General features: G+C 66.9%; 56 protein-coding genes and 1 pseudogene (2 of these 57 cut by a window edge). 31 read left to right on the top strand and 26 right to left on the bottom strand.

From position 1 onward, the window contains the following. The 8 genes from ACFXHA_RS24990 to ACFXHA_RS24955 all read left to right on the top strand — a co-directional run. Positions 1-1088: the 3' portion of an ABC transporter permease gene (locus ACFXHA_RS24990; RefSeq protein ID WP_379360645.1), read on the top strand. The gene continues 802 nt to the left of window position 1, outside the view; only the last 1088 of its 1890 coding nucleotides appear in the window; its start codon lies beyond the left edge, outside the window; it ends in the stop codon at positions 1086-1088. Between the two features lie 10 nt (positions 1089-1098). Then, positions 1099-1947: an ABC transporter ATP-binding protein gene (locus ACFXHA_RS24985; RefSeq protein ID WP_379360643.1), complete on the top strand. Its 849-nt coding sequence runs from the start codon at positions 1099-1101 to the stop codon at positions 1945-1947. Then, a complete protein-coding gene (locus ACFXHA_RS24980; RefSeq protein ID WP_379360641.1) occupies positions 1940-2689 on the top strand; it encodes an ABC transporter ATP-binding protein in 750 nt (249 codons plus the stop codon). The genes ACFXHA_RS24985 and ACFXHA_RS24980 overlap by 8 nt, the downstream gene beginning before the upstream one ends. Further along, positions 2686-3702, top strand: coding sequence for a putative FMN-dependent luciferase-like monooxygenase (locus ACFXHA_RS24975; RefSeq protein WP_379360639.1), 1017 nt, complete (start codon positions 2686-2688; stop codon positions 3700-3702). The genes ACFXHA_RS24980 and ACFXHA_RS24975 overlap by 4 nt, the downstream gene beginning before the upstream one ends. Further along, a complete protein-coding gene (locus ACFXHA_RS24970; RefSeq protein ID WP_379360637.1) occupies positions 3699-4328 on the top strand; it encodes a hypothetical protein in 630 nt (209 codons plus the stop codon). The genes ACFXHA_RS24975 and ACFXHA_RS24970 overlap by 4 nt, the downstream gene beginning before the upstream one ends. Continuing rightward, a complete protein-coding gene (locus ACFXHA_RS24965) occupies positions 4321-4935 on the top strand; it encodes a peroxidase-related enzyme (RefSeq protein WP_379360635.1) in 615 nt (204 codons plus the stop codon). The genes ACFXHA_RS24970 and ACFXHA_RS24965 overlap by 8 nt, the downstream gene beginning before the upstream one ends. 672 nt (positions 4936-5607) lie before the next feature. Then, positions 5608-6240: a TetR/AcrR family transcriptional regulator gene (locus tag ACFXHA_RS24960; RefSeq protein WP_235949243.1), complete on the top strand. Its 633-nt coding sequence runs from the start codon at positions 5608-5610 to the stop codon at positions 6238-6240. A gap of 100 nt (positions 6241-6340) precedes the next feature. Next, on the top strand, positions 6341-7186 hold the full coding sequence (locus tag ACFXHA_RS24955; protein WP_379360633.1) for an alpha/beta fold hydrolase: 846 nt from the start codon (positions 6341-6343) through the stop codon (positions 7184-7186). Positions 7187-7195: 9 nt separating this feature from the next. Here the strand turns inward: ACFXHA_RS24955 and aspA are convergent, their stop codons facing one another. Together aspA and ACFXHA_RS24945 are read right to left on the bottom strand one after the other, a co-directional pair. Continuing rightward, positions 7196-8602: an aspartate ammonia-lyase gene (gene aspA / locus ACFXHA_RS24950; RefSeq protein ID WP_379360726.1), complete on the bottom strand. Its 1407-nt coding sequence runs from the start codon at positions 8600-8602 to the stop codon at positions 7196-7198. Between the two features lie 129 nt (positions 8603-8731). Next, a pseudogene (locus ACFXHA_RS24945) lies at positions 8732-9061 on the bottom strand (cyclic nucleotide-binding domain-containing protein); the annotation flags it as partial. A 159-nt stretch (positions 9062-9220) separates the two neighbouring features. On the opposite strand from ACFXHA_RS24945, the gene ACFXHA_RS24940 reads away from it, so the two are divergent. After that, entirely contained in the window at positions 9221-10549 is a 1329-nt protein-coding gene (locus tag ACFXHA_RS24940; protein ID WP_379360631.1) for an anaerobic C4-dicarboxylate transporter family protein, read from the top strand. On the opposite strand, the gene ACFXHA_RS24935 is transcribed toward ACFXHA_RS24940, so the two are convergent. From ACFXHA_RS24935 to ACFXHA_RS24925, 3 genes are all read right to left on the bottom strand, one after another. Next, entirely contained in the window at positions 10550-12601 is a 2052-nt protein-coding gene (locus ACFXHA_RS24935) for a prolyl oligopeptidase family protein (protein WP_379360629.1), read from the bottom strand. 58 nt (positions 12602-12659) lie between these two features. Further along, positions 12660-13682 carry an NADP-dependent oxidoreductase gene (locus tag ACFXHA_RS24930; protein WP_379360627.1) on the bottom strand — a complete coding sequence of 341 codons (1023 nt, stop codon included), beginning with the start codon at positions 13680-13682 and terminating at the stop codon, positions 12660-12662. Positions 13683-13961: 279 nt separating this feature from the next. Next, positions 13962-15062, bottom strand: a complete 1101-nt coding sequence (locus ACFXHA_RS24925; protein ID WP_379360625.1) for an AraC family transcriptional regulator ligand-binding domain-containing protein — start codon at positions 15060-15062, stop codon at positions 13962-13964. 78 nt (positions 15063-15140) lie between these two features. On the opposite strand from ACFXHA_RS24925, the gene ACFXHA_RS24920 reads away from it, so the two are divergent. From ACFXHA_RS24920 to lpdA, 3 genes are all read left to right on the top strand, one after another. After that, positions 15141-16163: a dipeptidase gene (locus ACFXHA_RS24920; protein ID WP_379360623.1), complete on the top strand. Its 1023-nt coding sequence runs from the start codon at positions 15141-15143 to the stop codon at positions 16161-16163. A 59-nt stretch (positions 16164-16222) separates the two neighbouring features. Beyond that, positions 16223-16528 (top strand): nuclear transport factor 2 family protein, encoded by a 306-nt coding sequence (locus ACFXHA_RS24915; RefSeq protein WP_379360621.1) that lies wholly within the window; start codon positions 16223-16225, stop codon positions 16526-16528. A 123-nt stretch (positions 16529-16651) separates the two neighbouring features. Then, positions 16652-18055 (top strand): dihydrolipoyl dehydrogenase, encoded by a 1404-nt coding sequence (lpdA, locus tag ACFXHA_RS24910; RefSeq protein ID WP_379360619.1) that lies wholly within the window; start codon positions 16652-16654, stop codon positions 18053-18055. 69 nt (positions 18056-18124) lie between these two features. Here lpdA and ACFXHA_RS24905 read toward each other — a convergent pair whose 3' ends face one another. Beyond that, on the bottom strand, positions 18125-18604 hold the full coding sequence (locus tag ACFXHA_RS24905; protein WP_379360617.1) for a nucleoside deaminase: 480 nt from the start codon (positions 18602-18604) through the stop codon (positions 18125-18127). Between the two features lie 22 nt (positions 18605-18626). Then, on the bottom strand, positions 18627-19025 hold the full coding sequence (locus ACFXHA_RS24900; RefSeq protein ID WP_379360615.1) for a winged helix-turn-helix transcriptional regulator: 399 nt from the start codon (positions 19023-19025) through the stop codon (positions 18627-18629). A 105-nt stretch (positions 19026-19130) separates the two neighbouring features. Between ACFXHA_RS24900 and ACFXHA_RS24895 the strand changes: the two genes are divergently transcribed. Further along, positions 19131-19982: an SDR family oxidoreductase gene (locus tag ACFXHA_RS24895; protein WP_379360613.1), complete on the top strand. Its 852-nt coding sequence runs from the start codon at positions 19131-19133 to the stop codon at positions 19980-19982. Between the two features lie 59 nt (positions 19983-20041). On the opposite strand, the gene ACFXHA_RS24890 is transcribed toward ACFXHA_RS24895, so the two are convergent. From ACFXHA_RS24890 to ACFXHA_RS24870, 5 genes are all read right to left on the bottom strand, one after another. Beyond that, positions 20042-20545: a transglycosylase SLT domain-containing protein gene (locus ACFXHA_RS24890; protein WP_379360611.1), complete on the bottom strand. Its 504-nt coding sequence runs from the start codon at positions 20543-20545 to the stop codon at positions 20042-20044. Positions 20546-20707: 162 nt separating this feature from the next. After that, on the bottom strand, positions 20708-21940 hold the full coding sequence (locus ACFXHA_RS24885) for an RNA polymerase sigma factor (RefSeq protein ID WP_379360724.1): 1233 nt from the start codon (positions 21938-21940) through the stop codon (positions 20708-20710). 199 nt (positions 21941-22139) lie between these two features. Next, positions 22140-22493: a YciI family protein gene (locus tag ACFXHA_RS24880; protein ID WP_379360609.1), complete on the bottom strand. Its 354-nt coding sequence runs from the start codon at positions 22491-22493 to the stop codon at positions 22140-22142. A gap of 15 nt (positions 22494-22508) precedes the next feature. Beyond that, positions 22509-23084 (bottom strand): dihydrofolate reductase family protein, encoded by a 576-nt coding sequence (locus ACFXHA_RS24875; protein ID WP_379360607.1) that lies wholly within the window; start codon positions 23082-23084, stop codon positions 22509-22511. A 110-nt stretch (positions 23085-23194) separates the two neighbouring features. Continuing rightward, entirely contained in the window at positions 23195-23572 is a 378-nt protein-coding gene (locus ACFXHA_RS24870; RefSeq protein WP_379360605.1) for a VOC family protein, read from the bottom strand. A gap of 123 nt (positions 23573-23695) precedes the next feature. On the opposite strand from ACFXHA_RS24870, the gene ACFXHA_RS24865 reads away from it, so the two are divergent. Beyond that, complete coding sequence (locus ACFXHA_RS24865) at positions 23696-24475, top strand: TetR/AcrR family transcriptional regulator (RefSeq protein WP_379360603.1); 780 nt, start codon at positions 23696-23698, stop codon at positions 24473-24475. Positions 24476-24577: 102 nt separating this feature from the next. Then, positions 24578-25219 carry a GNAT family N-acetyltransferase gene (locus ACFXHA_RS24860; RefSeq protein ID WP_379360601.1) on the top strand — a complete coding sequence of 214 codons (642 nt, stop codon included), beginning with the start codon at positions 24578-24580 and terminating at the stop codon, positions 25217-25219. Position 25220: 1 nt separating this feature from the next. On the opposite strand, the gene ACFXHA_RS24855 is transcribed toward ACFXHA_RS24860, so the two are convergent. From ACFXHA_RS24855 to ACFXHA_RS24820, 8 genes are all read right to left on the bottom strand, one after another. Beyond that, a complete protein-coding gene (locus ACFXHA_RS24855) occupies positions 25221-25751 on the bottom strand; it encodes a carboxymuconolactone decarboxylase family protein (protein ID WP_379360599.1) in 531 nt (176 codons plus the stop codon). Between the two features lie 64 nt (positions 25752-25815). Further along, positions 25816-26586 carry a GntR family transcriptional regulator gene (locus tag ACFXHA_RS24850; protein ID WP_379360597.1) on the bottom strand — a complete coding sequence of 257 codons (771 nt, stop codon included), beginning with the start codon at positions 26584-26586 and terminating at the stop codon, positions 25816-25818. 11 nt (positions 26587-26597) lie between these two features. Next, positions 26598-27290, bottom strand: a complete 693-nt coding sequence (gene urtE, locus ACFXHA_RS24845) for an urea ABC transporter ATP-binding subunit UrtE (protein ID WP_379360595.1) — start codon at positions 27288-27290, stop codon at positions 26598-26600. Next, positions 27274-28083 (bottom strand): urea ABC transporter ATP-binding protein UrtD, encoded by an 810-nt coding sequence (gene urtD / locus ACFXHA_RS24840; protein WP_379360593.1) that lies wholly within the window; start codon positions 28081-28083, stop codon positions 27274-27276. The genes urtE and urtD overlap by 17 nt, the downstream gene beginning before the upstream one ends. Then, complete coding sequence (gene urtC, locus ACFXHA_RS24835; protein WP_379360591.1) at positions 28083-29192, bottom strand: urea ABC transporter permease subunit UrtC; 1110 nt, start codon at positions 29190-29192, stop codon at positions 28083-28085. Before urtC ends, urtD begins: the two co-directional genes overlap by 1 nt. Beyond that, positions 29189-30073, bottom strand: a complete 885-nt coding sequence (gene urtB, locus ACFXHA_RS24830) for an urea ABC transporter permease subunit UrtB (RefSeq protein ID WP_379360589.1) — start codon at positions 30071-30073, stop codon at positions 29189-29191. Before urtB ends, urtC begins: the two co-directional genes overlap by 4 nt. Positions 30074-30185: 112 nt before the next feature. After that, positions 30186-31421 carry an urea ABC transporter substrate-binding protein gene (gene urtA, locus ACFXHA_RS24825; protein WP_379360722.1) on the bottom strand — a complete coding sequence of 412 codons (1236 nt, stop codon included), beginning with the start codon at positions 31419-31421 and terminating at the stop codon, positions 30186-30188. A 352-nt stretch (positions 31422-31773) separates the two neighbouring features. Continuing rightward, the gene (locus ACFXHA_RS24820; RefSeq protein ID WP_379360587.1) at positions 31774-32346 is read right to left on the bottom strand and encodes a hypothetical protein; all 573 of its coding nucleotides are present in this window, start codon (positions 32344-32346) and stop codon (positions 31774-31776) included. 239 nt (positions 32347-32585) lie between these two features. Here ACFXHA_RS24820 and ACFXHA_RS24815 point away from each other — a divergent pair, with 239 nt between their 5' ends. The 5 genes from ACFXHA_RS24815 to ACFXHA_RS24795 all read left to right on the top strand — a co-directional run bounded on the left by ACFXHA_RS24815 (position 32586) and on the right by ACFXHA_RS24795 (position 37691). Then, the gene (locus ACFXHA_RS24815) at positions 32586-32849 is read left to right on the top strand and encodes a hypothetical protein (protein WP_379360585.1); all 264 of its coding nucleotides are present in this window, start codon (positions 32586-32588) and stop codon (positions 32847-32849) included. Between the two features lie 1118 nt (positions 32850-33967). Beyond that, positions 33968-34285, top strand: coding sequence for a type VII secretion target (locus ACFXHA_RS24810; protein WP_379360583.1), 318 nt, complete (start codon positions 33968-33970; stop codon positions 34283-34285). Between the two features lie 2 nt (positions 34286-34287). Then, complete coding sequence (locus ACFXHA_RS24805; RefSeq protein WP_379360581.1) at positions 34288-36621, top strand: hypothetical protein; 2334 nt, start codon at positions 34288-34290, stop codon at positions 36619-36621. Between the two features lie 332 nt (positions 36622-36953). Beyond that, the gene (locus ACFXHA_RS24800; protein WP_379360579.1) at positions 36954-37460 is read left to right on the top strand and encodes a hypothetical protein; all 507 of its coding nucleotides are present in this window, start codon (positions 36954-36956) and stop codon (positions 37458-37460) included. 33 nt (positions 37461-37493) lie between these two features. Next, positions 37494-37691: a hypothetical protein gene (locus ACFXHA_RS24795; RefSeq protein WP_379360577.1), complete on the top strand. Its 198-nt coding sequence runs from the start codon at positions 37494-37496 to the stop codon at positions 37689-37691. A 20-nt stretch (positions 37692-37711) separates the two neighbouring features. Here the strand turns inward: ACFXHA_RS24795 and ramB are convergent, their stop codons facing one another. Further along, positions 37712-39121 (bottom strand): acetate metabolism transcriptional regulator RamB, encoded by a 1410-nt coding sequence (ramB, locus tag ACFXHA_RS24790; RefSeq protein WP_379360575.1) that lies wholly within the window; start codon positions 39119-39121, stop codon positions 37712-37714. A gap of 129 nt (positions 39122-39250) precedes the next feature. Between ramB and ACFXHA_RS24785 the strand changes: the two genes are divergently transcribed. Further along, positions 39251-40768, top strand: coding sequence for an ATP-dependent DNA ligase (locus ACFXHA_RS24785; protein WP_379360573.1), 1518 nt, complete (start codon positions 39251-39253; stop codon positions 40766-40768). A 423-nt stretch (positions 40769-41191) separates the two neighbouring features. Here ACFXHA_RS24785 and ACFXHA_RS24780 read toward each other — a convergent pair whose 3' ends face one another. Next, positions 41192-41632: a DUF4254 domain-containing protein gene (locus tag ACFXHA_RS24780; RefSeq protein WP_379360571.1), complete on the bottom strand. Its 441-nt coding sequence runs from the start codon at positions 41630-41632 to the stop codon at positions 41192-41194. Positions 41633-41729: 97 nt separating this feature from the next. On the opposite strand from ACFXHA_RS24780, the gene ACFXHA_RS24775 reads away from it, so the two are divergent. The 6 genes from ACFXHA_RS24775 (at position 41730) to ACFXHA_RS24750 (ending at position 46817) form a co-directional block, all read left to right on the top strand. Beyond that, positions 41730-42695, top strand: coding sequence for a hexose kinase (locus ACFXHA_RS24775; protein WP_379360569.1), 966 nt, complete (start codon positions 41730-41732; stop codon positions 42693-42695). Positions 42696-42810: 115 nt separating this feature from the next. Then, entirely contained in the window at positions 42811-43179 is a 369-nt protein-coding gene (locus ACFXHA_RS24770; RefSeq protein WP_379360567.1) for a hypothetical protein, read from the top strand. A 66-nt stretch (positions 43180-43245) separates the two neighbouring features. Continuing rightward, entirely contained in the window at positions 43246-44052 is an 807-nt protein-coding gene (locus ACFXHA_RS24765) for an ABC transporter ATP-binding protein (RefSeq protein WP_379360565.1), read from the top strand. Further along, positions 44049-44825 carry an ABC transporter permease gene (locus ACFXHA_RS24760; RefSeq protein WP_379360563.1) on the top strand — a complete coding sequence of 259 codons (777 nt, stop codon included), beginning with the start codon at positions 44049-44051 and terminating at the stop codon, positions 44823-44825. The genes ACFXHA_RS24765 and ACFXHA_RS24760 overlap by 4 nt, the downstream gene beginning before the upstream one ends. Positions 44826-44833: 8 nt before the next feature. Then, positions 44834-45628: an ABC transporter permease gene (locus ACFXHA_RS24755; RefSeq protein ID WP_379360720.1), complete on the top strand. Its 795-nt coding sequence runs from the start codon at positions 44834-44836 to the stop codon at positions 45626-45628. Between the two features lie 79 nt (positions 45629-45707). Then, positions 45708-46817 carry an ABC transporter substrate-binding protein gene (locus tag ACFXHA_RS24750; RefSeq protein ID WP_379360561.1) on the top strand — a complete coding sequence of 370 codons (1110 nt, stop codon included), beginning with the start codon at positions 45708-45710 and terminating at the stop codon, positions 46815-46817. 23 nt (positions 46818-46840) lie between these two features. On the opposite strand, the gene ACFXHA_RS24745 is transcribed toward ACFXHA_RS24750, so the two are convergent. Both ACFXHA_RS24745 and ACFXHA_RS24740 read right to left on the bottom strand, forming a co-directional pair. Continuing rightward, positions 46841-47866, bottom strand: coding sequence for an XdhC family protein (locus ACFXHA_RS24745; RefSeq protein WP_379360559.1), 1026 nt, complete (start codon positions 47864-47866; stop codon positions 46841-46843). A gap of 13 nt (positions 47867-47879) precedes the next feature. Then, entirely contained in the window at positions 47880-48845 is a 966-nt protein-coding gene (locus tag ACFXHA_RS24740; RefSeq protein WP_379360557.1) for an NTP transferase domain-containing protein, read from the bottom strand. A 455-nt stretch (positions 48846-49300) separates the two neighbouring features. Here ACFXHA_RS24740 and ACFXHA_RS24735 point away from each other — a divergent pair, with 455 nt between their 5' ends. Both ACFXHA_RS24735 and ACFXHA_RS24730 read left to right on the top strand, forming a co-directional pair. Further along, positions 49301-49963, top strand: coding sequence for a 2OG-Fe dioxygenase family protein (locus ACFXHA_RS24735; RefSeq protein ID WP_379360555.1), 663 nt, complete (start codon positions 49301-49303; stop codon positions 49961-49963). Continuing rightward, entirely contained in the window at positions 49953-51194 is a 1242-nt protein-coding gene (locus ACFXHA_RS24730; protein WP_379360553.1) for a M20 family metallopeptidase, read from the top strand. The genes ACFXHA_RS24735 and ACFXHA_RS24730 overlap by 11 nt, the downstream gene beginning before the upstream one ends. Before the next feature lie 20 nt (positions 51195-51214). Here the strand turns inward: ACFXHA_RS24730 and ACFXHA_RS24725 are convergent, their stop codons facing one another. Further along, positions 51215-54109 (bottom strand): tetratricopeptide repeat protein, encoded by a 2895-nt coding sequence (locus ACFXHA_RS24725; protein ID WP_379360551.1) that lies wholly within the window; start codon positions 54107-54109, stop codon positions 51215-51217. Positions 54110-54396: 287 nt separating this feature from the next. Here ACFXHA_RS24725 and ACFXHA_RS24720 point away from each other — a divergent pair, with 287 nt between their 5' ends. Continuing rightward, positions 54397-54750 (top strand): hypothetical protein, encoded by a 354-nt coding sequence (locus ACFXHA_RS24720; RefSeq protein WP_379360549.1) that lies wholly within the window; start codon positions 54397-54399, stop codon positions 54748-54750. Between the two features lie 67 nt (positions 54751-54817). On the opposite strand, the gene ACFXHA_RS24715 is transcribed toward ACFXHA_RS24720, so the two are convergent. Continuing rightward, positions 54818-55297 carry a DUF1772 domain-containing protein gene (locus tag ACFXHA_RS24715; protein WP_379360547.1) on the bottom strand — a complete coding sequence of 160 codons (480 nt, stop codon included), beginning with the start codon at positions 55295-55297 and terminating at the stop codon, positions 54818-54820. Between the two features lie 528 nt (positions 55298-55825). On the opposite strand from ACFXHA_RS24715, the gene aceA reads away from it, so the two are divergent. Then, positions 55826-56534, top strand: partial view of an isocitrate lyase gene (gene aceA, locus ACFXHA_RS24710; protein ID WP_379360545.1) — the 5' portion only. 581 nt of this gene lie beyond the right edge of the window; the window shows 709 of its 1290 coding nt (coding positions 1-709); it begins with the start codon at positions 55826-55828; its stop codon lies beyond the right edge, outside the window.

Raw genomic sequence — 56534 nt, 5'->3', positions numbered from 1 at the left:
TGCTGGTGATCTTCCTCGTGTTGCGGCCGGGCGGGCTGCTCGCACGGCCGCCCGCCATCGAATCCGAGCCCATGACCGGCACCTTCCTCGGGGCGGGCCGGGAACTGCGGGTGCGTTGGTGGCATGCGTTGATCGCGCTCGGTATTGCGGGCGTGGGAATTCCGTTGGTGGCCAACGACTACGGCATTTCGGTGGGCACTCAGATCCTGGCGTACGCGATCATCGCCGTCTCCATGACGCTGGTGGCGGGGTCGGCGGGACAGCTGGCCATCGGTCAGGCCGGGCCGATCGCCATCGGCGCGTATACCTCTGCGGTGCTTACGGTTTCGCACGGGTGGGCGTTTCTGCCCGCCATCATCGCGGCGGGAATCGTTGCCGCCGTAGTGTCCTCGGCGCTGGCCGCGCCGCTGTGGCGGCTGGGCGGCCACTATGTGGCCATCGCGACCCTGGGCATCGGCATCGTGACGGTGGCGATCATCCGCAACTGGGAGTCGGTGACGCGCGGCAGTTACGGCATCTTCGGGATTCCGGCACCGAAGATATTCGGCTACGAATTCACCACGCACACCGACATTTTCCGGCTGGAGCTGGTGGTGCTGGCGATCGCAATCGCGGTGATCGTCGGGGTGCAGCGGTCCCGGTTGGGGATCGCCATCCGGGCGATCGGCGCGGACGAGGTGGCGGCGCGGTCGGCGGGTGTGCCGGTGCGCGACTACAAGGCGCTGGCCTTCGCGGTCGCGGCGTTCTTCTCCGGGATCGGCGGTGCGTTGCTGGCGCACCAGTACTCCTACATCGACCCGACCGTATTCAACCTGCCGATGTCGCTGCTGGTGGTGACCATTCTGGTGCTCGGCGGTACCGCCTCACCGTACGGCGCGGTGCTGGGCGCGGCCGTGCTGATCGGGGTTCCGGAGGTGCTGCGGCTCGCCCCGTCGTGGCGAATCGTGTTGTACGGGTTGGTATTGCTGCTGGTGGTGCGGTTCCGGCCGCAGGGAATTCTGGTGAGGAGGGAGCGTGTCCGTGACAACGAACGCAGTGCCGATAACGAACGCAGTGCCGGCAACGAGCTCGAACCAGCCACCGCCTGAAGGTGAGGCGGTGCTGCGGGTTACCGGACTGCGGCGCGCCTTCGGTGGCGTGCAGGCCGTGGACGGCGTCGAATTCTCCATCGCGCCCGGGGAGTTCGTGTCGATCATCGGCCCGAACGGATCCGGCAAGTCGACCACGGTCAATCTGATATCCGGGGTGCTGAAGCCTGATTCGGGTGAAGTGCTGGTGCGCGGCAAGCGTATTCGTCCCGGGCGGCCGGAGGCCGCCGCCGAGGCGGGTATCGCGCGCACGTTCCAGAACGGCCGGGTCTTCGGCAATATGACCGTGCGCGAGAACGTGGACGTGGGTTTGCAGACCACGTTGCGCGCCTCCCGGCCCTTGCGGTCGCTGGCGAATATCCCGGTGCTGCGCTGGATTTCGCTGCTGGCCGAGCTGGGGGTGGCGCTCGTGCCGACTCCGGCCGCCCGTGCCGAGCGGCGCGAGTCGGCGGCCCGTATCGACGCGCAGCTGGCCCGCTTTCCCGAACGCCTGGTGCCGCGCGCGGACAATCCGACCTACACGCTGTCCTACGCCAATCGTCGCCGCACCGAGATCGCCCGCGCCCTGGCCCTGGAACCCGACCTGCTGCTGCTGGACGAGCCCGCGGCGGGCATGAACCAGACCGAGACCGTCGAAATCGGTAGGCAACTGGCCGAATTGAAGGCGCAGGGCCAGACCGTGCTGCTGGTCGAGCACAAGATGGACCTGGTCCACGACCTCTCGGACCGGGTACTGGTGCTCGATGAGGGCCGCATCATCGCGCAGGGCACCCCGGACGAGGTGCTCGCGGATCCGCGCGTCATCGAGGCGTACCTCGGGCGCAGCCGGGCGGGCGGAAAGGTGGAGGCGGATGTCTGATTTCGACGAGAACGCCACGCCGATCCTCGAATTCGAGCAGGTGGTGGTGCACTACGGGTCGTCGCGGGCATTGGACGAGGTGTCGCTGAAGGTGCGGCCCGGTGAGATCGTCTCACTGCTCGGCGGTAATGCCTCCGGCAAGTCGACCACCATGAAAACCGCGCTCGGACTGTTGAAGCCGACCTCCGGCACGGTCCGCATCGACGGTGCCGACGTCACCGGCACCTCCGCGTCGGCGCGCATTCGAGCCGGTCTGGCCTCGGTGCCGGAAGCGCGGCGGGTGTTCCCGGCCATGACCGTGGAGGAGAACCTCTTCGTCGGCGGCTACATCCGCAAGGAGCGGCGCTCGGTGCTGGCGGCCCGCGCGGCCGAACTGTTCGAGCACTTCCCGCGGCTGGCCGAACGCCGCACCCAGCGGGCGGGCACGCTCTCGGGCGGCGAACAGCAGATGCTGGCCTTCGGCCGGGCGCTGATGAGCAAACCTCGCCTGATCTGCATGGACGAGCCCACCATGGGATTGTCGCCACTGTTCGTGGATCGGGTGCTGGACGAGATCGCCCGGCTCAATCGGGAGCTGGGCCTGGCCATCCTGATCGTGGAACAGCAGGCGGAACTGGCGCTGAGCATCGCGCACACCGCCAATGTGCTGCGCAGCGGCAAGATCGTGCTGCACGGCCCGGCCGCCGAGCTGGTCGGCGACCCGGCGGTACGTGACGCCTACCTCGGAAAGGTGACGATATGACCCCGCAACGCCTCGGATTCTTCACCCGCCTGGTCCGTACCGACGCGGGTGAGGACGCGGCCACCGTGTACCGGGAGGCGCTCGAGCAGATCGAGCTGGCCGAACGGCTCGGTTACGACACCGCTTGGGTGGCGCAGCATCACCTGGATCCGCGCGAGGGCGGACTGCCGTCCCCGTTCGTCTTCCTCGCGCACGCGGCGGCCCGCTTCCCGCGCATTCGCTTCGGAACCGCCATCGTCACGCTGGCGCTGGAGGATCCGATCCGGGTCGCCGAGGACGCGGCCGTGCTGGACACATTGTCGAGCGGGCGCCTCGAACTCGGGTTCGGCGCGGGCGGGTCGCGGCATGCCTTCGAACTGTTCGAGCTGGGCGGCGCGGATCGGCAGCAGGTGTACGCCGACAAGCTGGCGAAAGTGACTGCGGCACTGCATGGTGCGTCCTTGGTCGATGACCGCGGTCTGAACCCGCCCGCACCGGGCCTGCGAAATCGCCTGTGGCAAGCGACCTTCTCCGCCGGTGGCGCGGAGCGGGCCGGGCGCGCCGGAGATGGACTGCTGCTGTCGAAGGCACAGCCGCGTGATCCGGCCGCACCGGAGGCCACGCTGTGGGAAATCCAGCAGCCGCTGGTCGACGCCTACCTGCGCGCGCTGCCCGCAGGCACGACACCCCGAATCGGCGCGTCCCGGGGCGTTTTCGTGGCCGACGACCACGACGAGGCGGTAGCGCTCGCCGAACACGGCGCGGCCCGCTTCCTGGATCAGCTCGGCCACAACGGCGGCCCCGAGGTGGCGAACTCGGTCGCGGAAGTGCTGCGCGACATCTACTACGGCACCCCCGACGAGGTCGCCGCACAACTGGCCGCCGACACGGCCCTGCGCCACGCCACCGACTTCATCGTCCAGGCCCACCCGGTCGACCCGGGCCACGCCGCCACGCTGCGCTCCATAGAACTCATCGCCACCAAGGTTGCCCCGCAACTGGGTTGGCGCTCCGACGAAAGGACTCGGTCGTGACCGAGGCACCCGCCGCACCGACCACAGCACCCGTCGCTGCGGCTACGGCACCCACCGCTCCCACCGCCGCTGCGGACACCCCGGCGGCCGTGACCGAGGCACCCGTCGCGGCGACCTCGGCACCGACCGCGGGCAGCTCTGCGTTGGCGTCGGCCGCCGAGGCTGTGCGCCAGGGGTTTACGGCCGACGTCATCGACTCGGTGCTCGGTAGTTCAGCACCGGGGTTGCGGGCGTTGCGGGATGCGCGTCCGGCGGTGGTCGAGCACACGCAGGGGGTGTACGCGGCGCTACTGGACGGGCCGGCCGCTGAGAGTGTCGGGCGGGATCGGCTGATCGCGGCGGCGGTCGCGGTGGCCGAGCTGGCGGGTGCACCCGCGTTGGCGGCGCACTATGCCGGGCTGGGAACCGTTCCGGCCGAGGGGGATCCGGTGCTGGCTGCGATCTTGCGGCATGCGGCGCGGGTGAGTACCGCGCCGGCGTCGATTACGCGCGCGGATATCGACGCGCTGGCGGCGGTGGGGTTGTCGGAGCGCGACATCGTGACGGTGGCGCAGCTCATCGGGTTCGTGCACTTCCAGGTTCGGCTGGTTGCCGGGCTCGAATTGATCGGAGCGGGACATGAGTGAGACCGGCGTCGAGACCGAGGTGCGGAGCGTCGAAATCTCGCGGCGGCCTGCGGGATTCACGCAGGAGCAGTTGGACTGGGTGCCGTGGGTGGAGCCGATCCGGCTGGCGGACGCGGATGATGACCAGCGGCCGTTGTTGGAAGGGGATCGGGGGGTTGGGCCTTACTTTCGGCTACTGGCTCGCAACGCCGCGGTTCTCGCGCACCGCAGTGCCAATGACAAAGAGATCTTCTACGGTCGAGAGGGGTTGACCCGCGCCGAGCGCGAACTCGCGGCGACCGTTACCTCGCGGCACAACGGCTGCGAATACTGCGCCTCCGTTCACTCTCGTTTCACTTCGGCGCTGTCCAAGCGTAGCGACGATGTGCAGCGGTTGCTGGACGACGGCAACTCGGTGCGGATCGACGAAAGGTGGGACGCGATCATCGATTTCGTGGACGCGCTCGCCGCCACTCCGCCGCGCGCGGACGTGAATCATCTGAAACGCTTGCGGGAACTGGGATTCGGCGATGCGGAGTTGCACGACCTGGTGTTGTCGACGGCGTCGTTCTCGTGGGCCAATCGCCTCATGCTGACGCTCGGTGAGCCGGAGGTTCCGCTCGGCTAGGGCTCTCTAGTGGCGTCTCGAAATAATTCTAGAAAGTTCATGGAAAAGCGTCCGGCCTGTGTGTTCCGTCGGTATCGTCCCGATGGCAAACAGTCAGTGAAAGTACTGGCAACCTGTCGAAGCGGAGCACCACCATGTCGAATCTCATTTCGGATGTCTTGACGCAGACCATCATCAAGCTGCAGCAGACGGGTTCGTCGACCCTGTCTGCCAAGTAGCCACTCGAGCGCCACTTTTCGGCTACTGCGCGGAAGCCGAATCGATGACGAAGGGCCCGATCCTCGATGGGGGGTTCGGGCCCTTTTTCGTGCCCGTCGCAGGTGGCCGTCCCGCCGCGTCCGCGGACCAGGTTCTCCGCGCGTCGGAGCGACACGCCAAATTAATACTAAAAATCTCCTCGAAAAGTATTCCGTCCAGTTCGCCGTCTCTGTATCGTGATGAACGGCAAACGATCAGTGACTTTCGGGTCAATGCGACATCGGGCCGCGAGTCTTCCCCCGGACGCGCTTCCCGAACCCGGGCCGGTTCCCCTGCCTATATCCACCGTCCCGGGTGCGTCGCATCCCGAAAGTCACTGAGCCAACTTTCGGCTAACGCGCGGTAAGTCGAAGGTTCAAACGAAGGGCCCGATCCATGACGAGGGGATCGGGCCCTTCGGTATTGTCTGGCGCAATGTCACAGGAAACGAACGCGGGAAGAATGTACGCCGGGCAGCCCGTAGAAGACCGGCAGCGGCAGCGTCGTGCGCGTTTTCTGGAGTCCGGGCTCACGGTGTTCGCGCGCGACGGCTACGCCAATAGTTCCGTCGGAGCAATCTGCAAGGACGCCGGCCTCTCCTCGAGGCAGTTCTACGAGGAGTTCACCGGACGCGAATCGCTGTTGCTCGAGCTCTACGAGCAGATCGATCGCGAATCCCGGGAAGCCGTGGCGGCCACCATCGCCGAGCACTCCGACGCCAGCGCCATCGACATCATCGACGCCGCCGTCCGCGCCTATATCGAGTCCATCGGGCGCGACCCGCGCAAGGCCCGGGTCGCACTCGTCGAAGTCGTCGGGGCGGGACCCAAGGTGGAGAAGTTCCGCCTGGAACTGCGCCGCGCCTGGGGCGCGCTGCTGGCCAGCGCCGCCGAGGATGCCGCCCTGCACGGTGAAATCCCGCCCGGGGACTACGAAATGCGCGTGCTCGCCATCATCGGCGCCGTCAACTACGTGGTCGACGCCTGGAGCGGTTCGGAACCGCGCCAGCCGCTCGACGACGTGATCCGCGTGCTGCGTCGCGTCATCATGGGCGCGGTCAGCGCCTGACCCGCGACACGCCCGATCTCGAACCCGACTGTCCCCACTCCACTTCGCGCCCGTCCGCACCTCGCGGACGGGCGCTTATTTTGCGGGTAGCGTGCCGCTCATGGAGACGGTGCCCATCCAGATGCCCGACGGGTCGACGGTGACGGTGCGGATGATTCCGGCGAAAGGCCCGCATCGGCATCCGATTACGGTCGACACGCCGAGGCCGGTGGTCGTTATCGTTCCGGGACTGGGGGTTCCGGGGGAGTTCTACTCGCTGTTCGGGAAGCCCCTGTCGGACCGGGGATTCGATGTGGCGCTGCTGGAGATCCGCGGCAACGACGGCAGGCCGAAACCGGCGGTGTCGAGCTCGCACGGCTATCAGGAGCTGGTGGCCGTCGACTTCCCGGCCATGTTCGAGGCAGTGCGGGAACGGTTTCCGGACAGCACGCCGTATCTGCTCGGTCACAGCATGGGCGGGCAGTTGGGCGTCATGTACGCGTCCCGGATTCGCGGGCGGCTGGGCGGGCTCATCCTCGTCGCGTCCGGAACGCCGCATCATCGCGGCTATACGGGCCTGGCGGCGCTCGGCAGTGCCGCACTGTCGCTGACGGCCAATCTCGCCGGATTCTGGCCGGGGGACACCATTACGGCGGGTGGGTTCGGACGGCAATCGAAGGTGCTCATCGCCGACTGGGCGCGGCTCGCCCGCACCGGCCGATTCCAGCCCGCCGGAGCGGATATCGACTACGAGGAGCGCATCGGGCGGCTGAAGCTGCCCGTGCTGTCGATCACGCTGACCGGGGACGAACTCACCCCGCAGAGTTCGGCGCGGCAGCTGCTGGCCAAAATGCCCGAGGCCGACATCACCCGCTGGCACAACCCGGAGTCGCTCGGGCACAACGGCTGGATCAGCGATCCCGCCTCCACCCTCGACTACGTCGAAAAGTGGCTGCGGGACCGCTGATTCGGACCGCTAGAGCGAGCGGGAGCGTGGGGCCGTCATCTTTTCCGGACTCAAGAGCTCGTCCAGTTCGTCCTTTGTCATCGCGCCGCGTTCCAGCACCAGGTCGTAGACGCTGCCGCCGGTCTTCAACGCCTCCTTGGCAATCGAGGCCGACTGCTCGTAGCCGAGCTTGGGCACCAGCGCGGTGACCAGGCCGATGCTGTGGTTGACCAGCTCCCGGCAGTGCTCGCGATTGGCGGTGATGCCGGTGATGCAACGGCTGGTCAGGGTGATGGCCGCATTGCGCAGCATCATGGTGCCCATCAGCAGGTCGTAGGCCATGATCGGCTCGGCCATATTGAGTTCCAGCTGGCTCGCCTCGGCAGCCATGGTGACGGTCATGTCGTAGCCGATGAGCTGGAAGCAGACCTGCGACACCACCTCCGGGATGACCGGATTGACCTTGCCCGGCATGATCGACGAACCCGGCTGCATGGCAGGCAGATTGATCTCGCCCAGCCCGGCGCGCGGTCCGCTGGAGAGCAGCCGCAGATCGTTGCAGATCTTGGACAGCTGCACGGCGGCGCGCTTGAGCGTGGCGGAGATGGCCACGAAATCACCCGAGTCCTGGGTGGCCTCCACCAGATTCTCGGCCTGGCAGATCGGCAGCCCGGTGACCTCGGCCAGCTTGGCCGAGACCAGTTCCGCGTAGCCGGGCGGGCTGGTGATGCCGGTGCCGATCGCGGTCGCGCCCATGTTCATCGCGAGCAGGTCGGTCGAGATGCGCTCCAGATGGGTGATGGCCTCGCCGATCATCACCGCGTACGCGCCGAACTCCTGGCCCAGTGTCATCGGGACGGCGTCCTGCAGCTGGGTGCGGCCCATCTTGATGACATCGGAGAATTCGACGGCCTTGGCCTTCAAGGCGTTCCGCAACTCGCCGAGCGCCGCGACGGCGTCCAGCAGGGACAGGTAGACGCCGAGCTTCACCGAGGTCGGGTAGACGTCATTGGTGGACTGCGAACAGTTCACGTCGTCATTGGGGTGCAGGAACTGGTATTCGCCCTTGCGGTGGCCCATGAGTTCCAGGCCGCGGTTGGCGATCACCTCGTTGGCGTTCATGTTCGTGGAGGTGCCCGCGCCACCCTGCACCATGTCGACCATGAAGTCGGCGCGCAGCTTGCCCTCCACGATCTCGTCGCACGCCGCGATGATGGCGTCCGCCTTGGCCTGGGTGATCGAGCCGAGTTCCGCGTTGGCAAGCGCCGCCGCCTTTTTCACGTACGCCAGTGCGGTGACCAGATGCCCGAACTTGCGCAGCTTGATGCCTGAGATGGGGAAGTTCTCCAGGGCGCGCAGGGTCTGCACGCCGTAATACGCCTCCGACGGCAGTTCCCGGGTGCCGAGCGAATCGTGTTCGGTGCGAATGCCGCCCAGCTGCTGCTGCGCGCTGATGGCCTCCGCGAGCTGCTCGGTGACGCTGCGCATCCGGTGCGCGATGAGCTGGGCCAGGCGGGAGACCATGCGGTAGTAGCGATCCGGATGCAGCACCGCCAGTTCGCGCAGGGTGGCGCGGGGGACGGTGAGCACCACCGCGCCCTTGGCGGTGCGACCGGTCGCGGTGTGCGGGGTGTCGTCGACCAGCGCGATCTCCGAGACCAGGCTGCCGGGGCCGAGGCGGGCCAGTTCGGTCTCGTGACCGGTGAGCCCGGAGATGATCTGCACCTCGCCCTCGACCACGATGCCCGCCCAGTCGCGCGGGGTGGATTCGTGGAACAGGGTCGTGCCCGCCGGGAACTCGCGCCGCTCGGCGGAGGCCGTGAAGGCCCGGACGTCGTCCGGATCGAGCCCGGTGGCGGAAGCGGTGATCTTGATCAGCTCGTCCAGTTGACCCACATCGACTCCTTGCTCGGAAGGACAGTGTTTTTTTGAGTGCAACCCGAACACTGGCAAACAAAGCGCAATCTTTCCGAATGGTCCGGATATCTTTCAAGAGCGACGCGGTAACAGCATGCCCCGAGAACTACCGATTACTAGCCGGACAGGCGGTCGACGATGGTCAAGATGCTGCTCGAGCTCGCGGTCATGCTGGGCATCATCATGATCGGATCCCGGGTCGGAGGCATCGGACTCGGCGTCTGGGGTGGTATCGGCGTCTTCGCGCTGGCCACCATCTTCGGGGTCGAACCGACCGTGCCGCCGGTGGACGTGCTGCTCATCATTCTGTCCGTGGTGGTGGCAGCGGCGACCATGGAGGCCGCGGGCGGTGTCGACTACATGGTGCGAATCGCCGAACGGATAATTCGCAGCAATCCCAAACGGATCACCTTCGTCGCGCCCTTGGTGACGTACGCGTTCACCGTCGGAGCGGGCACCGGGCATCTGCTCTACCCACTGCTGCCGGTTATCCACGAGGTGGCGCGCGAGGGCGGAATCCGGCCGGAGCGGCCGATTTCCATTGCCACCATCGCCAATCAGATCGCCATCGTGGCCAGTCCGGTCTCGGCCTCGACGGCCGCGTCGGTGGTGATCTTCGGACCGGACGGCTGGTCCATCGTGAAGATCCTGGCCATCACCATTCCGTCCACGCTCATCGGGTCGATGATCGGCGCGCTGTCGGTGGTCAAGATGGGCAAGGATCTCGACGACGATCCGGAGTATCAGCGCCGGCTGGCGGCAGGGGAGATTCCGCCGATCGACCCGACTCACGCCGACCGCGCGCCGCTGCCGCCGCGCGCCTCCTGGTCGGCGGGCATCTTCCTGCTCGGCGTGATCGCCATCGTGATCTCCGGAGCATTCCCGAGCCTGCGGCCGGATGTGCACGGCGCGGGCGGCAAGGTCGACGCGCTGGCCATGCCGTACGCCATCGAGGTGCTCATGCTCGCGACCGCCGCGGTGATCATGGTGGTGTGCAAGGTCAATGCCGCGGTCGTGCCGAGCACCCCCGTCGCCAAGGCGGGTCTGGTCGCCCTGGTCGGCGTGTTCGGATTGGCTTGGCTGGGTGACTCTTTCGTCGAAGCCAACAAGGACCTGATCGTCGACAAGCTCGGCACTATCGCCAAGGACTGGCCGTGGACCTTCGCGATCATCGTGACCGTGGTCGCGGCGCTCATCCTGAGTCAGGCCGCGACCACGAAAACCATGATGCCGCTGGGCATGGCGCTGGGCATTCCCTCGGCGCAGCTGGTGGCCATGCTGCCCGCGGTCGCGGCACTGTTCATCCTGCCGGTCTATCCGACCAGCATCGCCGCGGTGAACTTCGACCAGAGCGGGACGACCCATTTCGGGAAGTACGTGCTCAACCACTCGTTCATGCGTCCCGGTCTGGTCACTCTGGTCGCGTCGATCGCGATCGGCTACGGGCTGGCCGCGATCATCGGCTGATCAGTCCCGCATGAGCTGTTGGGCGAAGAACTCGTAGACCAGCCCAGCCTGGAAGGCGGACTGCTTGTTGTCCGCCGCGCCGCCGTGACCGCCCTCGATGTTCTCGTAGTACCAGACGGCGTGGCCCTCGGATTCCAAGAGCGCGGCCATCTTTCGCGCATGACCCGGGTGCACGCGGTCGTCGCGGGTGGAGGTGGTGAGCAGGATTGGCGGGTACTGCCGCTCGGCACTGGTGTTCTGATACGGCGAATACTTCGAGATGAACTCCCACTCCTCCGGCTTGTCCGGGTCGCCGTACTCGGCGATCCAGGACGCGCCCGCCAGCAGCAGGTGATAGCGCTTCATGTCCAGCAGCGGAACCTGGCACACGATGGCCCCGAACAGCTCCGGGTACCGGGTCAGCATGACGCCCATCAGCAGGCCGCCATTGCTGCCGCCGACCGCGCCCAGCTGTGCGTGGGTGGTGATGCCGCGCGCCACCAGATCCCGGGCGACGGACGCGAAATCCTCGTACGCCTTGTGCCGGTTGGCCTTCAGCACCGAGGTGTGCCACTCCGGGCCGTACTCGCCGCCACCGCGAATATTGGTCATGACGTAGGTGCCGCCGCGTTCCAGCCAGCCCATACCGACCCCGCCGAAATAGCCGGGAGTGCGCGAAACCTCGAAACCGCCGTAGCCGGACATGACGGTCGGGCCGGGCGTGCCGCGCCGATCACGGTGGCGGATCACGAAATACGGGATCGCGGTGCCGTCATCGGAGGTGGCGAAGAACTGCTCGGTCTCGATGCCGTCGGTGTCGAAGAAATCCGGTTCCTTCTTGAGCACCTCGACCGGGCCGCACACCGAACCCGACATGAGCGTGGTCGGGCGGGTGAAACCACTGGTGGAGAGCATGAATTCGTCGCCGCCCTCCAGGCGGTCCAGGTTCATGACGCTGGTGGTGGCCATGCGCGGGGTGTCCGCGAGGGGTTCGCGGGTCCAGCCGTCCGGGCCGGGGGTGAGCACGTGCAGCTTGGTCTGCACATCCTCGAGGGTGATCAGCAGCAGGTGATTCTCGGTCCAGCCGTACCCGTGCAGCGCGGTGTGCGCGTCGGGCTCGAACAGCACCTCGAAATCGCGTGCGCCGGAAAGGAAGGCCTCGAAATCGGTGGCCAGCAGCGCACCCGAGGGATAGGTGGTCCCGTTGACCTCCCACGGCGACTTCAGGCGCACCAGCAGCAGTTCCTTGTACCAGGATTCGCTGGCGTCGCTGGGTACGTCGATGAAGCGCAGGGTGCCGTCGGATTCGAGCAGGTAGACCTCTTCGTTGAAGAAGTCGGTGGCCCGGCCCAGGAAGTGTCGTTCGTAGCCGGGGGTGCGGTCGTAGCCCGCCGAGACGGCGACATCGGTGACCTCGCCCTTGTAGACGAATTCCGCCGCCTCCAAAGGGGTTCCGCGATGCCAGCGCTTCACCACGCGCGGGTAGCCGGAATCGGTGAGCGAGCCCTCGCCGAAATCGGTCCCCACGTACAGGGTGTCGTCATCGATCCACGCGAAATCGGATTTGGCCTCCGGCAGGTAGAAGCCGCCGTCTTCGGGTGCGATGAAAGCCTTTGCCTCGATATCGAATTCGCGCACCACTTTGGCATCCGCGCCACCGCGCGACAGGCTGATCAGCGCGCGGCGCTGCTCGGGCCGCAGCACCGCCGCGCTACCCCACACCCAGTTCTCGCCCTCGGCCGCGGCCACCGCGTCCAGGTCGATGAGGATCTCCCACGCCGGCTCATCCTTGGCGTATTCGGCGAAGCTGGTCCGCCGCCACAACCCCTTCGGGTGATCGCGATCGCGCCAGTAGTTGTACAGCCACCGGCCCCGCCGCCCCGGATACGCGATGCGCGTATCGGTATCCAGCATGGCCAGCACCCGAGCCTCGAGCGCGGCGAACCGCTCCGAGGCCGCGAACCTGGCCTTCGTCACCACATTCCGCTCTTGCGCCCACTCCAGGGCACGCTCGCTCTCGACCTCCTCGAGCCACAGGTAGGGATCCGTCACGCCCTCTCCAACACCGGTCATGCGCTCATTGTTGCCGAGCCCCCCGTTCGCCGTTCGCGAACGTCCTGCCGGGGCCGCGTCAGGCGAGCCGGACCAGCATCTTCCCGGTGTTCGCGCCCGACAGCACACCCAGGAAGGCGGCGGGGGCCTGATCGAGTCCCTCGTAGACGGTCTCCCGGGTGCGCAGGCTGCCGTCAGCCAGCCAGCCCGCGGCCTGTCCGATGTATTCGCCGAAGCTCGCGAAATGACTGGTGACCAGCATGCCGCGCAGCGTGATCTCCTTGGTGGCGGCCAGATACAGATCCGGCGTGGCTTCCGGTCGCGCGTCGCCGGTCGCGTTGTAGCCGCTGATCGCGCCGACCAGGGCGATGCGCCCGCCCGGCCGCATGGCCTCGATCGCGGCGGCCAAGTGTTCGGCTCCCACGCTGTCGAGATACACGTCGACACCGTCGGGTGCGGCAGCGGCCAACTGGCCGCGCAGATCGCCCGCCCGGTAGTCGATCGCGGCGTCGTAACCGAATTCCTCCAGCAGCAGACGGTTTTTGGCGGGACCACCCGCCGAGCCGATCACGCGACTCGCACCCAGCTGCCGGGCGATCTGCCCCGCAACGCTGCCGACCGCGCCCGCCGCCGCCGAAATGAACACGACATCACCGGGCCGCACCTCGGCGATCGAGGTCAGTGCCGCGTATGCGGTAAGACCGGTGGTGCCCAACGCGCCGAGGTAATGGCGCGCGTCGGCCAGCCCGGTGTCGACAACGGTGGCGGTCTCGGCGTCGACCACCGCAAAGTCCCGCCAGCCCTGGAAATGAGTCACGGTGGCCCCCACCGCGATCGTGGCCGAACGGGACTCGACCACCTCACCGACCGCAGAGCCATCCAGCGCCGCGCCGAGCTGGAAGGGCGGCAAATAGGACGGCTTGTCATCCATCCGCCCCCGCATGTACGGATCCACCGACATCCAGGTATTGCGGACCAGGATCTGACCGTCTCGCAGTTCAGGCAGCGTCCGCTCCACGAGGGCGAAGTTCGCGGCCGTCGGCACCCCGTCGGGCCGGGCGGCCAGCTGGATTTCCTGGCCGGTACGAAGCTGAGTTGTCATGGCACACAGTCCTTCTCATCGCGAGGCCGGTCCTCCAGCCCGTTACCGGCAACGCTATGGATCGCGACGGCCGCGTCCCAGGTCCTGCGGCGTCACCACCCGGTCCGCCGGTGCCAGGCCGGGCGGGGCGAACCGATCGAGCCGGAGGCGCATGGCATCGGAGATACGGGAACCAGCCGTTCGCGCCGGTTCAGAGCATCGCCGGATTCGGTCCGGCGCTGGATCAGGACGTCTACGACGCCATCGGGGACGTGCGGGGCGGCCGTACTGGCAGGGTTATCAGGGCCGGTCGTCGGTCGTGCCGGTCCGCGGTGCCGCCGTCAAGCCGGTCGGTGTGGTGCCGCGCCAGCGCCGGAACGCCTTGCGCAGCGCCCGATCGTCGGTGAAGCCGAGCCGCGCTGCCACCACCGCCGTCGAACGGCCCTGTGCGAGCAGGTTTTCGGCGCGCTCGTAGCGCAGCAGGTCGACCTCGTGACGCCAGGTGGTGCCGTGGTCGGCGAGTTGGCGCTGTAGTGAGCGACGGCTGAGCAGCAGTCTGCGGGCCACACTGTCCAGGGTGAGATCTTCGGCGTCGAGGGCTGCGGCGAGGGCGGTACGGAAGGCTTCCAGTGGGCCGGGCAGGGCGCGGGAGCTCGCTAGCACCAGATCGGCGTGGCTGCGCAGCAGAGCGCCGAGGGTTGGGTCGGCGCGCTGGAGTGGCGCGGTGGCGTCGGCGGCGTGGAAGGTGATGCTGTCGGCGGGCGCGCCGAATTCGATGCGGTCGGTGCCGAAGACCTCGATCAGGTTCGAATAGCGTTGCGGTGCGGGATGTCCGAAGGCGACACGCGCGGCCCGCACCGGTCGTCCGGTCGCTTCGCGGGCGCGGCGCAGGTAGTAGGCGAGGACGTATTCGTTGACCGCGGCGGACACCGCCGGGTCGCCCGCGGTGGTCCGGTAGCCGACGGTGAGTTCGCCGGTGCCCACCGGTTCTGGGTTGTGGCCCATGAGTTCCGAGTCCGGGCCCGCCGGGTCGCGATCGGCGCCGGAGAGTTCGAAGCTCTCACCCGCGGCCGTCACCACACGGTGGTACGGCTGCGCGGCGTGCAGCGCTGTGGCGAGAGTCGAACCGGTGGTTACCAGGTAGTCCCAGGTGGTCAGGACGCCGAGGGGCGCGGCGGCCGCTACGGCGGCTCCCGCGCCGGGGCCGGGGCGGAGGTGGGCGATCAACTCCCACAGGCGAATCAGGGAGTCCAGGGGTATCCGGTTCAGCTCACCGGCGAGGGTCTGCTCGTCGAGGCCGTGGATGCCCGCCAGTTGTTCCGGGGTGGCTCCGGCCTGCCGGGCGGCGTCGCGGACCAAGCGGAGCAGCTGGGTCGAGACCGTGCGGTCGAGCGGATCCACCGGTCCCACAGTAGTGATGGTGCTTCTCACACCGATCGGTAGGATTGCGGCTTCGAAGCCCGTCCGCGAGGAGGTTCGGTGTCGCCGCAACAAAGTTCGGGGGCCGGGCGGCCCCGGCTGTGGGAGCAGCATTGCTGTTTGCCGCTGCTGCCGACCGCGGATGTGACCGAGTTGCTTCGGTATCCGACCGGTTCGTATTTGTCGGTGAATATCGGGTATTCGCCGCAGACCACGCGGGAATCGTTGGAGTTGGTTACGCAGTTCCGGCGAGATGCCTTGACCGACGAGCGGTTCCGGCTGGTGCACAGCATCGAGGACGCCTGGCCCGAGGTGCCGACGGCGGAGACCGAATCCACGGTGGCGCTGGCCTTCGACCTCGAGGACTCCGCGCCGCTCGAGGGGGATCTCGACAATGTCGAGCTGTTCTACGAGTTGGGGCTGCGGTCGCTGCTGCCGAGCTACAACTACGCCAATGCGGCGGGCTGCGGCTGCCTCGACACCGAGGACACCGGGCTCACCGGGTACGGGCGGGATCTGATCCGCAAGCTCAACGAGGTCGGGGTGTTCGCCGACGGGTCGCACTGCTCACGGCGCACCGGGCTCGAAATCTCCGAGACCACGACCGTGCCGATGATCTACAGCCACTCGAATTTCGCGGCGCTGTGGGCTCATCCGCGCAATATCACCGACGATCAGGCCAAGGCGTGTGCCGCCACCGGCGGGGTGATCGGTATCAACGGGGTCGGAATCTTCCTGGGGCGCAATGAGGCTCACGCCCGCGCCGAACGGGTCGCGGCCATGGCCGACCACGTCGCCTACGGCGCGGAACTGCTCGGCATCGAGCACATCGGTGTCGCCTCCGACTTCTCCTTCGACGGCGATGAGTTCAACGCGGTCATCGGGTCGATGCCGGAAGTCTTCTCCGAGGAGTTCACCAAGTACGGCCCGCTGACGTGGGTGCCGCCGGAAGATCTGCTCGGCCTCGCGGAGGGGCCCGGACTGGATGCGGAACTGGCCGCGCGCGGGTTCTCCGAAGCCGATCGGGCGGCGGTCTTCGGCGGCAACTTCGCGCGCGTCGCCCGGCAGGTGTGGCGGGACTAGACTCGCCCGCAGGTTGCTCGATTGTCCTGTCCGGCTCGCCGATCGAGAGGGATGCAGCGATGACAGAGCTCGACCCGACCGTGCAGAAGTTCGTCGACGCCGTGAACGCGGGCGACTCCGGAGCCTTCTTCAAGACCTTGACCGCCGACGCCAGCATGAGCGACGACGGTCAGGAACGGAATCTCGCGCAGTGGACCGAATCGGAGATCTTCGCGACCAACGGGCGCATGAAGGTCGAATCGATCGGCGGGCCGACCGAATTCGTGGCGGACTACTCGAATGATCGCTGGGGAGCCATGCGGACGGCGTGGCGGTTCACCGTCCGAGATGGACTGGTCAGTCGCTTCGAGACCGGGCAAGCCTGAGAGCGCAAGGAGTGCAGGCCTGAGCGGAATCCGGGCAATCGTGACCGCTCTCACGTGTTCCACGTCTCACGTGGGCGGGGGATGCCGAAGTGAGCATCGGACAACAGGTCTAGTCTCGAACGCGTGACTTCCCACTACGATGTCGTCGTTCTCGGCGCTGGTCCCGGCGGTTACGTCGCCGCGATCCGCGCCGCTCAACTCGGCCTGCGAACAGCGATCGTCGAGCAGAAATACTGGGGTGGCGTGTGCCTGAACGTGGGCTGCATTCCGTCCAAGGCACTGCTGCGGAACGCGGAGCTGGCCCATATCTTCACCAAGGAAGCGAAGACCTTCGGTATCTCCGGTACCGCGAGCTTCGACTTCGGCGCGGCGTTCGACCGTAGCCGTACCGTCGCGGACGGGCGGGTCAAGGGCGTCCACTTCCTGATGCGGAAGAACAAGATCGACGAGTTCGACGGGAAGGGCACCTTCACCGGCCCGAAGTCGCTGTCGGTCGCGCTGACCAAGGGCGGCACCGAGGAGATCACGTACGACAACGTGATCATCGCCGCGGGTACCGAGACCAAGCTGCTGCCGGGCACCTCGCTGTCCGCCAACGTGGTCACCTACGAGGAGCAGATCCTCACCCGCGACCTGCCGGGCTCCATCCTCATCGTGGGTGCGGGCGCCATCGGCATGGAGTTCGCCTACGTCCTCAAGAACTACGGCGTGGATGTCCGCATCGTCGAATTCCTCGACCGCGCACTGCCGAACGAGGACGCCGACATCTCCAAGGAGATCACCAAGGCGTACAAGAAGCTCGGCATCACCATCACCACCGGTGCGGCCGTGCAGTCCATCGACGACGACGGCTCGAAGGTCACCGTCGCGATCAAGGACAACAAGTCCGGTGCGATCGAGACCGTCACGGTCGACAAGGTGCTGCAGGCCGTCGGCTTCGCGCCGCGCGTGCAGGGCTACGGCCTGGAGAACACCGGCGTCGCGCTCACCGACCGCGGTGCCATCGCGATCGACGATTTCATGCGCACCAACGTCCCCGGCATCTACGCCATCGGTGACGTCACCGCCAAGCTGCAGCTCGCGCACGTCGCCGAGGCGCAGGGCGTGGTGGCGGCCGAGACCATCGCCGGTGCCGAGACCCAGTCCCTGGGCGACTACCGGATGATGCCGCGCGCCACCTTCTGCCAGCCGCAGGTCGCGTCCTTCGGTCTCACCGAAGAGCAGGCCCGCGCCGAGGGTTACGACGTGAAGGTCGCCTCCTTCCCGTTCATGGCCAACGGCAAGGCCCACGGCCTCGGCGACCCGACCGGCTTCGTGAAGCTGATCTCCGACGCCAAGTACGGCGAGCTCATCGGCGGCCACCTCATCGGCCCGGATGTCTCGGAGCTCCTTCCCGAGCTGACCCTGGCCCAGAAGTGGGACCTCACGGTCAACGAGCTGGCCCGCAACGTCCACACCCACCCGACCCTGTCGGAAGCGCTCCAGGAAGCGATCCACGGCCTCGCCGGCCACATGATCAACTTCTGATTCTCGAAACGAGAAGGCCCGTTCTCAGCGAAAAACGCTGGGAGCGGGCCTTTTTCGTATTTTCGGCGGTCAGTCCGCCAGGTGCAGTCTGCGGTGCAGGGCGTAGACGCGGTCGGTGAGTTCGGGGAAGGGGCCGGAGGTCGGGATGTTCGGGGCTACCTCTCGGATCGAGAGGGGGCGGACGGGGCCCGCGGGGACGCCGAATTCGTTGAGCCAGACGGAGAGTTGGATGGTGGAGGCGGCGTAGACGATGCGGCCGAGGCCGACCCAGGCGTGGGCGGCCGAGCACATCGGGCAGTGTTCGCCGGAGGTGTAGACGGTGGCCGTCGCGCGCTCTTCGGGGGTGAGGTTCTCGCCCGCCCAGCGGGCCAGATCGAATTCGGGGTGGCGGGTCTGGTCGCCGCCCGAGACTCGGTTGCGGTCCTCGGCGAGGACCTTTCCGTTCGCGTCGACCAGTAGCGATCCGAACGGTTCGTCGCCGGCGTCCAGGGCCTCTTCGGCCAGTTCCACGCAACGTTCGAGGTAGTGCAGATCGGTGTCGGTGGACATGCGGCTCCTGATCGTCGGGATTTTATTCGCGGTGGTAAGCGGTTTGGGCTGCGATGATGGCGTCGATATTGGATTCGAGGATCTCGATGAGGGAGACCAGTTGGTCTGCTACCTGCGCGCCGAGGTCCGTGAGGGTGTATTCGACGACCGGGGGGATGGATTGCTGGACTTCGCGATTGACCATGCCATCGCGTTCCAGGGTCTGCAGGGTTTGCGAGAGCATGCGCTCGGAGATGCCGTCGACGCGGCGGCGCAGCGCGGAGAAGCGGTACGGGCCCTCGCGCAGGGCGGCCAGGGCGAGGACGCCCCAGCGGCTCGCGACGTCCTGCAGGACGGGACGGGACTGACAGTTACGGGCGAAGACGTCGGCCTCGAGCGAGGGGTCGACCGCGAACGCCTGGTCGGGGGGCCGCTCGGTCATGAGTTTCAGATTACCTTCCGTTCGGGTAGCGGTTTGGGAATGGGATGTGCTTACTATTAGTTAGTACACGTCGAGAGTGCAGTTCATTCCAACTTGGAGGTAGTCATGACCGTCGCAGTCACCGGAGCAAGTGGTCAGCTGGGTCGTCTCGTCGTCGAGGCGCTGTTGAAGGACGGGTCGCAGCCGGTGGTCGCCGTGGTCCGCGATCCCGCCAAGGTCGCCGACCTGGCCGAGCGCGGGGCCGAGGTGCGGGTCGCCAGCTTCGATGATCAGGCGGCGCTGGAGCAGGCGTTCCAGGGTGTCGACCGGGTGCTGCTGGTGTCCGGCAACGAGTTCGGCAAGCGCGTCGAACAGCACACCAATGTGCTGCGCGCCGCCGAGGCGGCCGGCGTGAAGTTGCTGGCGTACACCAGCATTCCCAAGGCCGAGGTGAACCCGCTGATCCTCGCCCAGGAGCACATCGGCACCGAGGCCGTGCTGGCCGAGGCGAAGATTCCGACCACCGTGCTGCGCAACAGCTGGTACTGGGAGAACTACACCGGCGGCCTGGCCCACGCGGTCGAGTCGGGCACGCTCTACGGTGCCGCCCGCGAGGGCAAGGTATCCGGCGCGTCCCGCGTCGACTACGCGGAGGCCGCCGCCCGCGTGCTCACCACCGACGGCCACGAGGGCAAGGTCTACGAGCTGGGTGGCGACGAGACCCTCACGTATGCCGAACTGGCGCAGGTGATTTCCGAGGTCTCCGGCAAGCCGGTCAGCTACCAGGACCTGCCGCAGGCCGACTACGCCGCCGCCCTGCAGGGCGCGGGCCTGGACGCCGGCTACGCCGCGGTCCTGGCCGACGCCGACTCCGGCATCGCCGACGGCATCCTCACCGTCGACTCCGGCCACCTGCAGCAGCTGCTGGGCCGTCCGTCCACGCCCGTGGCCGAAGTCTTCCGCGCAGCCCTGGCCTGAGTGCATCTACCTCGTCATTCCAGCCTGCCGGGATGACGAGCGGGGAGGACGGCAGGCCCTCAGTACCAGTTGTGGGCCTGCCAGAAGTCCCAGGCGGCGTTGGGGCTGCCGTAGCGCGAGACCATGTAGCGGTAGGCCCAGCGAAGTTGGGTGAGCGGGTTGAACATCCAGTCGGGGCCCTCGCTGAACATTTTGTGCGCGGGGAGGGCTTGGGCGAGGCCGTAGGCGCCGGAGGTCGGGTTGATGGCGAAGACCTGCCAATTGCTTTCGTGCGTGATGATCTCGTTGAAGGCCGCGAATTGTTCGTCGGGGACGATGAATCGGGCCACGGTTTGCAGGGTCGGTTTGGTGTAGCGCTGGGCCGTGCCCATCAATTGCAGCAGGCTCGCCGGATCCACCGGCAATGCGGCCGGGATTTCGGCGGATTGCGCGATCGGGCTCGCGATATCGGTGCGCGCGTCGGCGCTGCCGATGGCGACGGTCAACGGTGTGAGTGCGGCCAGCAACAATCCGAGCAGGGTGGTTCGGATCGGCCGGCTATCGGTGTTCTCGAAAACGCGCAACGCCTGGTCCTTCCGTGTTGTTCTCCGCAACGCCAAGTGGTCACAAAAAGCCACGAAAAAACAGACCTATCTGTCTTCGAACGAAATCGACGGTACGCCCCGGCAATTCGGTAAAGGGGTGAGCGACACGCCGAAACGCCTGATCAGAGCGGATTCACAGGTTCAGCGGGCGCGGGCCAGCAACAATTCGCGCTCGGTCGTATTGGCGGTCAGCTCGGCAGCCCGGTGAAAGGCGGCGCGCGCCTCCGATTCCCGGCCCAAACGGCTCAGCAGATCCCCGCGCACCGCGTGCAGCAGGTGATAATCGTCCAGTGGAGCGGCCACCGCGTCCACCAATTCCAATCCGGCGGCGGGCCCGTGCAGCATGGCCACCGCCACCGCTCGATTCAATTCCACGATCGGCGACGGAAAGCGCTGCGCCAGAATCGCGTACAGACCGGCAATACGCCGCCAGTCGGTGTCCTCGGCGGTGGGGGCCATGGCGTGCACGGCCGCGATGGCGGCCTGCAAGGCGTAGCGTCCGGGCTCGCGGTCGCGGGTGCGGTTGAGGGTGTGCGCGCGGGCGAGGGCCGCGAAACCGCGCTGAATGTAGAGCCGATTCCAGCGGGAGCGATCCTGATCGGGCAGCAGCACCAGGCCGGTGCCGGATTCGCTGCGGGCGGAGGTGCGTGACGCCTGGAGTTCGATCAGCGCCGCCAGCGCATGTGCCTCGGGCTCCTCGGGGAGCAGACCCGCCAGTATGCGTGCCAATCGCAGGGCGTCCTCGCACAATTCGGCGCGCAGCCAGCGCTCACCGGACGTGGCGGTGTACCCCTCGTTGAAGATCAGATAGATGACCTCCAGCACCGAGTCCAGCCGCGCGGTCAACTCCGCGCCCTCGGGCACCTCGTAAGGGACCTGCTTGGCCGCGATGGTGCGTTTGGCGCGCACGATGCGTTGCGCCACGGTCGATTCCGGGACCAGATAGGCGCGCGCGATCTCGGTGGTGGTCAGGCCGCCGACCATGCGCAGGGTGAGCGCGGCCCGCGCGGACGGCGACAGCACCGGATGGCAGGCCGTGAAGATCATCCGCAGCAGATCGTCGGCGATCCCCGGCTCCGGCACACTCGGCTCGTCCGCGGCGAAAATCGTCTCCCGCCCGAGCAACTCCAGCTTGCGCGCGAAATTCGCGTCCCGCCGAATGCGGTCCACGGCACGATGTTTCGCGGTCAACATCAGCCAGCCGCCGGGATTGGGCGGAACCCCCGCCCCCGGCCACTGCTCCAACGCCGCGACAAGCGCATCCTGCGCCAACTCCTCGGCCGTCGCGATATCCCCGACCATCCTGGTCAACCCGGCAACCAATTTCGGCCACTCGATCCGCCACGCAGCCTCCACCGCCCGCCGCGCGCGTATCTCCCCGGGCTCGGTCGACTCGTGCCCACGCGGCTCGGCCGTCCCGTGTCCGCCCTGCCCGGCCGTACCGCGCGCGTCCGGTTCAGCAGAGCCGCGGTCGTCCGACGGGTCGTCGGGCGGCGGGTTGCCGGGGGAGGCCGGGCCGGAAGTCACGCGCCGGACGTCCCGGGCGCGTGAACTCCGTGGGCGGGTGCGGGATTCAGTTCTGGCCGCCCTCGATCTTTCGCACTTCGACCTCGAGGTTCCATTCCGGGCCGTGGACGCGGAGGAATCGGCTTGCCCATTCCACCGCCTCCTCCGTCGACCGGGTCTGCAGCAGACAGTAGCCGCCGATGATCTCCTTGGACTCGGTGAACGGGCCGTCGAGGACGGTTTGGGTGCCGGCGGTCTGGCGGATGCGGACGGTCTCGTCGACGCCGAGGCCGGCGGTGTCGAGGAGCACGCCCGCCTTGGTCATTTCTTCGATGAGGGTGTTCATGTCCTCGATCAGCGTCTCGCTCGGACCGTCCGGGGCCTGGCTGGGATCCAGTCGGATCAGCACCATGTGTCGCATTTTTCGATCCTCTCTCTACGCGAGGGCGTAGCGAACGTAAACGGCACCGGCATCGAAGGTTTTCGACTCCAGCAGGGTCAGGGTCAGTTCGGACTTGTCGCGGAAGAGCGGGGTGCCGGCGCCGATCGTCACCGGGTGGATGACGATGCGGTACTCGTCGATGAGTCCGGCCTCGGCGAAGAAGTGCACCAGGGTCGGGCTGCCGTAGATGACCAGGGCGTCACCGGTTTCGGCCTTCAGTTCCGCGAGGCGTGCGGCCGCGTCCTTGCCGATGATGCGGGTGTTGTTCCAGCCGGGCGACTCGAGCGTGGTCGAGAAGACCAGCTTGTCGATATCGGTCACCCATTCGGCGTGCTCGAGATCGTGCGCGGTGGCCTCCGGGTTGTCCGGGACCGTCGACCAGTGATCGCGCATGCCCTCGAACGTCTTGCGGCCGTACACGGTGGTGCCGACGTCGGCGCGGATGCGCTGGTCGTGGAAGTCGGCGAGGTCGGGGCTGTAGCCGTGGCCCGTCCACTCCAGTCCCATTCCGGTGTGTGCGGCCGCGAAGCCGTCGAGGGTCATGTGCGAGAAAGCCACTACCTTGCGCATCGGTGATCCTTCCGTCGAGGTGCGGGACCGGCTCGGTCCTTGCCTACTCCTCGATCGGGGTCGACGGGAATCGACACGGTCGGCGGAAAACTTTCGTCAGCGGTTTTCGGTCAGACCATCTGGAACAGTTCGATGATGATGCCGTTCGGATCGCTCACCTGGAAGAAGCGCTGTCCCCAGGGTTCGGTTTGGATGGCCGTCACGATCGGTACGCCCTCCTCTTGCAGGCGAGCGTATTCGGCGTCGACGCCGTCCACGGCGAAGGCGAGCAGCAGTCCTTCGCCCGCACTGCCGGCGATGTGCTCCGGCTGGAAGCTGCTCAGGCCGGTGCGAAGGTAGGCGATTTCGAACGCCGCGTCCTCGCGGGCCACGTTCACGAAGCCGTCGGCGGACATCTTCTCGGTGAAACCGAGGTGGTCGATGACGAACTTCGCCGAGGTGATCGGATCGGGCACGTTCAGGGAGATGGTGGAAGCGGTGATCTTCAAGGGTCCTCCTAGTTGGTACCAATCAACTCTGTACTAAGTACGCTGTACTTTGTACGTAAATTCCCGACGGGCTGCAATGTGACGACCGGCACACCGATACGATCGGCGGCGGAGGTGAGGCGAATGGCCGCGAAAGGCGGGGAACGCAGCAGTGCGGGCGACCCGGTGCGCACGCTGGAATTGCTGTGGCGAGAACCCGGATCCGGCGGATCCACGCGCGGACCCAAGCAGCGCACCACCCTCGACGCCGTCATCGCGGCCGCCCTCGAGATCGCCGACACCGACGGATTGGCGGCGCTCACCATGCGCTCGGTGGCGGCGAAGCTGGGCATCACGCCCATGGCCACCTACACCTACGTGCCGGGCAAGACCGAACTCCTCGACCTCATGCTCGACACCGTCTACCAGCACATGCCACGCCACGAGTTCGGTGAAATGACCTGGCGAGAGCGGGTTTCCGCCATCGCCGCCGAGAATCGCGCACTGCTGGCGGCACATCCGTGGGTGGCATACCTGCCGACCACGCGCCCGCCGCTGGGTCCCGGCGTCGCCGCGAAATACGACCACGAGCTGCGCGCCTTCGACGGGCTCGGGCTCGGCGATCTGGAGATGGACGCCGCCCTCACCTATGTGCTGGGCTTCGTGACCTCCACCGCGCAGCTCGCCATCGACACCGCGCGTGCCGCCGCCGAGAGCGGGCAGTCCGATCGCGAGTGGTGGGAGCGCGCGGCCCCGCTGCTGGCGCGCGTCTTCGATACCGACCGCTACCCGCTGGCGGCCCGGGTCGGCGCGGTCGCCGGGCAGGCGCACGACAGCGCCTACAACGCGGATCACGCCTACGAGTTCGGGCTGGCCCGGGTGCTGGACGGACTGGCCGTATTGATCGAAAACCCCAGGCCCTGACCGTTGTTTGACCGCGCGGACAATTCGCGCGACACAGACCGATCGGGACGATGGTCTCAATTTCGCCGCGCGGATCGGTCGATCACGGGCAGAATTCCAGCTATGCCGCGAGCAGCCCCGGCAATCGTCGCCACCGAAACCTTCACGCGGGCAGCGCAGCCGGTGCTCCCGGTGGGAGCCGGGCTGGTGCTGCGGCCGTGGCTACGCCGTGACGGGCCCGAGGTGTACGGGGCCTTCCAGGACCCGGCGATCCGCCGCTGGCATGTCCGCACCGCGGACACGCTGGAGGAGGCCGCCGACTGGGTGGACGACTGGTCGCGCTCCTGGACCAGTGGCACGGTCGCGAATTGGGCTGTGGCGGACAGTCGTAGCGGCCGGTTGATGGGCCGCGCGTCCCTGCATCACATGGAGCTCTGGCACGGTGAGGCAGAGGTGGCCTACTGGGTGGTGCCCGCCGCGCGCGGTCGCGGCATCGCTCCGCGCGCGGTGGACGCGCTGGTGCGCTGGTCCTTCGAGGTGGCCGGTTTCCACCGGCTCGAACTCCGGCATTCCATCCACAACGCCCAATCCTGCCGGGTGGCCCACAAATCCGGCTTCATCCTCGAGGGGATCAACCGCAGTGCGGGCCTGCATGCCGACGGCTGGCACGACATGCACCTGCACGCCCGCCTCGCGCACCACATCCAGCCGACCGAACCCATTCCCGAGGTGGCCACCCAGCCGGTGTACCGCCTGCGGCATTGAGTCAGTGGTCGGTCTGGATGCGCAGCGCCGTGATGGTGCTGGCGAGGCCCTCGTACTGGTTTGTGAGGAGCACGATTTCGATGAGGTGGCGCTCGTCGTAATGGGCGGCGAGAGACTGCCAGGTGGCGTCGTCGAGGTCGCGGGCGGTGACGAGCTGGTCGACCGCCGTCAGTAGCGCGCGTTCCTTGTCGGTCCAGCCCGCGGCCGCCGGGCCCTCGCGCAGGCGGTCCAGGATCTCGGCGGTGACGCCCGCGCGGCGGCCCAAACGGATGTGATGGTCCATCTCGTAATCACATTGGCGCAGGTGGGCGACGCGCAGGATGACCAGTTCCGACTCGTAGCGGCGGAGTTTGCCGCCGGGCATGAGTCGGCCGGAGAAGTGCAGCCAACCCCGGAACAGGCCGCCGGTCCGGCCCAGGGTGCTGAACAGATGGGCGTCGTCCGTCCCCGCCGCACGGGAAAGCGCTTGCCAGACAACCCAGTTCACCGGCCCCAGTTCGCGCAGACGACCAGGGGCAATGCGTGGCTCCATCGACACCATCCCTCTAGTCAACACCCTGTCTGGGCCACCCGCCAGGCGGGACGCGCGTGGCGGGTCATTCCCGCACCGCCCGGGCGAGTTTGGTGAGCTCCAGCGCGCGCCGGGCCCGGGTCAGGACGTGCGCCCGGGAACTGGTGATGTGCGCCAGCAGGGTGCGCAGCGCCGTGTCGAAATCACCGGCGAGCAGGTGTTCGGCAATGGCGATGTGGTCGTCGGCCATGGCGGCGATGCGCCCGGGGGTCGGCATGTCGAGGGCGCGGACCGGGCGCACCCGGGCGTACACCGTCGAGAGGGCATCGGCCAGGGCGGTATTGCCCGCGGCCAGCAGCAGGGTGGTGTGGAACTGTTCGTCGGCGGCGATGAGGGCGGCTCCCGGCTCGGGCGGGTGTTCGCGGATGCGCCGCCAGGTTTCGAGTTCACGGCGTACCGCGCTGGTGTCGGGGGTGCTGGCCGTGGACGGTGGGGTGGTGGGATCGGGTGATTCCGGGTGGGTCCCTGCGGGCGGTGCTTCGGGCTGGCAGGCCGGGGTGGTTTGCAAACGCTGGATTCCCCTGGCCTCCAGCACGATTCGAAGTTCATAGAGGTCGCCGAGTTCGTCCACCCGGGGGCGGTACGGGTAGAGGCCGTCGGAATGCCGTTCCAGCAGGCCGTCGGCGTAGAGGCGGGCCAGCGCCTCGCGGACGGGGGTGCGGGAGACGCCGTAGGTCTCGGCGAGACGTTCCTCGCCGAGCCGTTCGGTCGGCACCAGCAGCCCGGCCGCGAGATCGCGCTGGAGCGATCGGTAGACCCGCTCGGACAACGGAATACGCCCCCTGCGCGCGTTCACGTGCGGTCCGATCAGATCGCCATGGCCAGACGCACAGCGGATTCCGCGCCCGCACCACCGGCCCCCGAGGAGGTGATCCGGCCCGAGCGCAGCACATAGAACTGCTGGGCGGCCTGCAGCGCGAAACCGATGTGCTGCTCCACCAGCAGCACACTCAAACCACCGCGCGCGGTGAGTTCGATGATGGTGCGCTCGATCTCGGCGACCACCGACGGCTGGATGCCCTCGGTCGGCTCGTCGAGGATCAGCAGTTTCGGTTCGGTGATGAGGGCGCGCGCGATGGCCAGTTGCTGACGCTGGCCGCCGGACAGCAGTCCGGCCTTGCGGGTCAGCAGTTCCCGCAGTGCGGGGAACAGGGTCAGCGATTCCTCGACGAGTTCTTTACCGCGTTTGCGGCCGTCGGCCACCACCTGCAGGTTCTCCATTGTGGACAGTTGTGGAAAACTCTGCTGCCCCTGGGGAACGTAGGCGATGCCGCGCTTGACGCGCCGTGACGGCGACATCTTGGTGATGTCCTCACCGTCGAAGCGGATACGCCCGGACTTGGCGGGCAGCAGGCCGACCGCCGCGCGCAGCAGCGAGGTCTTCCCGGCTCCGTTATGGCCCATGATGGCGGCCACGCCGTTATCCGGAACCGTCAGGGACACACCGTGAATCACCTCGGTGCGGCCGTAGCCGGTGTGTAGGTCAACGAGTTCCAGCATCCGCGGCCTCCTTCGCGTCGTCCGATTCCTGTTGCGCTGTCTCCGTGGGCGGCAGGTCACCGGCCGCGGCGGTGCCGAGGTAGACCTCCTGCACCTTCGGGTCCGCCTGCACCTGCTCCACGCTGCCCTCGCTGAGGACGCGCCCGCCCGCGAGCACCGTCACCGAATTGGCGAAGGCCCGCATGAAGTCCATATCGTGCTCGACCACGATGACCACCCGCTCATCGCCGATGCGGCGCAACAGGTTTCCGGTCTCCTCGCGCTCCTCGGCGCTCATGCCCGCCACCGGTTCGTCCAGCAGCAGCACCGAGGCGTTCTGCACCAGCAGCATGCCGATCTCGAGCCACTGCTTCTGCCCGTGCGCGAGCACGCCCGCGGGTTTGTCGCGCAGCGCGCCGAGGCCGATGGTGTCCAGGGCCTCCTCGATGGCGGGCAGCACGGACTTGCGCCGGCGCAGCAGCGTGAGCGCGGAACGTCCTGCGCCCGCGGCGATGTCGAGGTTCTGCAGCACGGTGAGCTGTTCGAACACGCTCGCCGTCTGGAAGGTGCGGCCCACTCCGAGCCGGGCGATCTGATGCACCTTGCGGCCGATCAGTTCGGTGCCGCTCTTGCGCGCCGAACCGGTGGCCGGGGTGAGGCCGGTGATGGCGTCGATCAGGGTGGTCTTGCCCGCGCCGTTGGGTCCGATGAGGAAGCGCAGATCGCCCTGCAGGACGGTCAGATCCACCTCGGAGACGGCCTTGAAACCGTCGAAACTGACCGACAGCTTGCTGATTTCGAGGTACTCGGCCATCAGGCTTCCACCTTCTCTCCGACGGCGAGGGTCTGCCGCTGCGCGGACCGCACTCGCTCCAGCAATTGCTTTGCCATGGGCCCGAGTCCGGCCAGCCCGGCCGGAATGAAGCCGACCACCACGATGAACAGCGCACCCTGGAAATAGGTCCACGCGGACGGGAAGTGCTCGGAGAAGCTCGTCTGCGCCCAGGCCACGCCGATCGCGCCCAGTACCGGGCCGAGCAGGGTGGTGCGGCCGCCGATGGCGACCCCGATCAGGAAGGCGATCGACGGGACCACGCCGATGTCGGCGGGGGAGATGATGCCGACGATCGGCGTGAACAGCGCGCCCGCGATGCCCGCGAAGAAGGCGGCCACCACGTACGCGACGATCTTGATATTGGCCGGGTCGTAACCGAGGAAGCGGACCCGCTCCTCCTGATCACGCACGGCCACAAGGAGTTCGCCGTAGCGGCTGCGCATCAGCTGACGCGCCACCGCCACCACGATCAGCAGGGTGGCCGCCGCGATGAAGAACAGCATGCGCCGGTTGACCGGATCGTCCAGGCGGAAACCGAAGAACGAGCGGAAGTCGCTCAATCCGGTGAAACCGCCGATGGTCTGCTGCCCGGTGAGCAGGATCGCCAGCGCCGCCGCCAGCGCCTGACTCAGGATGGCGAAGTACGCGCCCTTGACCCGGCGCTTGAAAACGCCGAAACCCAGGACCGCGGCCATGGCGGCGGGCAGCACCAGAATGGCGAGCAGCGCCACCGGTGCGGACTCGAAAGGCTGCCAGTACGAAGGCAATTTGTCCACGCCCGCGATGGTCATGAACTCCGGCACGTCCTCGTGCGCCTTGGCGGCGTCGGCCATCTGCAGGTGCATGGCCATGATGTACGCGCCGATGCCGAAGAACACGCCCTGCCCGAGGGTGAGCATGCCGCCGCGCCCCCAGGCCAGGCCGATGCCGACCGCGACGATGGCGAAGCAGAGGAACTTGGCCAGCAGACTCAACCGGAAATCGGTGAGCATGGCGGGCGCGAGACCGAACAGGACGATGGCGGCAATGACGAAGCCGCCCAAGGCTTTCAGTGAGCTACTGGCGCTCAGGCGCTGGATGGTGGTCATGCCAGGCTCCTCGTGCGGACGGTGAACAGGCCCTGCGGGCGCGCCTGCAGGAAGATCACGACCACGATGAAGACGATCACCTTGGCGACCGTCGCGGTGGTCGAGTACTCGACGAACGAATTCAGCAGGCCCATCCCGAAGGCCGCGATGACGGTGCCCTTGATCTGCCCGAGGCCGCCGATGACGACTACCAGGAAGGCGTCCACCAGATACGACTGCCCGATGGTGGGGCTGGTGGAACCGATCAGGGTCAGCGCCACGCCGGCCACGGCGGCCAGGCCGGAGCCGATGAAGAAGGTGCTGATATCGGTGAGACGTGAAGAGACACCGGAGGTTTCGGCAAGACTCCGGTTCTGCACGACGGCCCGGATGCGACGGCCCAGCGGGGTCGTCTTGAGCGCGGTGGCCAGTGCGATCACCGCCACCACGGCCAGCACCATGATGAAGATGCGGGTCTTGGGCACCACGGTGCCCGCGATGGTGAGGCCGCCGGTCAGCCAGTCGGGGGCGACCACATTCTTGGCGGGCGCGCCGAAGATGTCCCGGACCGCCTGCTGCAGCACCAAGCCGACACCGAAGGTGACCAGCAGGGTGTCGAGCGGACGGTCGTACATCCAGCGGATCAGGCCCATTTCCAGGGCCGCGCCCAGCAGTCCGCCGACCAGGAAGCCGACGAACAGCGACACGATGAGTGCCACGCCCGTCGACGAGATCAGTTGCTCCACAACATAAGTGGTGTAACAACCGGCCATGATGAATTCACCGTGCGCCATATTGATGACGCCCATCTGACCGAAGGTCAGCGACAGGCCCAGCGCGGCGAGCAGCAGGATCGAGCCCAGACTCAGCCCCGTGAAGAGCTGTCCGACAGCCACATCCATGATCAGTACCTCTCGAGCTCTATGGGTGGAGAACGCCGTACGGCTGGTGCGATTCGCGCGGTGAGAGATTCACGCGATCCGCACCAGCCGCCCCTCATCGGCGGTCGCCGAATTACTTGAGACCTGCGGCCCAGGTGTAGTTCTTCAGGTACGGGTCCGGCTGGATCGGCTTGCCGGAATCCCAGACGGTGTAGATCAGGCCGTCGGGGTGGATCTCGCCGATGCGGGCGGTCTTGGTGATGTGGTGGTTGGAGCCGTCGATGGTGACGGTGCCCTCCGGCGCGTCGAAGCTGACGCCGTCGGCGGCCTTCTGAATGTCGGCCACGGCGAACGACTTCGCCTTCTCGACGGTCGCCTTCCACAGGTAGACCGAGGTGTAGGCGGCCTCCATCGGGTCGGAGGTGGGCTTGTTGGCGCCGTAGGCGGCCTTGTAGGCGGCGACGAACGCCTTGTTCGCCGGGGAGTCGACGGTCTGGTAGTAGTTCCAGGCGGTCAGCTGGCCCGCGACGTTCTGCACGCCGACGCCACCGACCTCTTCCTCGGCGATGGACACCGAAACCACCGGCATGTCAGCGGCTTTCAGGCCGGCGTTGGCGTACTCGCGGAAGAACGCGACGTTCGAGTCACCGTTGAGGGTGTTGAACACCGCGCCGGCCTTGGCGCTGCGCACCTTGTTGACGATGGTGGAGAAGTCGGTCGAGCCCAGCGGCGCGTAATCCTCGCCCTTGATCTCGATGCCGTTGGCCTTGGCGTACGCCTTGATCTCGCGGTTGGCGGTCTGCGGGAAGACGTAGTCCGAGCCGACCAGGTAGAGGGACGTGATGCCCTTCTGCTTGAGGTAGTCCAGCGCCGGGATGATCTGCTGGTTGGTGGTGGCGCCGGTGTAGAAGATGTTCTTGGAGTCCTCGAGGCCCTCGTACTGAACCGGGTAGTACAGCAGCGAATTCAGGGATTCGAACTTGGGCTTCATGGCCTCGCGCGAGGCCGAGGTCCAGCCGCCGAACACCGCGGCCACACAGTCGGAGCTGACCAGCTTCTCGGCCTTCTCCGCGAAGGTCTTCGGGTCGGAGGCGCCGTCCTCGAGCACCACCTCGAGCTTCTTGCCCATCACGCCGCCCGCGGCGTTGATCTGATCCACCGCCAGCTTGGTGGCATTGGCGACGGTCACCTCACTGATCGCCATGGTGCCGGTCAGCGAGTGCAGCGAACCGATCTTGATGGTGTCCTTCGAGGTGTCCACGCAGGACTTGGCATTGGAGCCCGACGCGGTGTCGCTGTCACGCGACCCGCACCCGGCGAGCATGACGGCCGATAGTGCCAGCGCGGTCGGAATGGTGATCGCCTTCATCAGGCGGGAAGCCCTGTCCCGGCGGGAAGAGTCATGCATGGGGCGGATCCTTCACTTCACGATGTTCGTCGACGCCACCTGCGCCGCTTGCGAATACCGCCGCGTATACAACGGCTGTATTCGTGAGACGGAACGGTAAACGGGAAGTGTTGCGCCGGAATGACTGTCGGTGAAGGTCGGATGTCTACTGTTGCGTAGACGTGAATTTCTGCTCACCGCATCGGGGTTCGCCGGGGGTGACGGAGGAATCCGCGCAGATCAGGGTCCTGAAACGGTGCGAGCCGGTGCCTGCGAAGCAGACACCGGCTCGATTCGGTGCAGTGAGATCTCCTGGGGGAGATCGTTTTCCGGGCTACGGAACCTGGCACTCCCAGGCATCCTGCTGATCCGAATTGGGGATCGCCCCGCCCGCGGCCCCGCCGATGGCACCACCGATCAGGGCTCCGCCGATCACGACGAACGGCAGCGCGAGCGCGCCGATACCCATGGTGGCGACCGTGATACCGATCCCGACGACAAGCGCGCCGATCATCCCGATGGCAGCGCCGATACCGGTGCCGATCCCGATGCTGCGCCCACGCGGCGTACTCGGCGTGCAACCGGGCCCCGGCCTGAACACCGGCTGGGCAACCAACTTGGTGCCGCCATCGAGAATCTTCGGTTGCAGCGCAATGGTTCCGGTGCCGTCACCGATGGCCGCAGGCACCGTGCCGGTCACCGCACCGGTAGCGTCGAGAACCTGAATCCCGTCATCCGTGGCAACGAAGGTGCCACCGGACACCGTGGCGGTGACAGTCTTATCGGCATCCGAGCGCACGGCATCGAAGTAGATGTCCCCCTGCCGGCCGGCGAACTGGGTAATCGATTGCAGGTCCGCCGTAGCGGGCTCCGGCGCGGCATAGGAAATGCCCCCCGTAATCGCCATGGCCCCAATAGTGAGCGCAGCCGTGGCGACGATCCTTCTCATTTTCACATGATCATGTTCGTACGGACTTTCACCAACGTTTACCCCGCGAATAGGTCACCGTATCGGTCATCAAGGCTTCGTCGGTCAATGGCTCATACCCATGTCGGCGGGGTATTCCGGGCGAACGCCGGGTTCGCATGGGCAGCGGTGGCTCCGCAGGGTGAAACCGGTTTGTCGGCAGGGTGAGAAGTTCGACTGTGCGTGGGGCAGAGCTTGTCACCGGGGCGGCGTTCGCGGGATATCGGATCGAACGGATTCTCGGTCGGGGTGGAATGGGCACGGTGTATCTCGCGGAGCACCCGCCGCTGCCCAGATCGGTGGCACTCAATCTGCTGAACCGCGGTCTCTACGCGGATGAGGAGGTACGGCGGCGTTTCGAGTGCGAGGCCGATGTGGCTGCCCGCCTGGACCATCCGAATATCGTCTCGGTGGGTCTCGGACGCTTTGGATTACGCGCATGAGCGCGGAGTGCTGCACCGAGATGTCAACCCGCCAATATCCTGCTGACCACGGGCCGTGACGGGACCGGGTGCCGTTGGGTGACTTCGGAATCGCCAGGCTCCGTGATGATCAGCAGCAGCTGACCAGGGCGGGTGCCCTGCTGGCCACCCTGGCCTATGCCGCCCGGAACAACTTTCGGACCAGCCGGTCGATCATCGCGCCGACCAATACGCGCGCGGCTGCATGCTGTTCGCGTTGCTCACCGGGCGCGCCGTTCACGGCCCGACGCTCGACGCGCTCTCGCTGGGGCAGGTCCGAGCCCGGAGCCGATGGCGGTCGTCCGCATTCCGCAGCCCCCGGTCACCGTGCGGCCTCCAACACTCTGGAATCCCGCGATTTCGCCCGTGAATCCGCAAGCGGGACAGGTGTCTTTGCGGTGGCGGACGGCGTCGGTGCTGCTGCTCGTGCTGGGGTTGCTGGCCGTGGCAGGTATCGGTGCGGCCGGCTTCTATTGGAAGTACCTGCGCCCGCAGGGCCCGCAGCCGGATCCCTGGGACACACCTTGCGATCACGGCGCGCTTCCGGCATCCTCATTTCGTCGTATCCGGCCACAACGGGCTGGCGTGACGCGCGCTGTAACGCCACGGGCACTGTGGTAGCCCACGCCGGGGATCCGCTTCCCGTGCAACAGATCATCTGCACGCAGCCCGACGGTGTGATGGTGTGGTAAACCCAGTACGCAAACAAGGATGACGTCGCGAACTACCCTGCCGCACATGCGGACCGAGTCGACGAGCGGCAATTTCCCGACGGTACCCTGGACCTGCGCCGACCCAAGGACCCGGCCGCCCCGTTCACGCTCGCCACCTACGAATCGGCGACCCAGTTGGGCAATTTGATGGTCGTCGAGGTCTCTTGGCCGGGACACAGCTTCGGTGTTCGCGCACTTTGGCGATCGCGTGTCGATCAGAGCCGCACGCTCCGCGAGTCTCTCGTGCTCGGTCATCTCTTTGCCCCTCTTCGCAGTTGGGATTCCAGCGAAGGTCAGCAGTGACATCCTGGTATCGTTTCGGCTCAATTGTTCTTACTCGATACGTGAAAAACGTTGTGGGTGAACGCAATATGACTAGGGGGCGACATGCAGGTGTCGGCACAGGAATTGCGGGACACGGCGGGGGTCTTCGATGGACTCGCCGATGCGATCGGCCGCTTGCCGGTCATTGATGCCACCGGCGGTGGGTTGGGCACGCTGGGCTCGTTCTTGCAGGGGTCGAACACGGCCGCCGAGCTGGACAAGATCGAACCGGCTCGGACCAAGGCAATCGGGGTGCTGCGCGGGCGGTACCAGGAGTTCGCAAATCTGTTGCGCGAATCAGCGGACGCCTATCACGACACCGACACGGACGCGGCGACGCGCTTCGACGCGCTGGGCGACTTCAACTCCAGCCTCGGCTGAGCATGGACGAGTTGTTCCCGCTTGTCGATGATGTGATGGGCTGGATTGTCGACCTGGAATCGGTTGCGCACCTTGTAGAGTCGGTCGGCAAGGGCATTCGGGATACCGCCGATACCATGTACGACACCGTCGACGGGATGCACTGGTCCGGGGATGGCCGTCGCGGCGCTGAATACCGCACCGATCGAGAGCGGCGGCAGATGCGCAAGGCGGCCGACGCCTTCGACGATCTCGCCACCGCCTGCCGGAACGGGCAGACCACCTTGGGTGCGCTCGTCAGCGTCGCCAAACAACGAGTGACCGATCTTCGCAACGATGGATTCGGGGTCGAAAACGATTGGACGGTCTTCGACAAGCACAACTATGACGCCGCGATCAAGGCTGCCGGAGACGATCAACAGATCATCGACCAAATCAACACGATGCGGTCGAACAGATGGAACGAGGCGGAAAACCAGGACGTGGCAATGCACCGTCTGCGGTTCGCCCTGGCGCAGGCCGACCTCGCGGTCGCGACGGCGATCCAAACAGCGCTGGATTCCCTCGCGGGCCTTACTCCCGCCACCTCAGGGATGAATCCGACCGTCGCCCAACAGGATGCGGACGCGGTGCGTGACGGGAAGGCCACCCCGGATCAGCTCGAGCGGCTCGGGCTGGCCACCCACCTCACCCAGAACCAGATCGATGCGTTGCTTCGCGGGGAGAACGTGGATCTGCCGCAAGAACAGTACGACTACCTGCGCGGGCTGATGCAGTCACTGAACGGGATGAGCGTCACCGACATCGACCACCTGGGCGACAAGCTTCCCGCAGACCAGCAGCAGGCGGTGCACGCCGATGTGGCCAATGCCCTGCAGCTCATGTCGAACCCCCAGATCGACACCCGCGGCAAAGACCCGGACGAGCCGAACAAGGTCGTGGACAAGGGCGGAATGAGCCAGATGCCCACGCAGATACGGACTCTGCTGACCGAGAAGCCGACCACCGACCCGAAGTTCGAACGTTCGTACACGACCGGAACCGGTGTTGAAATCCCACGCCTGGACGATTTCAAGGCGCTCAACGATCTACTCGGTAAAGGGAACTCGGCGCTGGCTCAGGGCACCGACATCGATCGCGGACTACTCAAACAGGGAGCGGAGATCGCGGGCACGAGGGCCGGGTTCATACCAAACAACAGCACCGACACCCCGAACTCCGTGGCGAACATGCTGCTCGCCCGTGCCGGAACCGACAATGTCGCCGTCAACGACTTCCTCACCGGCGGGCCGACGCAATCCGACGGCACACATCGCATGGACGTTACTGTCACGCCTGGCGGCAAATACGACAGCGACTCGCATATCGCCGACGTTATCAACCATGATTGGAAAGGTGAGGACAACGGTGTCTCGACGGTCGTCCGCACGGCCGGCGAATTCGCGACCGACTCCAACGCATCACTGCGAGAGCTCTCGGGCGGATCTACGCGCGCGCTCGCGAACTACGTTGGTGCGCATGGGGACGACCTCCTGCACATCAACACCCTCACTGGTCCGAAGGAGCTCGGCGTTGCCAACCCGGGCATGGCTCAGGCGCTGGCATCCACATTGACTCCCTACATTCCCGAAATGGTTGGGGTGAGCCCGGACCTGCTGCACACAACCGGTGTGGGTAGCCTCAGCGACGGTGCTCTGAAGAACATCTTCGCAGTGGTTGACTCCGACAAGACAGCCGCGACGCACTTCAATACTTCTGCCTACTCGGCTGTCTCGCAGCTGAATCAGCAGTTCGGCACCGGCGGTGGCAAGGAATATCAGCTGGCGAGCTGGGCGGGCAAGATCGACGCGAGTGCTCGCGACGGAATGCAGTATGAATTCAGGGCGAGAGGGCTTCAGGCGGCGGATACTCTGAAAGCCGAGACGATGCTCTTCGACTCCGTGAAGGACGGAACCGCATTCTCTGCCAAACAGATTCCGCTCATCGGTAATGCTGTGGAGTTGGAAGTCAAAATGACCTCGCCGGAGATGAAAGCATGGCTCCTGGGATCAGTACCCGATCTACACGAAACCGTCGACTTGAGCGCCAATGCCAACCCAGGGCAGCGATTTTACAACATCCTGCAGGGCATGGCACTCACGCCGGGCAGTGAGAATCTACGATCTGATCCGGAAATCGGGCAATACTTCAACCCGACTACGGGTCAGCTGAAGACACTCGAGGAGATCGCGGGTAACGCGCCGAAAACGACCCTTGCCGAGTTCGAGGCCGCCATGCGCCGGTTTCAGCCAAACCTCTCAAATTATGACGCCAGTTGGACTAACGCGCACGGGAAGGATGGGTTACCGCCCAAATGAAACGTGGTCGAATGTTCGAGTGTGCTAGCCGCGCAGCGGTGGTCGTCTCGGCTGTGGTCTTCGCAGCAGCGTGCTCTCACGAACCTGGGCCAGTCGCACCCTATCGAATTCCTGACAGAGCGGAGTTCTCCTACCGATGGTCTGCCACACCTGGACTTTCGCTCAACTCCGATTCAGCGATCGTGACTCGTGCGACTATCGAATCAGCCTTCATTGCGGCGGCCGCAAAGACAACCGACAAGATCAGCGACAGTGCCGGCTACCTGGGGTACGAGCACGCTGTGGCGCCGACTCGGAATCACCCGGAGGTTTCCAGATCACGGTACGGGGATGTGGACAATCTCTACGATGTCTGGAACTCAGGTCAGCTTTCATCGCACGGTTCAATTCACGGCACGCTCTACGCTTACCTGGTTTCATTGCAAGAATCTTCCGGTGTTCAGTCGGACCACACCGTGGATGTCCTGACCTGCGTGTGGTTCAACGGATTGACCGCCAGTTCATCGTCCAGTGATTTTCACTCGCTGATGGTGGGGGTGCCTGATGCCGTCACGCTGAAACTTCGCGCCCCACAAGACGAAACCCCGAAGCTTGCTGCGCTGGGTCAAGGCCCGGCCCGATTCCCGACGGTCAACGTATTCGGGGACTGGTTGGTCGAGTCCATCAGTGTCGACAGCAGCCGCTTCAAGTCGAAAGGGGTTCCGTACAACGACCCTTGTACCTCCCTGCCCGACAACCCCGTGCCCCCGGACCAACTCAATGCGCAACCAATGAGCTTCTACCCGAACCATTTTCCGACCCTCGACCCCTCTCCCGGCTGGCCTGCGGGACAGCAGTAAGTCCGTCAGCGAGTCATCGATTCGGAGCGCGATATGGGTTGGTTGGACCTGCCAGAGGAAATCAGAGCAGCGCTGGCGAAACCCCTTGAAGCTCCCGATAACCCGGATCTCGACGACCCGCAGGAAAACAATGATCCGGTATCGGACGCCCCACCGGAGTTCCCCAACGCCATCAGCTATGAAGACTGGAAGCGTAGCCGTGAGTGGACCATCCTCGCGCCGCCGTCGTGATGGCCGGGGTGCGGGGCGCTCTACTGAATGACGTAGGGGGAGATGGAGCTTCGGTGTTCGCTGATGTCGAGGGATTTGCCGAGGGGTGGGAAGGCTCGTTGGGGGCAGTTGGAGCGTTCGCAGACTCGGCAGCCTGCGCCGATGGGGGTTGCCTTGGGGTCGTTGAGGTCGAGGCCGTCGGCGTAGACGGTGCGGCCGGCGTGGCGGAGTTCGCAGCCGAGTCCGATAGCGAAGGTTTTGCTGGGTTCGCCGTAGCGGGTGGCTCGGCGTTCTACGGTGCGGGCTACCCAGAGGTATTTGCGGCCGTCGGGCATCTGGGCGATCTGGGTCATGATTTTGGCGGGGTAGGCGAAGGTTTCGTAGACGTTCCAGAGGGGGCAGGTGCCGCCGCTGGAGGAGAAGTGGAAACCGGTGGCGGACTGGCGTTTCGACATGTTTCCCGCGCGGTCCACGCGGACGAAGGAGAAGGGGACGCCGCGTAGTTTGGGGCGTTGCAGCGTCGAGAGGCGGTGGCAGATGGTCTCGTAGCTCTGGGTGAAGAAGGCCGACAGGCGCTCGATGTCGTAGCGGAAATCCTCGGCCACCTCGTGGAAATGGGTGTAGGGCAACACGGTCGCGGCGGCGAAATAGTTGGCCAGGCCGAGTTTCGCCAGCACGATCGATTCGTGGCTGGAGAAATTGCCCTCGGCCACCAGCTTTTCGATCAGGTCACCGCATTCGAGGTACGCGAGTTCGGCGGCCAGTTTGAACACTCGCTGGCCGCCCGAGAGATGCGGGGCGATTTCCAGGCGGCGCTGACCGGTGTCATAGCGGTGCAGCAGGCCGTCGCCGAGGTCGATGCGCTCCACGATCTGCACGCCGTGCGCGTCGGCCAGGCGGCGCGGTATCTCGCGCTTGAGGTCACCGCCGTGGAAACGCATGCGATGGGTGAGTTCCTCGGCGGCGGTATCGAGTTCGTGAATGTAGTTCTGCCGCTGATAGAAGTAGTCGCGGACTTCCTCGTGCGGTTTGGAGATGGCCCCTGAACCGCTGCCGTCGGCGAAACGATCCTCCGTGGCGGCGGCCAGCTGCGCGGTCGTATTCCGGTAGCGGCGATGCATGTTCACCATGGCGCGCGCCAAACCCGGGTGCGCGGACACCATTTCGGCGATCTCCTGGGCGTCGGCCTCCACCCCGAGCTCCTGGTCCATCACCACCTCCTGGAGTTCGGCGATCAGCCGGGTGTCGTCCTGGGAGGAGAAGAAGCCGGCGTCGACGCCGAAGACTTCACTGATGCGCAGCAGTACCGGTACGGTGAGCGGGCGCACGTCGTGTTCGATCTGATTCAGATAGCTCGCGGAGATCTCGAGCTTCTTGGCCAGGGACACCTGACTCAGTCCGCGCTCGGTGCGCAACTGACGCAGCCGCGCCCCGACGAAAGTCTTGGCCATGCGACCGAGTTTATTGGCGAATTCGCATGGTTGCCAACGTGGAAATTAACAGGGCTGCTGAGCTTTGGGTCACACCGTTCCCGAGTTTCGGGTCGGGCCGCTGTCGGTGGCCCGGGTTACCGTCGGAACGTGCTCCTGTCCGAAGTGGTCGAAGCGTCCCGGGACGCGCGGGCGACATCGTCGCGCAAGCAGAAGATCGGTGCCTTCGCCGAGCTCCTGCGCCTGACCGCGCCGGAGGAATTGGCGCAGGTCGTGGCGTGGTTGTCGGGGGAGCTGCCGCAAGGGCGGATCGGCACCGGGTGGCGGACGCTGACCACCCTCGACATCGCCTCGGCGGCGGAACCGACGCTGACCGTGGGTGCGGTGGACAAGCTCTTCGAGACGTTGGCGGCGGTCAGTGGCGCCGGGTCCACGGCGCGGCGGCAGGAACTGCTGAGCGAGTTGTTCGCGGCCGCCACCCAGGACGAGCGCGATTTCCTGGTGCGATTGCTGACCGGGGAGATGCGCCAGGGCGCGCTGACCGCGATCGTCGCCGAAGCGGTGGCCGCCGCCTTCGAGGTGCCGATCGCCGCGGTCCGGCGGGCCCACATGCTGTCCGGGCGCTTGCCGGTCACCGCCGTCGCCGCCCGCTCCGGCGGAGTCGAGGCCCTGCGGGCGTTCCGGCTCGAGGTCGGGCGGCCGATCCAGCCCATGCTGGCCTCACCGGGCGGGACCTTGGACGAGGCGCTGGCCGAATTCGACGGGGCGGCCAGTGTCGAGGTCAAGATGGACGGTGCCCGCATCCAGGTGCACCGGGACGGCGAGCAGGTGTGGGTCTTCACCCGCACCCTGCGCGATATCACCGCCAGCGTGCCCGAATTGGTGGGTTTGGTGCGGGAATTGGACTGCACCAGCGTGGTCCTCGACGGAGAAACGCTGGCGCTCAACGACTCCGGCCGCCCCCGCCCGTTCCAGGAGACCATGAGCCGCTTCGGCGCGACCACCGCCCAGGAACTGCTGCTGCACCCGTACTTCTTCGACTGCCTGCACCTCGACGGCACGGACCTGCTCGACGCCCCGCTGCGCGACCGCCGCACCGCCCTCACCACGGTCGCCCCCGGCCTGAGCATTCCGGCCCTGCTCGCCCCCGACGCCGAGGCCGCCGCCGAATATTTCGACGGTGCGCTGGCCGCCGGCCACGAGGGCATCATGATCAAATCCCTGGCCGCCCCCTACGCCGCGGGCCGCCGCGGCCGCTCCTGGCAGAAGATCAAACCCACCCACACCCTCGACCTCATCGTGCTCGGCGCGGAATGGGGCTACGGCCGCCGCACCGGTTACCTGTCCAACCTCCACCTGGGTGCCCGCGACCCCGAGGGCGGCGACCCGATCATGGTCGGCAAAACCTTCAAGGGCCTCACCGACGCCCTGTTGCAATGGCAGACAGCCGAATTCCCCCGCCACGAACGCAACCGCGACCCCCAAACCGTCTACCTCTACCCCGAACTCGTGGTCGAAATAGCCCTCGACGGCGTCCAAACCAGCCCCCGCTACCCCGGCGGCGTAGCACTCCGCTTCGCCCGCGTCGTCCGCTACCGCCCGGACAAAGAACCCGCCGAAGCCGACACCATCGACACCATCCGAGCCTTGCTACCCAGCGCGAAGTAGCCCAGGGGCGTGGGGCGCAGCTCCCACGAATGTTTTTCGGTGGTGTGGGGTGCAGCCCCCACGAATCTCCTTGGGGGTGTGGGGCGCAGCTCCCACGGATGTTCCTCGGGGGTGCGGGGGCGGAGCCCCCGAGTTGCTCCTGGGGGTTCGGGGGCGAAGCCCCTGAGAGTCCCGAGAGTTGGGCCTTCCCTCACAGAGGATTCACAGCTGGAACAAGGCGCTCTCCGAGCTTCGGGCGACATGCTTCAGGGGTCGATCTCGACCGGACGGTTGTCAGGTGACGAGGAGCAGGTACTGCCACCGCATCTCCCACGCGGATTCCTGTGAAATCGTGCCGTCTGCTCGACTCGACGGTGGACTGCGCATGGTCCATCTTTGTGGCCGGTGGTGCCCTGCCCCCTCGCCGGGCACCGCCGGCCGCGGTCAATTCTCGTAGTCGTGCGTGCCGGTCAGATTCGGCAGCCGTCGTCGGCCCGTCGCCAGTTCACCCGCCAGATCCTCGTAGGCGATCGCCAGTTCGGTGAGTCGCTGCGCGGCCTCGTGCACCGCGTCGTCCGGGGACATGGCCAGCGTCAGATAGGCCAGCGCGGAGAACTGGGCGAGCCGGTCCACCACGGTCCCCACGGTTTCGGTGTGCAGGTGGGCGTCGCGCGCCGCCTTGGGTAGCTCGGCCGCCACCCAGCAGTCGATGTCGTGCACCAGCCGCGCGCGATCATGGTCGATCCGGTCGGTGCCGCTCGCCGTGGTGAGCCGCCGCTCGTGGAGGTCCGCGAGTAATCCGGCGCAGCGCAGCACCGGATGATCTTCGGGGGGCAGGCCGCGGCAGGCCTGCAGCAGCAGGTGTTTGGGCGGAAGCGAGTGCACGGCGACATCCTGCCCTTCGAATATCTCCGAATGGCAACGGCATTCGACCGCACGACATTCGGTGCCACAATGCGCCCCAGGGGTTGCATCCGGTGCCGTGACATGCAGTGATGATGGGGTGATCCTCACCGTGACGATGAACCCCGCCTACGACATGACGTATCGGGTGGAGCATTTCGAGCGGGGTCGAGCGCAACGGGTGCGTTCGGTGGATCAGCGCCTGGGCGGGCGCGGCATCAATGTGACCCGAGTGCTCAACCAGCTCGGCAAGTACGCGCGGGCCACCGGGTTCGCCGATCATTCCTTCGCCGCGGCCGCCGAGCTCGAGATGCCGGTGGATTTCGTGCACGCGTTGCCGTGGGTGCGGCGCACGGTGGTGATCAGCGAATCCGACGACGGCACCGCGACCGCGCTGTGGGAGCCGGGACCGCGGGTCACCGAACCGCACGCCGTCGATCAGCTCCGGGTGCGGGTCAACGGTTTTCTCTCCGATATGAGCGGTCTGGTGATCGCGGGTTCGCTACCCGGCGGGGTGAGCGCGGGGGTGCCCGCCGAACTGGCCCGCACCGCTCTGGCAGCGGGAGTGCCCACCATCTGCGATTTCGACGGTCAGGCGCTGGAATTGGCGGCCCGGGTGCCCGGCGTGGTGCTCACCCCCAATACCGACGAGCTCGAACGCCTCACCGGCCGCCCGGCGGGCACGATCCCCGAGATCCTGGCGGCCGTGGACCCGCTCATCGTCGGCGGCGTGGCCGCGGTGGTGGTGACCCGGGGCGGCGCGGGCATGGTCGCCGTCACCCCCACCCGGGCCTGGACCGCGGCCCTCCCGAAACCGCTGGCGGGCAATCCGACCGGCGCGGGCGACGCCGCCGTGGCCGCACTCATCGCCACCCTGGCTGCCGACAGTGCGCCGGACTGGCCCACCCTCCTGGCCGACGCCGTCGCCACTTCCGCTGCCGCCGTGGTCATTCCGGTCGCCGGCGAGATCGACCGGGTACTGCGCGAACGTTTGCTGCCCACCGTCCAGGTCCGGGAACTCGAATCCGTGGGTGTGCGGTCGTAGCTCCGCCGGGTGTGGAGTCGCTGTGAACCGGCGTGGTGGCGGGGTTCGAGGGGTTGGACCGGGTTAGGTTGGGGGAGTGTCGGACCTAGATACTCAGCCTGGTCGGGGGGCGGGTGTGGACAGGTACCGGATGCCGCGGGTGGTGCGCGCGGCTCAGTTGCTCGCGCTCGGGATGGCGGGGCTGGGGGTGATCTGTGTGGCCTCACAGGGCTGGTTGCTCGGGGCGCGGTCGGCGATTCCGACGGCGGTGCCGTTCATTCCGGCGTTTCTGCTCGGATTGGTCGCGCTGACCTTCAACTCCGAGGGGCAGATGGTACGGATCGGTGCGATTCTGGTGGCCGCCATGAACATGTTGTGGACGGTGCCGTCGATCACCGAGGGGCGGCCGCCCGGTCCGTTGGGTCCGCTGGTGTCGCTGGCGGTGATCGTGTTGCTGTTCCGCCGCGAGGCGCGCGACTGGTTCGAGCCCTCAACGTGGTGGTAACAAGTCCGTCATTTCATCTGTCCATTTGCAATCTGCGTGCAATTCCGGCCACTTACCGTTGGCGCTATGAGTTCGGAGGAAGTCGCCGCGGGTACCGGCATTCATATCAGCGGGCTGAGCAAGACGTTCCGCTCCGGGCGGCGGGTGGTGCAGGCGCTGGACGCGGTGGATCTGCATACCGCGCAAGGGGCTTTCCTGTCGTTGCTGGGGCCGTCGGGCTGCGGTAAATCGACGATCCTGCGGATCCTCGCGGATCTGGATTCGCCGTCCGCAGGCACCGCGATGATCAACGGCGAGACCCCGGCGGAGTTGCGCCGCCGCCACGAGTTCGGGATCGCCTTCCAGGATTCGGCGTTGCTGCCCTGGCGCAGTGTGGAATCCAATATCAAGCTGCCGCTGCAGGTCGCGGGCCTGCCCGCGGACAAGGAGCTGGTCGCGGATCTGATCCGGCTGGTCGGCCTGGACGGGTTCGAGAAGGCCAAGCCCGCACAGCTGTCCGGCGGTATGCGGCAACGGGTTTCGATCGCCCGCGCACTGGTGGTGAAGCCGACGGTGCTGCTGCTGGACGAGCCGTTCGGCGCACTCGACGATATGACCCGGCAGCGCCTGAACCTGGAGCTGCTGCGCATCTGGACCGAAAAGCCCGCCACCACACTGATGGTCACGCACGGCATCGCCGAGGCGGTCTTCCTCTCCGATGTGGTGGCCGTGATGAGCCCGCGCCCGGGCCGGGTGGTGGAGGTCGTGAACATCGATCTGCCGCGCCCGCGCACCCCGGAGATGATGCGGTCCCCGGAATTCCACAAGCTGCACGACTATCTACAGGAATTGTTGTTCGGTCGCAGCGGGCACGGCGGGGTGGCGTCGGAATGACTTGGGGCGAGCTACGAGAGCGATTCCGGATCACCCGACTAGGCGGGGTGGCGGGCATCCTGGTGCTGCTGGCCGCGTGGACGCTGCTGGCCGAACTGCGGGTCGCGGGCGGCACCGTGCCGAGCCCGTGGAATGTCGTGCACACCATGTACTCCGACGGCTGGGCGCTCTACGGACCGAACTTCCGGGTCACGGCGTGGGGCGCGCTGCAGGGTTTCGTGTGGGGCAATGCCCTGGCGATCGTGCTGGCGCTGCTGGTGATCCTGATTCCACCGATCGAAATGCTGGTCACCCAGTTGGCCATCCTCAGCTACTGCACGCCGCTGCTGGCGCTGGGCCCGATCATCCTGGTGGTGTTCGGCGGTCGCACCCCGACGGTGTTCCTGGCCGCCATGTACTGCTTCTTCACCACCATGGTCGCCACCGTGACCGGACTGCGGTCGGCGGATCGCACCAGCCTGGATCTGGTGCGCGCCTACGGCGGCGGCCGCTGGCAGCGGCTGTGGCGGGTGCAGGTGATCGCGGCGCTGCCGAATACCTTGGCCGCCTTGAAGATCGCCGCACCGTCGGCGGTGCTGGGCGCGATCATCGGTGAATATCTGGGCGGTGTCGACAGCGGCATCGGCGTGGCCTTGACGGCCGCGCAGACCGCCTACAACGTGCCGCGCACCTGGGGCATGGCGCTGGCCGCGGCCGCCCTGGCGGGGCTGGGCTACGCCGTGGTCGCGCTGGTGGCGCGGGTAGCGGTGCCGTGGACGCGAGCGGAGGCGTGATGAAGACCCTGAACGTACTGCGTCCGATCGGCAGATTCCTGCTGCCGCTGCTGGTTTCGTTGATCCTGCTGGTGGCGCTGTGGTACGGCTTCCTGAAGCTGTACCCGCAGGTCGGGCTGGTCGGCAAGAGTCCCGGCGACGTGTGGACCTACCTGGTGACCGGGCCGACCTCCGAAAATGCCCGCCACGTGATCTTCGACGAAATGCGAATCACCCTGAAGGACGCCCTGATCGGCTTCGGCTCCGGGCTGGGCGCGGCGCTGGTGGTGGCCGCCCTGTTCATCGGCATTCCGGCGGTCGCGCAGGCGTTCATGCCGGTGGCCATGCTGCTGCGGTCGGTGCCGCTGGTGGCGATCACCCCGATCATCGTACTGGTGTTCGGCCGCGGGCTGCTCGGGGTCACCGTGATGGCGGCCATCGTGGTGTTCTTCCCGGCCCTGGTGATGATCATGACCGGTCTACGGTCAGCTCCGCGTCAGGCCACGGAACTGGTGCTGGCATACGGCGGTTCGAATTGGACCGCCATGCGCATGGTGGCCATCCCGGCCGCGCTCCCGTCGGTGTTCGCCGCCGCGCGAGTCTCGGTGCCCGGCGCGCTGATCGGTGCGCTGCTCGGCGAATGGCTGGGCAGCGGAACAGGTTTGGGCGCGGGACTGATCCGCGCGATCCCGACCTTCCAGTACAACCGGTTGTGGGCGTCGATCGCGCTGGTGACGGTGGTGTCGGTGTTCGCGTACGCGGTGGTCGGTGTGGCCGAGAACCTGGTGCTGGCGCGCTTCGCGCCGGAGCAGGGCCGCGACTGAGATCACGAGTTAACGTGCCGCACACAAATACCTGCGGAAAAGCAAAATATCCGAAATCGAAACGGACTACCTTCGCCGGATGAGTGGTTTGTTCCGGCCGGATTCGGTCTCGCAGTTGTCCCCGTCGTCGCTGGGGCGTCGATCCTTCCTCCGCTACGCCGGACTGGCCGGTGCGGCGGTGGGCGGTGCCGGTGTGCTGGCCGCCTGCGGCAGCAGCTCCTCGGGTGGCGGCAACGGCAGTTCGGCCGACGGTTCCAAATACGGGACCGTCGCCGTGCAGCTGTCGTGGTTGAAGAACATCGAGTTCGCGGGCGAGTACTTCGCCGACTCCAAGGGCTATTACAAGGACGCCGGATTCGGGTCGGTGAACCTGATCGCGGGCGGTGCGGCCAGTACCTCGGTGGAGGCGGGGCTGGGCACCGGCAAGATCTGGATCGGCATGTCCGCGCCGCAGACCACCGCGCCCGCCGTGCTGGAAGGGCTGGCGGCCAAGATCGTCGGCACCACGTATCAGAAGAACCCGTTCTGCATCGTGAGCTCCGCGGCCAAGCCGATCAAGACGCCGCAGGACATGAAGGGCCGCAAGATCGGTGTGCAGGACACCAATCAGCTCATCTTCAACGCCCTGCTGACCGCCAACGGCATGACCCCGAGCGATGTCACCATCGTGCCCGCGCAATTCGATCCGACGCCGCTGGCCAACGGTGAGGTGGACGGCTGGGTCAGCTACGCCACCAATGAGCCGATCACGTTGGCCTCCAAGGGCTTCCAGAACGTGAACTTCCTGTTCGCCGACTACGGGCTGCCGCTGGTGGCGGAAACGCTGACGGTGAGCCAGAAGACCATCGACTCCGAGCGCGACAAGCTCAAGGCGTTCCTGATGGCCGAGGTCAAGGGCTGGAAGGACGCGGTCGCTAGCTCCGAGGAGTCGGCGCGGCTGGCCGTCGAGGTGTACGGCAAGGATCAGCGGCTGGAGTTGAAGGAGCAGACCATGGAGGCCGCTGCCCAGAACGGGCTGGTCGTCTCCGCGGACTCGAAGGTCAACGGGCTGTTCAGCATGACCGACGACCTGATCGCGCAGAACATCACCGCGCTCGGCAAGGCCAAGATCGACATCAAGGCGGACAAGCTGTTCGACCTGTCGGTGCTCAAGGAGATGTTCGCCGAGCATCCGGAATTGAAGGGGTAGACGGCTTTTCGTCGGCGAGCGGTTCAGCGCACCAGTTGCACGTGCCGCTTGCCGCTCCCCGGGGTGGCGGACAGCGGCTCGGCCGAGGTCCCGTTGCGGACCGCCAGCAGTTCGGCGGCGATCGCGACGGCGGTCTCGGCCGGGGTGCGCGCGCCCACGTCCAGACCGGCGGGTGAGTGCAGGCGGGCCAGGACGTCGTCGGAGAAGCCACCCGCCTGCAGGGCCTCGGAACGATGCGCGTGTGAAGCCGGGGTACCCAGGGCGGCCAGGTAGCCCAGCTCGGGTAGTCGTAAAGCGACGGTGAGCAAAGGGATTTCGAATTTCGGATCGTGCGAGAGCACCACCATGGCGGTGCTGGCATCGATCTCGCCCGCGGACGCCAGCGTGTTCAGGTAGCGGTGCGGCCAGTCGACCACCACCTCGCAGCCCGGATACGCGGCGGCGTTCGCGAAGGTCGGCCGGGCGTCGACAATGGTGATCCGGTAGCCGAGCAGCTTCGCCTGGGTGGCCAGCGCGCTCGCGAACACATTGGCGCCCACCAGGATCAGATGCGGCGGCCGCGCGAAGGACGACACGAACACATCCGAATCCGGCAGCGACACCAGTTCGGTGCCGTGCTTGCGGTCGGTGATCAGATGCTGGCCGATCACGTCCGGGTCCGAATGCCACACCACCGTGAACACGGTGACCTGCCGCTGCGCCGCGATATCGGCTGCCACGTCCGGGAATTCGGGGAAATGCCGGCGCGAGAACGGCTCGGTGAAGATGTCCAGGGTGCCGACGCAGTCCATCTGTGCGTCCAGTCCGCTGCCCGGTCCGAACCGCTGCAGCCCGCGCCGCCCGGTCCGTGCCGACTCCATCGCGGCCTCGTAGGCGGCGGCCTCCGCACAGCCGGCCGAGATCGACCCGAAGGCCCGCCCGTCCGCATCCACCACCATGGCCGAACCCACCGGCACCTGGGTACCGCCCTGTGTCCGAACGAGAGTGGCCAACCCACCGGTGCGCCCGCTGTGCCATACCCGAAGAAGGTCGTCGACGATTTCCCGCATCACATGCTCCCGATCACAGTGCGCTGCCCGCCGGATAATCCCGATCGATCCCCGTTGCGAGGTCATCGCACGTGACGCACACCATATCCGCTCGTTGCCGTAAATAAGTGCCCGCCCCCGAATTTCCCGCCGCGCTCGCGCACACCCCTGCCCAATGCCCCCGCCCCAGCACCACCGGATGCCCCGGCGCATCCCCGAAAACCGCCCGCGCCAAACGGCTCTCACTCGCCCGCGCCGCCCCGATCACCCGCGCGACCACATCCGCCCCGACATCCGGCGTATCCACCGGCATGATCGCCACGAACTCGGCCGGCCCGCCCCACCCCGCCCCGGAACTTCCCGCCGCAGCATTCCGCGAGTAGGTATTCCGCACCGAGGTATTCCCTGTCTTCGCAGTCCGCGCAGCAGATACTTGCCCCCCACGTCGCAGCAGGTTTTCCGCCGCCACGGTAAGGCCGGCCGCCGCCCCGGAACCGTTCGAGATCGCGCCACCCGCGGGCTCGTCGCCCATCGCCGCCCCGAACTCGCCGCCCCGATCCGGTTCGGCCCCCGCAAGATTCGGCCCGGCCGCCGCCCGATCCTGTTCGGCCCTGGTCGGACCCAGCTCCGCCGCGGCCTGATTCGGCCCGGCCCAGGCCGTGGAATGCGGGTCCGCGAGGTTGGGAATCGCGGCGGCCGCGGCCAATCCGGCGCGCATCGAGGCGCTGACGCCGATGTTCCAGTCGGCCGCCCAAACCGGCTGTGCGCCTTCGGGAATCGCGATGCCCGAGGTTTGCGAAACCACCCAGCCGCCATCCGCGGTGCGATGCGCGGGCCCGGTGGCGCCCAGCACCACGATGATTCGCGCGCAGCCGCCGTCGCGCAGGGCCGCGACGGCCCCGCGCAGCCACCGACCGTCTTCGGCCAGCACTTTCGGCATGCCATACCGCCGACCGGCACCGGCCGCGAGCACGATTCCATCGCAGCGTTCGGGACTCACGCGAGCAGGGTAGTCCCGAACGCCGCTGTTCGCTGATCAAGCGACCTGCAGGTTGCTCGGGCGGGGATCGACCGGCCGGTCGAGGGGATGATCTTGCTCGGTCACCGTTGTGGGTACGGCTCGGGCCCGGACCGACCCGTACCCCCGGCGGCGGACGGTTACCAGGTCGAAACAGCCGCGGAGATCGTGCAATCTGCAGGCAATTCGACCGACATTCGGCACTTCTAGAGTTGGCGCGCGTTCAACTCGACGACCGAGGCCGTGTCCGGCGGGCACGGCCTCGGCGCGTATGCGCAACGCCGCGCGCAACCTGCGCGATGACGTGTCGGGGACCACGTTCTCGAATTCTCGCCCGCGCAGGATCTAGTCTGACCGCGTCCCCGGCTCACCGGCCTCGAGATGCGGCCTTGTCATGCGGAGGTGTCGACATTCTCGTCCACGAGGGCTGCTGGCGAATGTCCATGTCGGAGTTGGCCGTCACGCCGGCGGAGCATGCGGTCTTGGCCGCTGCCTTCCGCGACGACACCCGGCCCGACGCCTGGATGCCTCCAGGGGAGGACTACCGGCAGCGCGCGTATCAGTGCTTCGAATTGGCCCTACCGGAGGCGGAGCTGCGGATCGTGCCCGAGCCGCCGCCGTATTGGCAGTCCACCGCCGTCAATCCGCTGCTGGGTGGGATCGAGCGGCGCTTCCAACTCATCCCGGCGGCACATCCGGCGACCGCTGTCGTCCGGAAAATCATTGCGGGCGTGACCGTTCCGCTCTTGGCGGCGCAGGTCCTGCAACCCGAGCGCACCCCGCGCTGCCTGGTCGACGCGCACTACATTCGCATCCTGGCACCCGGCCGCCCCGCCCCCGAGGGCATCCACCGGGACGGGCTGCTGGCGGGTTCGGCGCATCTGATCGACCGGCTGAACATCACCGGCGGGAAGACCGAGATCTACGACGGCCGCACCCGAGAGTTGCTGAGCGAGTTCGAGTTGACCGAACCACTCGACTCCTACGTCTTCGACGACGAGCGAGTCCTGCACTACGCCCACCCGATCGACGTCGCGGTGCCCGGCCGCCCTGCCCACCGCGACGTGCTGCTCATCGGATTCCGGCCCGATGAGCGTTGAGGTCCCACCCGCCGAGCTCGACCGGCTGCTCCCGGAGAAGGAACTGCTGGAGATCGCCGCCGGACTCACCGCGATCGAATCCGCGACCGGACACGAGACACCGCTGGCCCGGCACGTCCGAAAACTGCTGCGGCACCACGGGATAGACGCCTACCTGCAAGAGGTCCGGCCCGGCCGCAAACAGACCATCGGCCGACTGGGACCCGCCGACGGAACGCCCGCGCTACTGCTGAACGGGCACCTCGACATGGACCCGCCCGGCCGCGACGCCTCCGTCGACCGATTGATCGCGCGCCGTGACGGGGATCGGCTCTACGGGGCCGGACTGCACAATATGAAGAGCGGGCTCGCGGCCATCCTGGGAGCCGCGATCATGGTGCAGCGCAGCGGAATTCCCTTGCGTCGCGCGCTGCTGCTGGAGTTCGTGGTCGGCGAGCTGCAGGGTGGAATCGGCACCGTCTTCGCACTCGAACAGGGCCTGCGGGCGGACGCCGCGGTGGTGCCGGAACCCTATTCGGTGACCCGGGTGCTCACCCGCACGGCGGGCGTCCAGAAGTGCGCGATCGTGGTGCGCGGCCGGACCGCTCACACCAGCCGTCACGGCGAAGGGGTGGACGCCATCGCCGTGCTGCGCCGCACCCTGGACCTGCTCGACGCCGCCGTCCTCGACCCGGCCCGATTCGGCCTGCGCCATCCGGACTTCGAGACCTTGCCGCGCTTGCAGGTCGCCGGTCTGATCGCCGGACGCGGCGAGGAACACACCCTGTCCGGCATCAGCTACCTGGCGGACAAGGCGACGGCGCTGATCGACATCCGATACCCTCCGCCGCACGGACCGCAAGCCGTGATCGCAGCGATGGAAGCCGTAGTCGCACAGGCGAGTCTGGCGTATCCGAACGCGAAGATCACCCTCGATCATCCGCCGGAGCCGGTCTTCGAGGTCGGCGGCACCGATATGCCTCCCATGGACGAGTCGCCCGATTCCGCGCTGGTCGAGGACATCCGCGAGATCCTGCCCCGAGTTTCGGAGTACGAGGTCACCGAAACCGGTCTGGCCCTGCCCTTCTCGTACTGCGGCAACGACACCACCCACCTCAGCCGAGCCGGCATCGAATGCTGTCTCTTCGGCCCGCGCGGCGCCGGCCCCGACACCGAGGACCACGTCCTGATCAGCGAAATGTCCGCCTGCGCGCACACTCTCGCCATCCTGGCGCTACGGCGCTGCACCTGACGTCCCGCCGCCATCGGCCGTCAGCATTTCAGCTCGGCGCGTTCGGCGAGCAGGATCTCCGCGCGCGGTGACTCGATCGCCGCATACAGTTCCTGCGCCCGCGCGAGTAGGTCGCACGCCGTCTCCGCGTCCCCGACCTGCGCCGCGAGCTTGCCCAGCGCGCGCAGGCCGTCCGCCTGACCGAGCTGGTCGCCGATCTCGTGCGCGATGCGCATCGAATCCTCGTAATGCTCACGCGCCCGCTGGTATTCGGGTGCGTCCGCATGCTGGGCCCCTGGCCGGTAGCTGTGGCCCAAGCCGCGCAGGGTGTCGATCTGGCCGAGCGGGTCGTCGATCAGCTTGGCGATGTCGTAGGCCTCGCTGAAACAGTCGCGGGCGTGCTCGTGATCGCCGTTCGCGCGGGCCAGATTGCCCAGCCCCCACAGCGACCATTCCGCGCTGTAGCGGTCGCCGATGCGGCGCGCGATCTCCAGCGCCGCGTCGTAGCGTTTGCGGGCCACCTCCGGATTGCCCGCCATCCGCTCGATATGGCCGAGCCCGCGCAACGCGTCACCCTCGAGCTTGCGGTGCTCGATGCTGCGCGCGATGCGCTGCACCATCAGATACAGCGGCCGGGCCATGTCGAAACGGCCCCACAGCCGGACCACCTCGGCATAACCCCACTGTGAGGTGCCCAGCCGCTCCAGATCGGTGAGCTCGGAGGCGATGGCCTGCGCTTCCTGGGAGTGCCGGATCGCCTCCCGGTACCGGCTGGCCATCCGCTCGGCCTGGCTGAGGCCCTCCAGCGCGTCGCATTCGGTCTGCCGGTAACCGATCTCGCGGGAGATCTGCAGGGCCTCCTGGAAATGGGTTCGGGCCCAGCGGTATTCGCCGGTCATCCATTCGGACTGGCCGCGTTCGCAGAGGAGTTCGACCTGGATACGGCGGTCGGAGAGTTCCAGGGCGATGCGGTAGGCGGCGTCGAACGTGGCGGCGGCCTTGTCGTGATGGCCGCGGAGGCGCTGGATGCGGCCGCGGCCCAGCAGGGCCCAGCCCAGGCCGACCCGGTCGTCGAGACGGTGCGCGATGCGCAGGGCACGGTCGTAGAGCCGGTCGGCTTCGGACCAGTGGCCGAGACTGCAGAGGTGACAGGCCAGCAGACGCGCCAATTCGGCGGTGTCGGAATGCATTCCGGCCAGCGGGAGACAGCCGAGGAGCAGTTCTCGTTCCCGGTTGAGCCAGTCGCGGGCGTGGGTCGCGGCGTCGAGCGAACTGGTGGCACGGTAGGGGCTGCCCGCGGCGTCGAAGGGGCGCACGGTCGCCGCCTGCCGGGCCACCATGAGGCCGTGGCCGATGATGCGGTCGACCGCCGCCCGCCGATCGTCGGGCTGGTTCTCCAGATCGGCCTGCACCTGCGCCCACAGTCGATTCAGATCGTGCATGCGATAACGCGACTGCTGATGACCGCCGACGATCGCATCCAGCAGTCCGGCCTCCGAGAGGCGACTGATCAGGGTCTTCGCCTCGTCCAGCGAGATCGCGGCCATCGCGCCCAGTGTCTCGGCGGTGACCTCGTTGCCGGGCAGCCAGCCCAGCAGCCGGACCAGTCGCTGTAGATCCGGGTCACCGAGGCGGCGGTAGGACATCTCGAAAGCCGTACGCACCGACTCCTTCTCGGCCTGGAAGCGGTCGAGGATATAGCGCGCGGGCGAATCGGCCGACCGGGCGGGTGAACCCTCGTCAGCCGCTTGCTCCTTGTTGCGTTCCGACAACTCCTTGTTGCGCTCGGTCAGCTCGGTGAAGTCGGCCGCGCACTCGGCGAGCATGCCTTCACCGTGATACGCGATATGACCGGCGATCAACTTGATGGCCAGCGGCAGCCCCGCCGCAGTCCGCACGATCTGCTGCGCGGCCGCGCGGTCGTAACCGGGCGGCAGCCCCGCCAGTCGCACCAGCAACTGCTCGGCCTCGACCTCGGTCATGGCGGCCAGATGCAGTGGGTCGGCCCCGGCCAGCCCGGTCAAGCGGGTGCGGCTGGTGATCACCACCAGCGTTCCGGGCGTCTGCGGCAACAGATCTCGCACATGCTCGCTGTCAGGCGCATTGTCGAAGGTGAGGTACATCTGTTTGCGGTCCATGGCGGTGCGCCACTGCTCGGCGCGGCGGCCCCGGTCCGCGGCGATCAGCTCACGGGGCATCCCGATCTCCAGCAGCAGCTGTTCGAGCACGTCCGCGGGCTCGCGCGGTTCCCGGCCGGGGGTATAGCCGTGCAGATCCACCCAGATCCGGCCGTCCGGATAGCGCGGGGCGAACAATGCCTCGGCGAAGCGCGCCAATGCCGTTTTGCCCACCCCCGGATGACCGTGGATCACGTGCACCGACGGCTCGCTGCGGGCACGTCGATGCGCCACTATCCGACCGCCCAGTTCCTCCACGGCGGCCTTGCGCCCGATGAAATTCGGTTCGCGCGGCGGCAGATCCGCGGCCGGGGCGCCGGCGCGCAAGGTGCTGCGCCGGGCGACGGCATCGCGGAACCGCGTCACCTCGTCGGGACCCAGGGTCGCCAGATCCTCGGTGTCGACCAGCTGATCCCAGGTGGTGCCGTAGATATCGGCCAGCGTTTCGAGCACTTCGAGGGTGAGCCGCGGGCCGCTGGGCACCGTCGGCCACCGCTCCAGATACGAAATCTGGTTGGCCTGAACGGTTCTCCGGGTGGCCCGCCGCTCGTTGTACTCGGTCGCCACATCCTCGAGGGTGAGCTCGGCGATCTCGCGGCGGCCGTTCGTTCGCGCCAGCCCGGCCGCGTACCGCCACGCCGTCCGGGGTCGCAGCCCGCGCTGCCGCAGTTCGCACACCAGCAGCGGGAGCAACTGCTCATCGGTCAATCCGGTGTCCGCCAACAGATCTCGCAGCCGCCGGCGCTCCGCCTTGGTCATCGGACGCGGACCCTTGGTCGTAGGATGACGAGTACTCACCCTGCCTCCGATCGGCCCCCGGCCACCCCGCGCGCCCGGCCCGCCGAGATCGCGGCGTCACCGCCGAGAAATCCGCCCCCCGGTTATTGCACATTCCTTGGTAGCAGTGACCGTTTCACCAGGTCAAGCGCCATACCGTGATTGCGGAAGTTCTCCGTCGAGACTTCGGGAGTTCGCGCTCTTTTTTCTGCACTCTGAATGTGGGTCGACCGACTGCGACGGTCGACGGCGCAGAAGGGAGTTCGCGCATGGCAATTCAGGTGGTCTCGGAGTGGCTGATCACCAGTGACCTGGTTTCGGAAGTCGCCTTCCGGATCGATACCCCGGAGCCCGACCGGGGCCGATGGATGCTGTCCTACCTACCCACGAACAGGCGTTTGACCAGGGACCAAGCCCTGGTCGGCGTGCGGCTCGCGGAGCTGCTGCTGTGTGAATCCATCTGCGAGAACTCGGAATCGGATCTCCTGGTCGCGAGATTGCATGCCGAGGAACTCGGGGTGGAACTCACCGATGCGATGTGCCTGCTGGCCCTGCGATCGATCGAATACTCCGGCGACGAAACCGGACCGCTCAATTCCCGTGTGCGGGAAGCGGTCCGGTAGTCGTCGGCCGGGTGGCCGCGCCGATGGGCCGGAGGGGTGCCCATCGGCGAGGTCACACAGGGGCGGGTCAGAACAGGGCCAGGGCGGCGAGCAGGCCCGACAGCGCAATCGTCTGCAACGCCACCCGGGCATTGAGGATGCTGTCCCACTTGTTCTGCAGCGCACGGGCATTGTCGGGAATGACGCCGGACTGCGCGGCGGCCGTCTGAGCGGTATTGATCGGCTTGGCGATCAGGACGTAGCAGGCCAGCCAGGTGAGCAGCGCGGCGAGCGCGACGCCGGCGGCGACGGCCGCACCGGTCTGCCCGGCAGCGATGGCGAGGGCCAGAGCGAGAACCGCGGTAATAACGCCGCCCGCCCCGAAAATCGGCATCCGCTTGTCCCCGTAGTAGTGGCCCCAGCCGGCGCTGATGGTGACGGTCGCATCGTCGAGGTGGTCGCGGTAGACCGACCGGGTGATGAGGGCGACGGACCAGTCCGTGCCGTAGACGACGCCATTGGCGAGAACTGCGAGTGCGGCAAGGATCTGGCCGGTCAGGATGAGCATCGGTCTGCCTCTTTCAACTGAAATCTAGCGGCGCTAGGAACTGAAGCAACGATAACAAGCGGAAGCTAGCTTGTCTAGCGCCGCTAGATTTCTAGTTTTCAGTCGACCGAATGGTTTGGATAGCGGACCCCGGTGGTCCGCCTCACAACGACCAAGATCAGAATGTTCTGTGAAGGTGCTCACATCTGGACGGCCGTCGGCGCGTCATGCACCGGTGGCCCCCGTCACGCAAACAGTACGAGCGTTATGCAAAACCGCATGTCAGCGCTACTGGCAAGTAGATTCCGCCGCTGCTATTCACAAGCAAATTTTGCAGCATTAGCAAAATGCTCGTGAAAGCTAGCGTGGATTCACACTTGCAACAGGTAGACGGGACTTTTGTCCTGTGCCATCGTGTGGAAGTACACCTCGCGGGCCTAGCAAGTCTGCAAATTGCCGCTCCAGCAGTGGTCGGACATCGAAGACGGAAACGTCGCGAAAGTCCGCCCGGCGGGGCTACCGAGACCGAACGAAGAAGTGGAGTCAGAGATGTCGAACGTCGGCACCCCGAAGACCGCTGCGGAACTCCAGCAGGATTGGGACACCAACCCCCGCTGGAAGGGCGTCACCCGCAACTACACGGCCGATCAGGTCGTCAAGCTGCAGGGCACCGTCGTCGAGGAGGCGACCCTCGCTCGTCGTGGCGCCGAGATCCTCTGGGATCTCGTCAACAACGAGGACTACATCAACTCCCTGGGCGCCCTCACCGGCAACCAGGCCGTGCAGCAGGTCCGTGCCGGCCTGAAGGCCATCTACCTGTCCGGTTGGCAGGTCGCCGGTGACGCGAACCTGTCCGGCCACACCTACCCGGACCAGTCGCTGTACCCGGCCAACTCGGTTCCGGCCGTGGTCCGTCGCATCAACAACGCGCTGCTGCGCGCCGACGAGATCGCCAAGGTCGAGGGTGACACCTCGGTCGCCAACTGGCTGGCCCCGATCGTCGCCGACGCCGAGGCCGGTTTCGGTGGCGCCCTGAACGCCTACGAGCTGCAGAAGGCCATGATCGTGGCCGGCGCCGCGGGCGTGCACTGGGAAGACCAGCTGGCTTCGGAGAAGAAGTGCGGCCACCTCGGTGGCAAGGTGCTGATCCCCACCCAGCAGCACATCCGCACCCTGACCTCCGCGCGTCTGGCTTCCGACGTCGCCGGTGTGCCGTCGGTCATCATCGCCCGCACCGACGCCGAGGCCGCGACCCTCA

This window comes from Nocardia sp. NPDC059240, assembly GCF_042753865.1.
GTDB lineage: Bacteria > Actinomycetota > Actinomycetes > Mycobacteriales > Mycobacteriaceae > Nocardia.
The sequence above is the reverse complement of the archived record's forward strand: the minus strand, read 5'-3'. Positions and strand labels throughout refer to the sequence as shown.

Excerpts from the sequence above, each read along its gene's own strand:
- urtB (WP_379360589.1), bottom strand. The coding sequence starts at position 30,073 with ATGGATGTGGCTGTCGGACAGCTCTTCACGGGGCTGAGTCTGGGCTCG.
- ACFXHA_RS24855 (WP_379360599.1), bottom strand. The coding sequence starts at position 25,751 with ATGGAGCCACGCATTGCCCCTGGTCGTCTGCGCGAACTGGGGCCGGTG.
- ACFXHA_RS24745 (WP_379360559.1), bottom strand. The coding sequence starts at position 47,866 with ATGCGGGAAATCGTCGACGACCTTCTTCGGGTATGGCACAGCGGGCGC.
- ACFXHA_RS24930 (WP_379360627.1), bottom strand. The coding sequence starts at position 13,682 with ATGACAACTCAGCTTCGTACCGGCCAGGAAATCCAGCTGGCCGCCCGG.
- ACFXHA_RS24735 (WP_379360555.1), top strand. The coding sequence starts at position 49,301 with ATGTCCATGTCGGAGTTGGCCGTCACGCCGGCGGAGCATGCGGTCTTG.
- ACFXHA_RS24965 (WP_379360635.1), top strand. The coding sequence starts at position 4,321 with ATGAGTGAGACCGGCGTCGAGACCGAGGTGCGGAGCGTCGAAATCTCG.
- ACFXHA_RS24760 (WP_379360563.1), top strand. The coding sequence starts at position 44,049 with ATGACTTGGGGCGAGCTACGAGAGCGATTCCGGATCACCCGACTAGGC.
- ACFXHA_RS24750 (WP_379360561.1), top strand. The coding sequence starts at position 45,708 with ATGAGTGGTTTGTTCCGGCCGGATTCGGTCTCGCAGTTGTCCCCGTCG.
- ACFXHA_RS24960 (WP_235949243.1), top strand. The coding sequence starts at position 5,608 with ATGTCACAGGAAACGAACGCGGGAAGAATGTACGCCGGGCAGCCCGTA.
- ACFXHA_RS24905 (WP_379360617.1), bottom strand. The coding sequence starts at position 18,604 with ATGTCCACCGACACCGATCTGCACTACCTCGAACGTTGCGTGGAACTG.
- ACFXHA_RS24940 (WP_379360631.1), top strand. The coding sequence starts at position 9,221 with ATGGTCAAGATGCTGCTCGAGCTCGCGGTCATGCTGGGCATCATCATG.
- ACFXHA_RS24880 (WP_379360609.1), bottom strand. The coding sequence starts at position 22,493 with ATGCGACACATGGTGCTGATCCGACTGGATCCCAGCCAGGCCCCGGAC.
- ACFXHA_RS24875 (WP_379360607.1), bottom strand. The coding sequence starts at position 23,084 with ATGCGCAAGGTAGTGGCTTTCTCGCACATGACCCTCGACGGCTTCGCG.
- ACFXHA_RS24895 (WP_379360613.1), top strand. The coding sequence starts at position 19,131 with ATGACCGTCGCAGTCACCGGAGCAAGTGGTCAGCTGGGTCGTCTCGTC.
- ACFXHA_RS24975 (WP_379360639.1), top strand. The coding sequence starts at position 2,686 with ATGACCCCGCAACGCCTCGGATTCTTCACCCGCCTGGTCCGTACCGAC.
- ACFXHA_RS24865 (WP_379360603.1), top strand. The coding sequence starts at position 23,696 with ATGGCCGCGAAAGGCGGGGAACGCAGCAGTGCGGGCGACCCGGTGCGC.
- ACFXHA_RS24730 (WP_379360553.1), top strand. The coding sequence starts at position 49,953 with ATGAGCGTTGAGGTCCCACCCGCCGAGCTCGACCGGCTGCTCCCGGAG.
- urtA (WP_379360722.1), bottom strand. The coding sequence starts at position 31,421 with ATGAAGGCGATCACCATTCCGACCGCGCTGGCACTATCGGCCGTCATG.
- urtC (WP_379360591.1), bottom strand. The coding sequence starts at position 29,192 with ATGACCACCATCCAGCGCCTGAGCGCCAGTAGCTCACTGAAAGCCTTG.
- ACFXHA_RS24955 (WP_379360633.1), top strand. The coding sequence starts at position 6,341 with ATGGAGACGGTGCCCATCCAGATGCCCGACGGGTCGACGGTGACGGTG.
- urtE (WP_379360595.1), bottom strand. The coding sequence starts at position 27,290 with ATGCTGGAACTCGTTGACCTACACACCGGCTACGGCCGCACCGAGGTG.
- ACFXHA_RS24765 (WP_379360565.1), top strand. The coding sequence starts at position 43,246 with ATGAGTTCGGAGGAAGTCGCCGCGGGTACCGGCATTCATATCAGCGGG.
- ACFXHA_RS24900 (WP_379360615.1), bottom strand. The coding sequence starts at position 19,025 with ATGACCGAGCGGCCCCCCGACCAGGCGTTCGCGGTCGACCCCTCGCTC.
- ACFXHA_RS24725 (WP_379360551.1), bottom strand. The coding sequence starts at position 54,109 with ATGACCAAGGCGGAGCGCCGGCGGCTGCGAGATCTGTTGGCGGACACC.
- ACFXHA_RS24810 (WP_379360583.1), top strand. The coding sequence starts at position 33,968 with ATGCAGGTGTCGGCACAGGAATTGCGGGACACGGCGGGGGTCTTCGAT.
- ramB (WP_379360575.1), bottom strand. The coding sequence starts at position 39,121 with ATGGCCAAGACTTTCGTCGGGGCGCGGCTGCGTCAGTTGCGCACCGAG.
- ACFXHA_RS24915 (WP_379360621.1), top strand. The coding sequence starts at position 16,223 with ATGACAGAGCTCGACCCGACCGTGCAGAAGTTCGTCGACGCCGTGAAC.
- ACFXHA_RS24805 (WP_379360581.1), top strand. The coding sequence starts at position 34,288 with ATGGACGAGTTGTTCCCGCTTGTCGATGATGTGATGGGCTGGATTGTC.
- ACFXHA_RS24715 (WP_379360547.1), bottom strand. The coding sequence starts at position 55,297 with ATGCTCATCCTGACCGGCCAGATCCTTGCCGCACTCGCAGTTCTCGCC.
- ACFXHA_RS24935 (WP_379360629.1), bottom strand. The coding sequence starts at position 12,601 with ATGACCGGTGTTGGAGAGGGCGTGACGGATCCCTACCTGTGGCTCGAG.
- ACFXHA_RS24795 (WP_379360577.1), top strand. The coding sequence starts at position 37,494 with ATGGGTTGGTTGGACCTGCCAGAGGAAATCAGAGCAGCGCTGGCGAAA.
- urtD (WP_379360593.1), bottom strand. The coding sequence starts at position 28,083 with ATGGCCGAGTACCTCGAAATCAGCAAGCTGTCGGTCAGTTTCGACGGT.
- ACFXHA_RS24720 (WP_379360549.1), top strand. The coding sequence starts at position 54,397 with ATGGCAATTCAGGTGGTCTCGGAGTGGCTGATCACCAGTGACCTGGTT.
- ACFXHA_RS24820 (WP_379360587.1), bottom strand. The coding sequence starts at position 32,346 with ATGGCGATTACGGGGGGCATTTCCTATGCCGCGCCGGAGCCCGCTACG.
- ACFXHA_RS24980 (WP_379360641.1), top strand. The coding sequence starts at position 1,940 with ATGTCTGATTTCGACGAGAACGCCACGCCGATCCTCGAATTCGAGCAG.
- ACFXHA_RS24860 (WP_379360601.1), top strand. The coding sequence starts at position 24,578 with ATGCCGCGAGCAGCCCCGGCAATCGTCGCCACCGAAACCTTCACGCGG.